This is a genomic window from Geodermatophilus arenarius, from assembly GCF_042654585.1.
Lineage (GTDB): Bacteria > Actinomycetota > Actinomycetes > Mycobacteriales > Geodermatophilaceae > Geodermatophilus > Geodermatophilus arenarius.
Genome location: NZ_JBHSGR010000031.1, coordinates 1 through 41,533, shown reverse-complemented (window position 1 = coordinate 41,533; position 41,533 = coordinate 1). Strand labels below are relative to the sequence as shown.

Below are 41,533 nucleotides of genomic sequence, written 5' to 3'. Positions count from 1 at the left end.
GCCGCCGAGCCCGCGCTCGCGCTGGTCGGCGCCGGGGCGCCGGCCCGCGCCGGGCTGCGGGCCGTCTCGCTCGCCGCGTAGCCGCCCACGGCGGGGGGTGAGCCGCCCCGCCGTGGTGCCGGGCGTCGCGCCGCCGGGCGTGGCAGGGTGACCACGGGGGGACCGCCCACCGCCGGGCGGTCGGCTGCTCCGGGCACAGACGGAGGTCGCCGTGCGGTACCTGTTCCGGCCACCGGGGACCGAGGGTGCCCGGCTGCTCTCCCTGCCCTGGCACCAGCCGCTGGAGGAGTGGGACCCGGACCTGCTGCTCGAGGTCCCGCAGCGCGGCATCTCCCGGCACGTCGTCCGCTTCGTCGCCGAGCAGGGGCAGGTCTTCGCCCTCAAGGAGATCGCCGAGCCGCTGGCGCGGCACGAGTACGCGCTGCTCGGCGAGTTCGAGGAGGAGGGCCTGCCGGCGGTCTCGGTGCTCGGCGTCTGCGTGGACCGGCCCGGCGGCCAGGACGCGATCCTGGTGACCCGGTACCTCGAGTACTCGATGTCCTACCGCTACCTGTTCTCGCGGCCCAGCGCCCGGCAGTCGGTGGACCAGCTCATGGACACCATGGTGGTGCTGCTCGTGCGGCTGCACCTGGCCGGCGTCTTCTGGGGTGACTGCTCGCTGTCCAACACCCTGTTCCGGCTGGACGCCGGGGCGCTGGCCGCGCACCTGGTCGACGCCGAGACCGCCGAGCGGCACCCGCAGCTGTCCCGCGGCCAGCGCCACTACGACCTCGACCTCGCGCGCGAGCGGGTCGGCGCGGAGCTGCTGGACCTGCAGTTCGGCGAGCTCCTGCCCGAGGGCGTGGACCCCATCGAGGTGGCCGAGAGCCTGCCCCTCCGCTACGAACGGCTGTGGGACGAGGTCACGCGCGAGGAGGTCTTCCACCCCGACGAGCAGCGCTACCGGGTGGCCGAGCGGCTGCGACGGCTCAACGACCTCGGGTTCGACGTCGGCGAGGTCGAGCTCGTCACCTCCGACGAGGGCGCCCGGCTCCGGGTCGAGACGCGGGTCTCCTCCCCGGGCCAGCACCGGCGGGAGCTGTTCCGGCTCACCGGCCTGGAGGTGCAGGAGAACCAGGCCCGCCGGCTGCTCAACGACCTGCGCTCCTACCGCGCCTACCTCGAGCAGAGGACGGGCCGGCCGGTGCCGCAGGCCGAGGCCAGCACCCGCTGGCTGACCGAGGTGTACCAGCCGGTCGTCGACGCGGTCCCGAAGGAGCTCGCCGGGCGCCTGGCGCCGGCCGAGGTGTTCCACGAGGTGCTCGAGCACCGGTGGTTCCTGTCCGAGCAGGCCGGCCGCGACGTCGGGGCGACGAAGGCCACGCGGTCCTACATCGACAACGTCCTCTCCCGGACCCCCGAGGAGATCACCACGCCGTCGGTCATCGCCCGCCGGACCTGAGGCGGACCCCGCCCCTCCCGCAGGTCACGGCCGGTTAACGGCCGGGTTGCGCGCTCCTGTGATCAGGGCCACGGTACGAGCACGCGGTGATCGTCGGTGCTCGCCGAAACGGAGGCGATGAGTCTTGTCCATCGCAGGAGGACGGATCCCGGAGACCGGAGCGGACCGGCCACCCCGGAGCCGGCGCAGACGGCGCCGTGCACTGGGCAGCGCGGCCACCGCCGCCGTGGTCGCGTCCACGCTGGCCGCCTGCGGTGGCGGCGGGGGAGACAGTGCGACCCCGACCCTGACCTGGTATATCAACCCCGACTCCGGCGGCCAGGCGACGATCGCCGAGCGCTGCTCCGAGGAGTCGAACGGGGCCTACCAGATCGAGGTGTCCCAGCTCCCCCGTGACTCGCCCGCCCAGCGCGAGCAGCTGGTCCGCCGGCTGGCGGCCGAGGACAGGTCGATCGACCTCATGAGCCTCGACGTCGTCTTCCCGCCGGAGTTCGCCCAGGCGGGCTTCCTGGCCCCCGTCCCGGAGGACGTCGCGCAGGAGGTCACCGAGGGCGTGTTCCAGGGTGCGGTGGACTCCGCCACGTGGGACGGCGAGCTCGTCGCGGTCCCCTTCTGGTCCAACACCCAGCTCCTCTGGTACCGGAAGTCGGTGGCCGAGGCCGCGGGTCTCGACATGACCCAGCCGGTGACCTGGGACCAGCTGATCGAGGCCGCGGAGGGCCAGGACAAGCTCCTCAGCGCCCAGGGGCGGCGGTCGGAGTCCCTGATGGTGTGGTTCAACGCGCTCCTGGAGTCCGCCGGTGGCCAGTACATCGTCGAGAGCGGGGACAGCCCCGAGAGCATCGAGTTCGGTCTCGCCACCCCCGAGGCCGACCGCGCCGCCGAGGTGATGGCCGCCGTCGCCAACTCCTCCGCGGTCGGCGCCGGCTTCACCACGTCCAACGAGGACACCAACGCGAGCGAGTTCGAGAGCGCCGACGCCGGCTTCATGGTCAACTGGCCGTTCGTCTACGCCCAGGCCCTCAGCAAGGTCGAGGCCGGGACGCTGGACCAGTCGGTGCCCGACGACTACGGCTGGGCGCTGTACCCCGCCGTCGACGAGGGCACGCCGAGCGCGCCGCCCCTCGGCGGGATCGACATCGCCGTGTCGGCGTTCAGCCGGTACCCCGACCTCGCCTACGAGGCGGTCACCTGCATCGTCCAGGACGAGAACCAGGCCGAGTACATGGTGACCAACGGCAACCCGGCGTCGTCGGTCGCGGTCTACGACGACCCCGAGGTGCAGGAGGCCTACCCGATGGCCGACACCATCCGCGAGTCCCTGGAGCTGGCGGCGTCCCGCCCGCTCACGGCCTACTACAGCGAGGTCCTGGGGTCCTTCCTCCGCGAGTTCCACCCGCCGGGCTCGGTCGACGACCAGACCGGTGAGCGCACGGAGACCCTCACCCAGGCCATCCTGTCAGGGGAGCAGCTGCTATGAGTCAGACGACGCTGCCGCCGGTCGAGAAGACCCAACCCGTCTCGGCGCCCCGCGGCACGATCAGCGACCGGTCCCGGGCCGAGCGCAAGCTCGGCTGGATCCTGGCCGGCCCGGCCTTCGTGGTCATGCTGCTGGTGACCGCGTACCCGATCATCCAGGCGGTCTACTACTCGCTGTTCAACTACCGGCTCACCGACCCCGAGAACCGGTCCTTCGACGGCCTCGGCAACTACTGGGTGATCCTCACCGACGGCGTGTGGTGGCAGTCCATCCTCGTCACCGTGATCATCACGGTGGTCACGGTGGCCGTCGAGCTGGTGCTCGGCTTCGCCCTGGCCCTGGTGATGGCCAAGGCCCTCTCGTCGATCCGCCCGGTGGTCCGGGCCGCCATCCTGATCCCCTACGCGGTGATCACGGTCGTGTCGGCCTACGCCTGGGCGTTCGCCTTCCGGATCAACACCGGCTTCGTCAACAGCTGGTTCGCCTGGCTGCCGGGCGTCAGCGACACCACCGACTGGTTCGGCGGCCAGGGCTCCTCGCTGTTCGTGATCTGCCTGGCCGAGATCTGGAAGACGACCCCGTTCATCTCGCTGCTGCTCCTGGCGGGCCTGGCCCAGGTCCCGGAGGTGCTGCAGGAGGCGGCCAAGGTCGACGGCGCCACCTGGTGGCAGCGGATGTGGCGGGTCACCATCCCCAACATGAAGGCCGCCATCATGGTGGCGCTGCTGTTCCGGACCCTGGACGCGTTCCGGATCTTCGACAGCATCTTCATCATGACCGCCGGCGCGAACAACACCGAGTCGGTCTCGTTCCTCGCCTACCGGCAGACGATCTCCCGGGTGGAGATCGGCCTCGGCTCGGCCGTCTCCGTGCTGCTCTTCCTGTCGGTGGTGCTCATCGCCTTCAGCTTCATCAAGGGATTCCGGGTCGACCTGGCCCAGGCACGAGGGGAGCGCTGATGTCGACCAAGGAGAAGACCTGGTGGTGGATCGGCGGCGCCCTGATCGTCGTCTACTGCCTGTTCCCGATCGCCTGGATCGTCTCGCTGTCGTTCAAGACGACGGCGGACCTCGCGAACAAGCAGTTCCTGCCGTCGGCCTGGACGTGGGAGAACTACTCGACGATCCTCACCGGCTCGGGGAGTGACCTGTTCCTGCCGGCGCTGCGCAACTCGTTCGGGATCTGCCTGATCGCGACGTTCATCTCGTGCCTGCTGTCGATGTTCGCCGCCTACGCGATCGCCCGGCTGGACTTCCCGGGCAAGCGGCTCATCCTCGGCACCGCGCTGGCCGTGGCGATCTTCCCGGTGATCTCGATCGTCACGCCGCTGTTCAACCTGTGGCGGCAGATCGGGCTGTACGACACCTGGCCCGGCCTGATCATCCCCTACCTGTCGCTGACCCTGCCGATCTCCATCTGGACCATGTCGGCGTTCTTCCGGGAGATCCCCTGGGAGATGGAGCAGGCGGCCCAGGTCGACGGCGCGACCACCTGGCAGGCGTTCCGCAAGGTGATCGTCCCGCTCGCCGCACCCGGGGTGTTCACCACGGCCATCATCGCCTTCTTCATCGCCTGGAACGACTTCGCGTACGGCATCTCGCTCACCTCGACGAACGCCGCCCGCCCCGTCCCGGCCGCGCTCGGCCTGTTCTCCGGCGCGACCCAGTTCCAGGACCCCACGGGCGCCATCGCCGCGGCGGCGGTGATCGTCACCATCCCCGTGGTCGTCCTGGTGCTCCTCTTCCAGCGGCGCATCGTCGCCGGTCTCACCAACGGCGCGGTCAAGGGCTGACCCGGCCGTGCCCCCCATCCCGCCGACCCATCGAGGGGACGAGATCTGATGGCCTCCATCGAGATGAAGAACATCGTCAAGCAGTACGGGGACGGCTATCCGGCCGTGAACGACGTCAGCCTGGACATCGCGGACGGCGAGTTCATGATCCTGGTCGGCCCGTCCGGCTGCGGGAAGTCGACGCTGCTGCGGATGATCGTCGGGCTCGAGGACATCACCAGCGGCGACATGCTCATCGGCGGCAAGCGCGTCAACGAGCTGGCGCCGCGCGAGCGCAACCTGTCGATGGTCTTCCAGAACTACGCGCTGTACCCGCACATGACGGTGTTCGAGAACATCGCCTTCCCGCTGCGGCTGTCCAAGACGCCCGACGACGAGGTGCGGCGCCGGGTGAACGAGGCCGCCGAGGTGCTCGAGCTGCGCGAGCACCTCGAGCGCAAGCCGGCCAACCTCTCCGGTGGTCAGCGGCAGCGCGTCGCGATGGGGCGGGCCATCGTGCGCCAGGCCGAGGCGTTCCTCTTCGACGAGCCGCTGTCCAACCTCGACGCCAAGCTGCGCGGCCAGATGCGCACCGAGATCAGCCGGCTGCAGCGCCGGCTGGGCATCACGACCGTCTACGTCACCCACGACCAGACCGAGGCGATGACCCTCGGCGACCGGGTCTGCGTCCTGCGCAAGGGCAAGATCCAGCAGGTCGCCTCGCCGCGGGAGCTCTACGAGCAGCCGGTCAACCTCTTCGTCGCGGGGTTCATCGGCTCCCCGCCGATGAACTTCCTCCCGGCGACGCTGCAGGGCAACGCGCTGCAGACGCCGTTCGGGTCGGTGGAGCTCGACGAGCGCCGCGTCGCCGCCGTGCGGGGCCGCGACCTGCTGCTGGTCGGCATCCGGCCGGAGTACTTCGAGGACGCTTCGCTGGTCGACGAGGCCAAGCGGCCGTACGGGTCGGTCTTCCGCGCCCGCGTCGACGTGACGGAGTGGCTCGGGGACTCGCAGTACGCCTACATCCCCTACGAGGCGCCGGAGGCGATCACCAGCCAGCTGCGCGACCTGTCCCGGGAGCTGGACTCCGAGGAGCTGCGCACCCAGGCGATCGTGTCGATCGACGCGACCAGCCGCATCCGCGAGGGCCGGGACGCGGAGTTCTGGCTCGACAGCCGGAAGATCCACGTCTTCGACCCGCAGACGGGTGAGAACCTGACCCGCGACGCCGAGGCCGGCGCCCGGCTCACCCAGCTCGCCGAGGAGGACAGGGTCGAGCAGGTGCAGGACGCGCAGGCCACCGGGCAGACCGTCGGCTCCAGTGTCATCTCCGGGACCACCGGGCCGTCCGGGACCTCCGGGTCGTCCGGGGCCCACCGGGCCGGCGCCTGAGGGAGGACCGGACCCTCCTCGTGGACCACCGCCGTCGCCCGTGGTGGCGGACGGCGGTGGTCTACGAGGTCTACCTGCGCAGCTTCGCGGACGGGACCGGGGACGGGCTGGGCGACGTGCCCGGCCTGCGCGGTCGGCTGCCGTACCTGGCCGACCTCGGCGTCGACGCCCTGTGGGTCACCCCCTGGTACCCCTCGCCCATGGCCGACGGCGGGTACGACGTCGCGGACCACCGTGACGTCGACCCGCGCTTCGGCACCCTGGCCGACGTCGACGCGCTGCTGGACGACGCGCACGCGCTCGGGCTGCGCGTCGTCGTCGACCTGGTCGCCAACCACACCTCGGCCGAGCACCCGTGGTTCCGGGCCGCCCTCGCCGGGGGACCGGCGGCGCCGGAGCGGGCGCGCTACTTCTTCCGGGACGGCCGCGCGGGCGGCACGGAGCCGCCCAACGACTGGATCAGCGCGTTCGGCGGGCCGGCGTGGACCCGGGTCCCCGACGGCCAGTGGTACCTGCACCTGTTCGCCCCCGAACAGCCCGACCTGGACTGGACGTCGCCGGACGTGCAGGAGGAGTTCGACGGCACCGTGCGGTTCTGGCTCGACCGCGGGGTGGACGGGATCCGCGTCGACGCGGCACCGGCGATGGCCAAGGTGCCCGGCCTGCCCGACGCCGGGCACGGCCCCGGCGCGGTCTTCGCCAGCACCGAGTGGGTGGACAACCCGCACTGGGACGTCGACGAGGTGCACGAGGTCTTCCGCCGCTGGCGGCGCATCGGCGACACCTACGACGGCGACCGGCTGTTCGTCTCCGAGGCCGTGGTCAACGGGCCCGAGCGGCTGGCCCGCTACGTGCGCCCGGACGAGTTGCACACCACCTTCAACTTCGACTACCTCAAGGCGCCCTGGGACGCCGCGGCCCTGCGCGCGGTGGTCGACGGCACCCTCGCGGCGCTCGCGCCGGTCGGCGCCCCCGCCACCTGGGTGCTGTCCAGCCACGACGAGACCCGGCACGTCACCCGCTTCGGCCGGGCACACAGCGGCGCCGCCGTCATGGGCTTCGACGCGGCCGGGCCCGCGGACCTCGCGCTGGGGCTGCGGCGGGCGCGCGCCGCGGCGCTGCTGACGCTCGCCCTCCCCGGCGGCGCGTACCTGTACCAGGGGGAGGAACTCGGCCTCCCCGAGGTCGAGGACCTGCCCGCCGACGCGCTGCAGGACCCCACCTGGGAGCGGTCCGGGCACACCGCGCGCGGCCGGGACGGCTGCCGGGTGCCCCTGCCGTGGTCGGGGGACCGGCCGCCCTTCGGCTTCGCGCCCGAGGGCGTCGCCCCGTGGCTGCCCCAGCCGGCGGCGTGGCGGGACCTCACCGTCGAGGCCCAGCGGGACGACCCGTCGTCCACGCTCACGCTGTACCGGGCGGCCCTGCGGCTGCGCCGCGAGCTCCTGGCCGAGGAGCCGCTGACCTGGCTGGACCTCGGCGCCGACGTCCTGGCCTTCGACCGCGGGTCGGCGCTGCGCTGCGTGGTCAACCTGTCCGCGGAGCCGGTCCCGCTGTCCGGGCTCGGGCGGGTGCTGCTCACCAGCGCCGGAGCCGGCGGCGACCTGCCGCCCGACACCGCCGCCTGGCTGGCGCCGGGGTAGGGGCGTCAGCCGCGGGCGGCGGCCAGCTCGGCGGCGGTGGGCGGGTCCGCGCCGACCCGCGTGCAGGTGAGCGCGGCGGCCAGCGCGGCGTCGTCGACCAGGCGCAGCAGGTCGTCGTCGGACAGCGCCTCCAGCGCCGCGCGGGAGGTGACCCCGGCGGCCAGCAGGCCGGCGAAGAACCCGGCCGCGAGGGTGTCCCCGGCGCCGACGGTGTCCGCGACGGTCACCCGCGGCGGCTCCCGGTGCAGCAGCGGCCGGCCCGGGCGGGCGATCCGCAGCGGCGCCCCGCCGTCGGTGAGCAGCACCAGCGCCGGCCCGCGGCCGGCCCACCGCTGCGCGGTGGCGTCGAGGTCGGCGGTGGCGTCGGGCTCCAGCCAGCCGAGGTCCTCGGCGCTGACCTTGACCAGGTCGGCGACGGCGACCAGCCGGTCGAGCCGGGCCCGGACGGCGCCGGGGTCGTTGCCCAGCGTGGCGCCGACCGGCCCGCCTGCCAGCATCGGGCGCAGGTTGGGGTCGACGCTGACCAGCGCGCGGCCGGTGAGCCGCTCGGCCAGCCGGGCGATCGCGTCGCACCCGGGCGGGGTCCAGCTCGAGATGGAGCCGACGTGCAGCACCGCCGTCGCCTCCGGGACGACGGCGGCCAGCTCCTCGTCGGTCCACTGCCAGTCAGCGGCGCCCTGCACGTGGAAGCCGTAGTCGGCGGACCCGTCCGGACCGAGCCCGACGACGGCGAGGCTCACCGGCTCGGCCGCGGGCACCATGCCGCGGGTGTCGACGCCGGACAGCTCCGCGTGGCGCCGCAGCGCCGGGGCCAGCGGGCCGGTGCCGAGGCGGGCCAGCAGCGCCACGGGGGCGCCCAGCCGCCCCGCGGCGACGGCCACGTTGAGCGCGTTGCCCCCCGGCCGCGCCACGTACTGCGGCGCGGTGCCCTCGGGACCGGCGTCGGCGTCCGGGACCGGCAGCAGGTCGACGACGAGCTCGCCGAGGACGGTGAGGGTGGGGACGGCGCTGTCCATCAGCCGACCCTAGCCCGGTCCGGCCCGGTCCTCCGGGGATCCCCGGACGGGGGACGCCGGCCGGGACCGGGGACGTCCCTGTTGGCCGGGACACCGGTCCTGCTGGGACGATGACGGGGAGAACCGCCGTGGCACCGCGGCGGTGCGGGAGCCAGGAGGCGGCGCGGGACCGCGCCGGAGCAGGAGGAGCCCAACATGCCCAACCCGATCGTCAAGCTCTGGCGGTACCTGACCGCGTCGGCCAACGCGCAGATCGACCAGCGGGCGGACCCGAAGATCCAGATCCAGCAGGCGATCGAGGCCGAGCAGCAGCGGCACCAGGCGCTGGCCAACCAGGCCGCCGCCGTCCTCGGCAACCAGCGGCAGCTCGAGATGCGGCTGAACCGGCAGCTCGGCGAGGTGGAGAAGCTGCAGGCCTCGGCCCGCCAGGCGCTGGTGCTGGCCGACCAGTCCCGCGGGCGCGGGGACGCGGCCAAGGCGGCCGAGTACGAGCAGGCCGCGCAGGCGTTCGCCACCCAGCTGGTCGCCGCGGAGCAGGCGATGGAGGACCTCAAGCGCAGCCACGACGAGGCGCTGCAGGCCGCCGAGCAGGCGCGCGGCGCGGTCGAGCAGAGCCGCATGCGGCTGCAGACGACGCTGGCCGAGCGCACCAAGCTCATGAGCCAGCTCGAGCAGGCCAAGATGCAGGAGCACGTGGCCGCCTCGATGCGCCAGGTGAACGAGCTGTCCGCGCCGGGCAACACCCCGAGCCTGGCCGAGGTCCGCGACAAGATCGAGGCCCGCTACGCCAACGCGCTCGGCCAGGCCGAGCTCGCGCAGACCTCCGTCGAGGGCCGCATGCTCGAGGTGCAGAAGGCGACCCTCGACGTCGCCGGCGCCTCCCGGCTGGAGCAGATCCGCGCGGCGATGGGTGGGCCGGCCGCCGTCGAGGGCGGCACCGGAGCGGCCGGGGCGATCGGCCCGGGGACGGCGTCGCCGTCGTTCGAGAAGACCGAGCAGGCCGCCCAGCGCCCCGAGAACGCCTAGGTCCTGACCGCCGCGGGCCCGGCTCCTCCGGGAGCCGGGCCCGCGGCGTCCCTAGTGGGCGTTGGCCAGCGGCGGCGGGCGGCCGGGCTCGCCGGTGCGGGCCGCCGGGTCGACGGGGGCGTCGGTGGCCTGGCAGGTCGGGCACCAGTAGGTGATCCGCTCCTGCAGGTCCGGGCCCTGGTCGCCGCGCAGGATCGGGGTGCCGCAGCGGTAGCAGGGCTTGTCCTTGCGGCCGTACACCCAGTGGTCGCGGCCGCGGCGCAGGTCGCCGGTGGTGCTCTGCTCGGGGCGGTCGCGGTTGGCCAGCATCAGGGTGCGGGTCCGGTCGACGAGCCCGGGGAGGTCCTCGACGTCGGCCACCCGCATCCACGGGTGCACGCCGCAGACGAACAGCCCCTCGACCTTGTAGAGGTTCCCCGGCCCGCACAGGTTGCGCTGGTCCAGGATCGCGACGCCGATCTGCTCGTCGGGGTGTGCCCGCAGCCGGCGCAGCGCCTCGTCGAGGTCCCAGTCCGGCCCGAGGACGTCGGGACCGAGGTGGCCGACGACCTGCTCCTCGTCGGTGGTGCGGACCATCGTGACGTCGTGCAGCCGGTAGCCGACGCAGTCCCACCGGTCGGTCGCGAGGATCGCGCGGATGGAGAACGCCGGCCCGCCGTGCCAGCGCGCGCCCTTGCGGTAGATGTGCCAGCTGCCGTCCATGCGGTAGTGGGTGCGCAGGGTCCAGCCGTCGGTGAACCGGGTGAGCATGTGCTTGCCGCGGGGGACCACCTCGCGGACCGTGCGGCCCTTGAGGTCGGTGGCGGCCAGCTGCGGCACCCGCAGCTCGCCGCGGCGCAGCGTCTGGCCGGCCAGCGCGGTGTTCATGCGCTTGGCCGCCAGCCAGACGGTGTCTCCCTCGGGCACCTCCCCAGTGTCCCTGGTGACCGTGTCCTCGGCCCCCCGCAGGGGCCCGCCGCGAGCGTGCGAGCGGTGGGGGGCAGGGGCCTCCGACTGCTGGGGAGCGAGGGACGTCACCCCGGCGGCGGGAAGGGCGCGCCGGGTGCGGGCGCTGCAGCACGCGTGCAGCGACGTCCCGCCCCGGCCAGCTCCACGCCCGCGCACCTGACGACCGCCGGCGAGCCGGTCACCGTGACCGTCGCCCGTGACGTGCGGCCCGCCCAGCGCGAGGCGTTCGAGCGCTGGGCCGACGACGTCCTCGGCCAGGCCGCGGCCTTCCCGGGCAACCTGGGCACCAGCCTGCTGCGGCCCGGGCCGGGCTCCACCCGCTACCACCTGGTCTACCGCTTCGCCGACGGCGAGTCGCTGGCCCGCTGGGAGCGCTCGGCGCAGCGGCAGCAGGCGCTCGAGCGGGTCGAGCACCTCGCCGACGGCGCCGACTACGCCCGCGTCGCCGGGCTGGACAGCTTCTTCACCGCGCTCACCCCGCCGCGCCCGGGCCCGCGCTGGCGGCTCACCGTGCTGACGATCGCCGTGGTCTTCGCCATCACGCTCGCCTTCCAGCTGCTCGTGGCCCCGCACATCACGTCCTGGCCGCTGCCGGCGCGGCTGCTGCTGTCGGCGACCGTCGTCGTCGTGCTGCTCGGCCAGGTGGTCATGCCGCGGCTGTCGCGCTGGCTCGCCCCCTGGCTCCGCGGCCGCCGCTGAGGACCGTCGCGCAGCCGGGCGTCGGTGCTGGTGGAGGCCGCCCGCGGGGAGCGGGCGGCCCGCACCGGTCGACCTAGCCGAGCGGGCGGACGCCGCTGGCGCTGGTGCCGCGGGCGCCGGAGGTGCGGGTGAACGCGACCCGCTGGCCCTCCTCGAGCTCGCGGTAGCCGCCGTCGTCCTCGATCTCGGAGTAGTGCACGAAGACGTCGTCGCCGCCGTCGTCGGGGGTGATGAAGCCGAAGCCCTTCTCGGCGTTGAACCACTGCACGGTGCCCTCGGCGTCGCCGCCGGCGTCCCCGCCGCGCGGGGCGCGGGCCGGCCGCTGGTCCCGGCCACCGCGGTCGTCCCGGCGGTCGTCCCGGCGGTCGTCCCGGCGGTCGCGGGGCGCGGGGCGGTCGTAGCCGCCGCGGCGCGGGGCCGACGGCAGCAGCCGCACGGAGTCGGCCTGCAGGCCACGGCTGCCCTCGACCAGCTCGAACTCGACCCGGTCGCCCTCCTCGAGGTCGCCGCCGCGGGTCACCGCGGAGACGTGCACGAAGACGTCCTCGGGGACGATGAACCCGAAGCCGCGGTCGGCGTCGAAGCGCGCCACGGTGCCCTGGACGACGATGCCGCGAGGAGCCCGGCCCCGCCCCCGGTCGTCCCGGCCGCGGTCGTCCCGTCCCCGGTCGTCCCGGCCGCGGTCGTCCCGTCCCCGGTCGTCCCGACCACCGCGGTCGTCGCGGCGGCCGCCGCGCGGGGCGCCGCCGGTCGGGCGCACCCGCTCGGCCTGCGGGCCGCGCGGCCCCTCGGTGGCGTCGTACTCGACGGGCTGGCCCTCGTCGAGGGTCCGGAAGCCACCGGTGTCCTCGATGGACGAGAAGTGGACGAAGACGTCGTCCCCGCCGTCCTGGGGCTCGATGAACCCGAAGCCCTTGTCCGCGTCGAACCAGCGGACCGTGCCGGCTGCCATGTCTGTATCCCTCGATCCCTCACGTACTGCGACGGTCCACGGTACGCGTCCGGGGCGGGCCGGCTCCCGTCAGCCGCGGAGACGCAGCCCGCGCGGGGTGGCCGCGAACCCGGCCGCCTGCAGCGCCGACGACAGTGGGGTGTCCTGGTGCACCGAGGCGCCGTCGGCCTTCTGCACCACCATCCGGCCCAGCGCCCCCGCCGCGACCGCGCCCGACAGCGCGGTGGCCGCCTCCTTGAGCGTCTGCTCGTCCTCGGTCCACGACAGCAGCGTCTTGCCGCCGCGCTCGACGTAGAGCACCAGCTCGCCGTCGACGAGGACCACCAGCGCCCCCGCCTTGCGCCCGGCGCGGTGCCCGGTGGCCCGCTTCCCACCGCCGGTGCCCTCGCCGACGTCGACGGCGACCTGCGCTGCCGACGACCCCGTGGACTCGCCGTCGGCGGAGCCGGTGCGGTCGGGCCAGGGGAGGGCGGCGCCGTAGACGTTGGCCGGGTCGGTGGCCGCGAGCACCACCGCGCCCTCGGGCGTGCGGTCGGGGACGGCGAACGCGCGCAGCCGGTCGACCGCGCCGACCGTGCCGAACTGCGCGGCGCCGAGGGTCTCGACGAAGTAGCCGCGCCGCGCCCGGTTGTTCTCCTCGAACGCGCGCAGCACCGGGTAGACCGCGGAGAACCCGCCGGGCACCTGCTCGGCCACGACCGCGCCGCGGGTCAGCACGCCGTGCCGCTCGAGCAGCGCCTCGGCCCGGGCGGTGGTGCGCCGGGTGGCGTTGGCCTCCCGGTCGGGCAGCCGCGACCAGCGGCCGGCGACCGTGGGCGGGCCGGTGCGGCTGGGCATCGCCGGGCGGCCCAGCCGGGTGCGGCCGTAGCGGGTGCGGTCCACGCGGGCGCGCGGCGGTGCCGGCGTCCGCTTGTGCGTGCCGCCGCCGGCCAGCCGCGTGCGCAGCGGGGCGAGGGTGTCGTTGGTGAGCAGCCCGGCCCACACCAGGTCCCAGACGACGTCGGCGAGCGCGGTGTCGTCGGTGGAGCCGACCAGGTCGGACAGGCCGCGGAAGAACACCGCCTGCCCGGCCGACAGCTGCTCGAGGACCGCGAACCCGACGCCGCCCTCCTCCGGCAACTCGACGGTGTCGGGCAGCAGCAGCGGGGCGAGGTCGGCGGGCACCAGGCTGATCCAGCCGTCCCCGCCGGGCAGCCCGCCGGCGCCGGCCCACAGCACCTCGCCGGCGCTGGTCAGCTCGTCGAGCATCGCGGGGGAGTAGTCGCGCACCCGGGTCGGGAGCACCAGCGTCTCCAGCGCGCTCGCCGGCACCAGCGCACCGGCCAGCTGCTCGACGACCGCGAGGACGCCGTCGACGCCGCGCATCCGGCTGCCCACCGACTGCCAGGCCGGCGTAAACCGGGCCAGCGTGCCGATCGGCACCGGCTCGACCTCCTGGCGCAGCCTGGCCAGGCTGCGCCGGCGCACCGAGCGCAGCACCTCGGCGTCGCACCACTCCTGCCCGGTGCCGCCGGGCCGGAACTCCCCGGTGACCAGCCGGCCGGTGCCGACCAGCCGCTGCAGGGTGGCGGTGACGACGGCGACGCCCAGCCCGAGCCGCGCGGCGACCTCGGCCGGCTGGAACGGGCCGTGGGTGCGGGCGTAGCGGCCGACGATGTCGCCCAGCGGGTCGGCGACCGGCTCGGTGAACGCCTCGGGCACGCCCACGGGCAGCGCGGTGCCCAGCGCGTCGCGCAGCCGGCCGGCGTCCTCGATGGCGACGTGCCGCTCCTCGCCGGCGATCCGCACGACGATCGCCCGCCGCGAGGCCACCAGCTCCTCCAGCCACTCCGCGGGGACGCCGCGCAGCGCCGCCTCGGCGGGGGTGAGGTCGCCCAGGCCCCGGAGCAGGTCGGAGGCGCCGTCGACGTCGCGGGGGTGCCGCTCGGCGGGCAGCCGCTGCAGCTCGCGCTCCACCTCGGCCAGCGCCTCGGCGTCGAGCAGCTCGCGCAGCTCGGAGCGGCCGAGCAGCTCGGCGAGCAGGCCGGTGTCCAGCGCCAGCGCCTGCGCGCGGCGCTCGGCCAGCGGGGCGTCGCCCTCGTAGAGGAACTGCCCGACGTAGCCGAACAGCAGCGACTGCGCGAACGGGCTCGCGGCCTGCGTCTGCACGTCGACCACCCGCACCCGCCGGGAGCGGACGTCGCGCATCAGCTCGACCAGTCCCGGCACGTCGTAGACGTCCTGCAGCACCTCGCGGGCGGCCTCGAGCGTGATGGGGAAGGACGAGAAGTCGCCGGCCACGCTGAGCAGCTGGGCGGCGCGCTGGCGCTGCTGCCACAGCGGCGTGCGGCGGCGCGGGTCGCGGCGGGGCAGCAGCAGCGCGCGGGCGGCGCACTCGCGGAAGCGGCTGGCGAACAGCGCGGAGCTGCCGACCTCGGCGGTCACCTCGCGCTCGACGTCGTCGGGGTCGAGGACGGCGAGGTCGGCCTCGGGCGGCTCGCCGGTGGTGTCGGGCAGCCGCAGCACGATGCCGTCGTCGGAGTGCATGGAGGCGACGTCGACGCCGTAGCGCTCACGCAGCCGGGCGGCGAGCACCAACGCCCACGGGGCGTTGACCTGCGCGCCGAAGGGGGAGTGGACGACCAGCCGCCAGTCGCCGAGCTCGTCGCGGAACCGCTCGACCAGCAGCGTGCGGTCGTCGGGGAGGTGGCCGGTGGCCGCCTTCTGCTCCGCGAGGTAGGCGAGCAGATTGGCCGCGCCCCAGTCGTCCAGGCCCGCGGCCTGCGCCCGCTCCCGGCCCCTGTCCGGCGTCGCCGACCCGACCTCGCGGAGGAACGCGCCGAGCGCCCGGCCCAGCTCCAGCGGCCGGCCGGGGGCGTCGCCGTGCCAGAACGGCATCTTCCCGGGCTGGCCGGGCGCGGGGGAGACGAGCACCCGGTCGTGGGTGATCTCCTCGATCCGCCACGACGACGAGCCGAGCAGGAACACGTCGCCGACCCGCGACTCGTAGACCATCTCCTCGTCGAGCTCGCCGACCCGGCGCCCGCCGGACCCCTCACCGCCGACGAGGAAGACGCCGAACAGCCCGCGGTCGGGGATGGTGCCGCCGCTGGTGACCGCCAGCCGCTGGGCGCCGCTGCGGGCGGTCAGGGTGTCGGTGACCCGGTCCCAGGTCAGCCGCGGCCGCAGCTCGGCGAACGCGTCGGAGGGGTAGCGGCCGGCCAGCATGTCGAGGACGGCGTGCAGCGCGGAGTCGGGCAGGCCGGAGAACGGCGCCGACCGGCGCAGCAGCGCACCGACCTCCTCGACCGTGCGCGGGCCCTCGGACACGATCGCCACGATCTGCTGGGCCAGCACGTCGAGCGGGTTGCGCAGGTAGCGGATCGACTCGATGGCGCCGGCCTTCATCCGCTCGGCGACCAGCGCGCACTGCACCAGGTCGCCGCGGAACTTGGGGAACAGCACGCCGCGGCTGACCGCGCCGACCTGGTGCCCGGCGCGGCCGACCCGCTGCAGGCCCGCGGCCACGGTGGGCGGCGCCTCCACCTGGACGACGAGGTCGACCGAGCCCATGTCGATGCCGAGCTCGAGCGACGACGTCGCGACCACCGCCGGCAGCCGCCCGGACTTCAGCGCCTCCTCGACGATCGCCCGCTGCTCCCGCGACACCGAGCCGTGGTGGGCCGCGGCGACCGGCTGCACGCCCTCGGGCACGCCGCCGCCGGAGCCGGCCTGCGCCATGAGCGCCGCGGCGTTGGTGCCGGGCGGGACGGCCTCACCGGTGGCCCGCTCGTAGGCCATCTCGTTGAGCCGGCTGGTGAGCCGCTCGGCCAGCCGCCGGGAGTTGGCGAACACGATCGTGCTGCGGTGCGCCTCGACCAGGTCGAGCACCCGCTCCTCGACCGCCGGCCAGATCGACGTCCGCGGCTGGTCCCCGGCCGCCGACCCCTCCAGCTCGCCGGTGGGCTGCCCCAGCTGGCTCATGTCCTCGACCGGGACGACCACCGACAGGTCCCACTCCTTGCCCGCCGGCGGCTGCACCACCCGCACCGGCCGGCCGCCGGCGAGGAAGGTGGCGACCTCCTCGATGGGGCGCACCGTGGCCGACAGGCCGATCCGCTGCGCGGGGCGGTCCAGCAGCTCGTCGAGCCGGTCGAGCGAGACGGCCATGTGCGCCCCGCGCTTGCTGTCGGCGACGGCGTGCACCTCGTCGACGATCACCGTCTCCACCCCGCGCAGCGCCTCCCGCGCCGAGCTGGTGAGCATGAGGAACAGCGACTCGGGCGTGGTGATGAGGATGTCGGTGGGCCGCCGGGTGAAGGCCCGCCGCTCGTCGGCCGGGGTGTCGCCGGAGCGGATGCCGACGGTGATCTCCGGGCGCGGCAGGCCCAGCCGCATGGCCGCCTGCCCGATGCCGGCCAGCGGGGCGCGCAGGTTGCGCTCGACGTCGACGGCCAGCGCCTTGAGCGGCGAGACGTAGAGGACGCGGCAGCGGCGGCTCTCGTCGGCCGGCGGCGTGCTGGTCAGCCGGTCCAGCGACCAGAGGAAGGCCGCCAGCGTCTTCCCGGACCCGGTGGGGGCGACGACGAGCGCGTGCTCGCCGCTGCTGATGGCGTCCCAGGCGCCGTCCTGGGCCGCCGTGGGCTCGGCGAAGGCGCCGGTGAACCAGGCCCGGGTGGGCGCGGAGAACCGGTCGAGAGCGGGCACGTGTCCAGTGTCCCCGCGGGTACGACAGTCCGCTGGCCTGCGCCGACGCCCGGAGCGGACGGCGTGCGCCCGGGCCGGGGTGGCGTACGGCACACTGCCCGCCATGCGCCACTCGCTCCACGAGGCCGAGCACGAGGACTTCCGGCAGACGGTCCGCACGTTCCTGGAGAAGAACGTCGCGCCGTTCCACGACCGGTGGGAGCGCGAGGGGATCGTCCCGCGCGACGTGTGGCTCGCCGGCGGTGAGCAGGGCCTGCTCGGGATGGACATCGAGGAGCGGTTCGGCGGCGGCGGGGTGCGGGACTTCCGCTACAACGCCGTCCTCGACGAGGAGGTCACCCGGATCGGCGCCAGCGGCCTGGGCTTCGGCCTGCACAACGACGTCGTCTCGCCCTACCTGCGCGACCTGTGCACCGAGGAGCAGGCGCAGCGCTGGCTGCCCGGCTTCTGCCGCGGCGAGCTGATCACCGCGATCGCGATGACCGAGCCGGGCACCGGCAGCGACCTGCAGTCGATCCGCACCACGGCCCACCGCGACGGCGACTCCTGGGTGCTCAGCGGCGCCAAGACCTTCATCACCAACGGCATCAACGCCGACCTGGTGATCGTGGTGGCGCGCACCGACCCCGACGCCCCCGGCGCCAAGAGCACCAGCCTGCTCGTCGTCGAGCGGGACATGCCCGGGTTCACCCGCGGCCGCAACCTCGACAAGGTCGGCCTCAAGGCGCAGGACACCGCCGAGCTGTTCTTCGACGAGGTGCGGGTGCCGGCGGAGAACCTGCTCGGCACGGAGAACCGCGGCTTCGCCCACCTCATGGAGAACCTGCCGCAGGAGCGGCTGTCGATCGCCGTGGGTGCGGTGGCCGCCTGCGAGACGGTGCTCGCCCGGACCCTCGAGTACGTGACCAGTCGGACCGCCTTCGGCCGGCCGGTCGGCAGCTTCCAGAACAGCCGGTTCGTCCTCGCCGAGCTGCACACCGAGACGACGGTCGCGCGGACGTTCGTCGACGAGTGCGTGCGGCAGCTGGGCACCGGCGAGCTGACCGCCGTCGACGCGGCGATGGCCAAGTACTGGACCAGCGAGCTGCAGAACAAGGTCGCCGACCGCTGCCTGCAGCTGCACGGCGGCTACGGCTACATGGACGAGTACCCGGTGTCCAAGGCCTGGCGCGACGCCCGGGTGCAGTCGATCTACGGCGGCACCAACGAGATCATGCGCGAGATCATCGGCCGGTCGCTGGGGCTGTGACGACGCAGGCGGCCGTCGACGTCGGCCGGGTGCAGCGGCGCAGCGTCGCCGTCCTCTCCGGCGCGGTCGCGCTCGGCGGCCTCGGCGTCACCGTCGGGATCACCGTCGGCGGGCTGCTCGCGCGGGAGGTGTCCGGCAGTGACGCCGCCGCGGGGCTCGGGCAGACGATGGGCGTGTTCGGCGCCGCGGTGCTCGCCGTCCCGCTCGCCCTGGTGTCCGACCGGGCCGGGCGGCGGGCGGGGCTGGCCGCCGGGTACGCCGTCGCCGTCGGCGGCGCGGTGGTCACCGTCGTCGCCGCGGCGCTGTCCTCGCTGCCGCTGCTGCTCGCCGGGCTGTTCGCCTTCGGCGCGGCGACCGCGTGCAGCCTGCAGGCGCGCTACGCCGCGGCCGACCTCGCCGTCCCCGAACGGCGCGGCCGCGCGCTGTCGCTGGTCGTCTGGGCGACCACGGTCGGCTCGGTCCTCGGCCCCAACCTCGCCGCGCCCGGCGCCGACCTCGGGCGCGCGCTCGGCCTGCCCGCGCTCGGAGGCGGCTTCGCCGTGTCCGCCGCCGTGTTCGCCGTCGTCACCGCCGGCCTGTGGCTCGCCCTGCGCCCGGACCCGCTGCTGCTGGCCCGCCGGCTCGCCGACGACGGCGGACCGGCGCCCGGCCGCCCGCGGCGGGCCACCCGGGGCGCGCTGGCCGCGGTGTGGGCCGACCCCGGCGGCCGGCTCGGCCTGGTCGCCGTCGTGGTCTCCCACGCGGTGATGGTCGGCGTCATGGTCATGACGCCGGTGCACATGGGTCACGCCGGCGGGCACGACGACGCGACGACGCTGCGGCTGGTGGGCGTGGTCATCAGCGTGCACGTGGCCGGCATGTACCTGTTCAGCCCGCTCGTCGGCTGGCTCGCCGACCGGGTGGGCCGGCGGGCGACGGTGGCGCTGGGCGGTGCGCTGCTCCTCGCCGCCGCGGGCGTGGCCGGGACGGCGCCGCCGGAGGCCGCCGGCCGGCTGGGCGTCGGCCTGCTGCTGCTCGGGCTGGGCTGGTCGTGCGGGCTGATCGCGGGCTCCACGCTGGTCACCGAGGCGGTGCCGGCGGAGGTGCGGCCCACCGCGCAGGGCGGCGCGGACCTGCTCATGGGCCTGGGCGCGGCGGTCGCCGGGGCCGTCGGCGGCCCGCTGCTGGCGCTGGGCGGCTTCGGCCTGGTCGCCGGGGTGTCCGCGGCGCTGGTGGTCCCGCTGGCGCTGGTCTGGCTGCGGCGCTGAGCGCTCGGCTGCTCAGTGGCCGCGCATGTTGCGCCACAGCATCACCAGCGTGATCAGCAGGCAGACCGCGATGCCGATCTCGAGGACGACGTCCCACGTCGCCGAGCCCGTGCTGGGGAACACGCCTCCAGCCTAGGCCGTCCTGTACCGTGAAGGCGGTTCACGGTGTAGGGGGTTCACGATGGTGGAGGCGCGGGTCGCGGCACTCGACCGGGTCCTGGAGGTCACCGTCCTGCTCGGGCGGGACATGGCGACGTCGCTGGCGGCCGAGGGGCTGACCGTCGCCCGCACGACGCTGCTGTGGCGGCTGCGCTCGGCCGGCCCTAGCACCCAGCGCGCGCTGGCCGACGCGCTCGGGGTCAGCGCCCGCAACGTCACGGGGCTGGTCGACGGGCTGGCCGCGGCCGGGCTGGTCACCCGCGAACCGCACCCCACCGACCGGCGGGCCACCCTGGTGACCCCCACCGCCCGCGCCGAGCGGCTGCTGGAGGAGATGGCGGCGGGGCAGGCGCAGCTCGCGGAGCAGCTGTTCGGCGGGTTGACGCCGGACCGCCTCGACGGGCTGGTGTCCGCCCTCGACGAGGTCCTCGACCGGCTGCGCGCCCTGGTCCCGGGAGGCGCGGCCGCGGGGGAGACCCCGTGACCGCCCGCGAGCTGGTGCGCCGTGCGGTGGCCTTCGAGCTCGGCACCTGGCGCAGCCTGTGGCGGTGGGTGCGCCGCCGTCCCGACGTGCCGGCCGGCGCCGACGCCTTCCCGTACGCCTCGGCGGCCGCGCCCGTGATGTGGACGTTCATCGTGCTGTCGGCGGTCGAGATCCCGCTGGTGGACTGGCTGCTGCCCTGGCCGTCGCTGCGCGTCGCGGTGGCGGTCCTCGGCGTCTACGGGCTGCTGTGGATGGTCGGGATGCTCGCCGGGCAGCGCGTGCACCCGCACACCGTCGACGCCGCGGGGCTGCGGGTGCGCAGCGGCTGGACCGTCGACGTCCGGGTGCCGTGGGAGGAGATCGCCGCCGCGCGCGTGCGGCGGCGCAGCGTCGAGGGCTCGCGCACGGTCGTCGTCGCGGAGGAGGGGGAGCGGCGCGCGGTGTCGGTCGCCGTCGTCGCCTCCACGCAGGTCGACGTCGAGCTGCGGACGCCGCTGGTGCTGCCGCTCGCCCGCACCGGCGGCCGCCCGGTGAGCGAGCTGCGGCTGGCCGCCGACGACCCGGCGGCGCTGGTCCGGCGGCTGCGGACGGGGATCGCCGACCACGCGGCCGCCACGGCCGGCGGGGACGCGCGCTAGCGTCGGGGACGTGCGCCTGCAGGAGTTCTGGTCCCGGCTGGAGACCCAGTTCGGGTCGATGCGGGCGGAGAGCGTCGCGCGCGACCACGTGTTCTCCGTGCTCGGGGGCCGCTCGGCGGTCGAGGCGATCGAGGCCGGGGTGCCGGTGCGCCGCGTGTGGCTGGCGATCTGCGAGGAGTACGACGTCCCCGCACGGGACCGCTGAGCCCGCCGGCGTACTCCGCGCGGAGTAGCCGCCCGCGCCGGGGTGCCTCCTGCCGGCCGACGCGCCGGGGCCGCCGCCGTCCCTAGCGTCGGCGGCGTGATCGAGATCCGCGGACTGACCAAGCGCTACGGCGATCGCACGGCCGTCGACGACCTCACCGTGACCATCCGCCCCGGCCGGGTGACCGGCTTCCTCGGCCCCAACGGCGCCGGGAAGTCGACGACGATGCGCGTCGTCGTCGGCCTCGACCGGCCGACCGCCGGCACCGTGCTGGTCGACGGCCGCCGCTACGCCGACCTCCCGGCCCCGCTGCGCGCCGTCGGTGCCCTGCTCGAGGCCCGCTCCGCCCACCCGGGGCGCACCGCGCGCGACCACCTGCGCCTCCTCGCGGCCACGGCCGGCCTGCCGCGGTCGCGGGTCGACGTCGTCCTCGACCTCGCCGGCCTGGCGTCGGTCGCCGACCGGCGGGTCGGCGGCTTCTCGCTCGGCATGGGCCAGCGCCTCGGCGTCGCGACGGCGCTGCTCGGCGACCCGGCCACCGTCGTGCTCGACGAGCCGGTCAACGGCCTGGACCCCGACGGGGTGCTGTGGATCCGCACCCTCACCCGGCAGCTGGCGGCCGAGGGGCGGACCGTGCTCGTCTCCTCCCACCTCATGAGCGAGATGGCGGTGACCGCCGACCACCTGGTCGTCCTCGGCCGGGGTCGGCTGGTGGCCGACGAGCCGGTCGCCGACGTCCTGCAGCGGGCCGGCGGCTCGTCGGTACGGGTCCGCAGCCCGCGCCCCGCCGCGCTCGCGCCGCTGCTGGCCGGCGACGGCGTCGTCCTCTCCTCGCCCGAGCACGGGTTGATCGAGGTGCAGGGGCTCTCGGCCGCCGAGATCGGCGACCGGGCCGGCCGCGCCGGCATCACGCTGCACGAGCTGACCCCCGTGTCGGCCTCCCTCGAGGAGGCGTTCATGGACCTGACCCGCGAGGACCAGGAGTACCGCACGGACGCCCGGCAGGAGGCCCTGGCATGAGCACCGGCACGGCGAGCACCGGCACGGCGAGCACCGGCACGGCGAGCACCGGCACGGCGGGCACCGGCACCCTCGACGCGCGCCGCCCCCTCGTGGGCCCGGCTCCGCCCCGACCGGCCGGGGGCGGCGTGCGCGGCCTGCTCGCCGGGCAGTGGGTCGCCGTCCGGTCGCTGCGGACCACCTGGTGGTTGCTCGGCGGAGCCGCGCTCGCCCTGGTCCTGTTCGGCCTGCTGTTCACCGCGACGGCGGAGTCGGGTGGACCCGCGGGGCGGGGCGGCCCGCCCGGCCTGGACCTGGCCGACCCGGTCGCCCTGAGCCTCGGCGGCCACAACCTCGCCGGGCTCGTGGTCGGGGTGCTGGGCGTCCTGCTGGTCACCGGCGAGTACACCAGCGGCGCCGTGCGGGTCGTCTTCGCCGCGGTCCCGCAGCGCTGGCCGGTGCTGCTGGCCCGTGCCGTCGTGCTCGCCGCCCTGGCCCTGGTGACCACGTGCCTGGCCGCCCTGGCCGCCTTCCTCGTCGGCCAGGCCGTGCTGGGCGACGCCGGGGTGTCCCTCACCGACGCCGGGGTGGCGCGCACCGTCCTCGGTGCCGCGCTGTACGTGACGGCGATCGGGCTGCTGGGTTCCGGTCTGGGCTGGCTGCTGCGCTCCACCGGGGGCGCGATCGGCACGCTGTTCGCCGTCGTCTTCCTGCTGCCGGTGCTCGGCAGCCTGCTGCCCTCGAGCTGGGGCCCCGACGTCGTCCGGTGGCTGCCCGGACAGGCCGGGTCCAGCGTCGCGCAGCTCGTCACCGGACCCGACGAGCTCGCGCCGTGGACCGGCTTCGCGGTCCTCTGCGGCTACCTCGGGGTGCTGTTCGCGGCGGCGGTGGTGACGGTGCGCCGACGGGACGCGTGAGCTCCCGTCCCGGCCGCCGGGACGGCACGATGGCGCCCGTGGAGCCGGTGCGGGGGGCGGGCGGGTCGGTGGTGCGGACGGTGGGCCCGGTCGTCGGCGGCGCCCTCCTCTCCGTCGGCCCGCTCGTCCGCTTCGGTGGGCCGACCCCCGCCGAGGTCGCCGTCTCCCTCCTGCTCTGGGCGCTGGCGCTGGCCCGTGCCCGGGCACCGTTCGCCGCGCTCGTCGCCGGCGTGACGCTGGTGCTCGGCTGGTGGGCCTCGCACGGTCCGGAGCCCCGCGCCCTGCTGCCGGCCGGCGTCGTCGTGTGGTGGCTCCTGGTCTGGGTCGCCGACCGGTGTGAGCCGGTGCGCGTCGCCGCCGCCGTCGGGATCTGCCTGCTGGTCCCCCTGGCCGTGGGGGTCGCCGCGCTGGCCGGCCGCCCGGACGGCGCCGCCGTCGTCCCGCTCTCGGCGGTCACCGTGACCGCCGCCGTCGTCGGCCGCAGCCGGCGCACGCGCCGGGCCTACCTGCAGGCCCTGGAGGACCGCGCCGAGCGCGCCGAGCGGGAGCGGGACGCGCAGGCCCGCATCGCCGTCGTCGAGGAGCGCGCGCGGATCGCCCGCGACCTGCACGACGTCGTGGCCCACAACCTGTCGGTCATGACGGCGCTGGCCGACGGCGCCGGTTTCGCCCCCGGCACCGACCAGGCCCGCGCGGCCGTGGCGCAGATCGCCGCCACCGGCCGGGCGGCGCTCGCCGAGATGCACCGACTCGTGGGCGTGCTGCGCACCGACGGGGACCGGGCGGAGCTGACGCCGGCCCCCGGGCTGGCCGACGTCGGCACCGTCGTCGAGCAGGTGCGCGCCGCCGGCCTGCCCACGGTGCTCACCGTCGCCGGGGACCCGGTCCCGCTCACCGCCGGGGCCCAGCTCGCGGTCCACCGGCTGGTGCAGGAGGCGCTGACCAACGTGCTGCGCCACGCCCGCGGCGCCCGGTCGGCCACGGTGCGCCTGGACTGGCACCCGGCCGAGCTGACCGTCGAGGTCGTCGACGACGGCGCGCCCGCCGCGGCAGCCCCCGGCCGGGGCGGCCACGGCCTGGTGGGCATGCGCGAGCGCGTGACGGCGTGGGACGGGTCGGTCACCGCCGGGCCGCTGCCCGGGGGCGGCTGGCGGGTCGCGGCGGTCCTCCCGCTGGCGGCGGTGCGTGCTGGAGGGGACGGGTCCCCGGTGGCGGCCCCGTGACCACACGGGTCCTCCTCGTCGACGACGAGCCGCTGGTCCGCGTCGGCCTGTCGATGGTGCTGGAGTCGCAGGAGGACCTCACCGTCGTCGGCCAGGCGGGCGACGGCGCCGGGGCGGTCGCCCTGGCCCGCGAGCTGCGCCCCGACGTCGTCGTCATGGACGTGCGGATGCCCGGTGTCGACGGCGTCGAGGCGACCCGCCGCATCGTGGCCGAGGACCTGCCCAGCCGGGTCCTCGTGCTCACCACCTTCGACCTCGACGAGCACGCGTTCGCGGCGCTGCGGGCCGGCGCCAGCGCCTTCCTGCTCAAGAACGCCGAGCCGACCGAGCTGCTGCGCGCCGTCCGCGCCGTCGCCGCCGGGGACGCGGTGGTCTCCCCCCGGGTGACCCGCCGGCTGCTGGAGACCCTCGCCCACCGGCTGCCCGGCGGGACGCCGCCCGACCCCCGGGTCGCGCTGCTCACCGAGCGGGAGCTCGAGGTCCTGCGCGCGGTGGCCCGCGGGGAGTCCAACGCCGAGATCGCCGAGGCGCTGGTGCTGTCGGAGCTGACCGTGAAGACCCACGTCGCCCGGATCCTGGGCAAGCTGGAGGTGCGCGACCGCACCCAGGCGGCGGTGTTCGCACACACCCGCGGGCTGGTCTGACCCGACACCGGTCGGCGCCTGTCCGCGGTGCTCGACTCGAACACGTGTTCGCCCTACAGTGACGGGTGGGTCCACAGGGAGGTCGTCCCTCCACAGGTCGAGTCGGTCACCGGAAAGTGTCAGACCCCCGGCCTAGCGTTCCCCTCCGACACCGCATCGACTCCACGACACGCGACTTCCCGAAGGTGAGCACCATGGCAACGCTCGACCGCGACAAGGCCCTCGACATGGCCCTCGCCCAGATCGACAAGCAGTTCGGCAAGGGCTCGGTCATGCGCCTGGGCGACAGCACCGCGCAGGCGATCAAGGTCATCCCGACCGGCTCGATCGCCCTCGACATCGCGCTCGGCATCGGCGGCCTGCCCCGCGGCCGCATCATCGAGGTCTACGGCCCGGAGGCCTCCGGCAAGACCACGGTCGCCCTGCACGCGGTGGCCAACGCCCAGGCCGCCGGCGGCATCGCGGCCTTCATCGACGCCGAGCATGCGCTCGACCCGGAGTACGCCCGGGCCATCGGCGTCGACACCGACGCGCTGCTGGTCAGCCAGCCCGACACCGGTGAGCAGGCCCTCGAGATCGCCGACATGCTGATCCGCTCCGGCGCGCTCGACATCATCGTCATCGACTCCGTGGCGGCCCTCGTGCCCCGCGCCGAGATCGAGGGCGAGATGGGTGACAGCCACGTCGGTCTGCAGGCCCGCCTCATGAGCCAGGCGCTGCGGAAGATCACCGGTGCGCTGAACAACTCGGGCACCACCGCGATCTTCATCAACCAGCTGCGCGAGAAGGTCGGCATCGTCTACGGCTCGCCCGAGGTGACCACCGGTGGCCGCGCGCTGAAGTTCTACTCGTCGGTCCGCCTGGACGTCCGCCGGATCGAGACCCTCAAGCAGGGCACCGAGGCCGTCGGCAGCCGGGTCCGCGTCAAGGTCGTCAAGAACAAGGTCGCCGCGCCGTTCAAGCAGGCCGAGCTCGACCTGCTGTGGGGCGTCGGGTTCAGCCGCGAGGGCGGCCTCATCGACGCCGGCGTCGAGCAGGGCTTCATCCGCAAGTCCGGTGCCTGGTACACGTACGAGGGCGACCAGCTCGGCCAGGGCAAGGAGAACGTCCGCACGTTCCTCCGCGACAACCCCGACCTCGCCGACGAGATCGAGAAGAAGGTCAAGGAGAAGCTGGGCATCGGCCCGCAGGTCGACGCCCCGGCCGCTGACCCGGTCGACTTCTGAGCGACCTCGTGACCGGCTGGTCCGGCCCGGCTCCCGAGGAGGCCGGGCCCGAGCAGGCCGATCGCCCCGCAGGCCGCCGCGGCCGGGGAGCCCGCCAGCCGGGCTCCCCGGGCCGGGGTGGGCGCGGGCGGCGGCGGTCCGGGCCGTCCCCTGACCCGGACGGCCCGGCCGCCGCCGGTGCGGGAACCGCACCCGTCCCCTGGGACCGCGACGCCGACGACCCGGGGGACCCGGAGTCGGTGGCCCGGGCCATCTGCCTGCGGGCCCTGACCGGCGCGGCCAGGACCCGCCGGCAGCTGGCCGACCTGCTCGAGCGCCGCGGCGTCCCGGAGGAGGCCGCGACCGCGGTCCTCGACCGGTTCGGCGACGTCGGGCTCATCGACGACGCCGCCTTCGCCCGCGCGTGGGTGAGCTCCCGGCAGGCCGGCCGCGGCCTGGCCCGGCGGGCGCTGCGGGCCGAGCTGCGCGCCAAGGGCGTCGACGGCGAGGACGCCGAGCAGGCCCTCGCGCAGGTCGACGAGGAGGACGAGCGGGCCGCCGCCCGCCACCTGGTGGAGCGCCGGCTCCCGGCGCTGCGCCGGGTGGACCGGGTCACCGCCACCCGCCGGCTGGTCGGGATGCTCGCGCGCAAGGGCTACAACGGCGGCCTGGCCGCGGGCGTGGTGCGCGAGGTCATGGACGAGACCGGCTTCGGCACCGACACCGACGAGGACTCCGCGGGCTGGGACGACGCCGACCTCTGACGGGCCCGTCCCCGTCCGTCCACGGAACGACAGCGGCCGGCCGCCCTCGGGGCGTCCGGCCGCTGTCCGTCCGGCCGCTGTCCGTCCGGCCGCTGTCCGTCCGGCCGCTGTCCGTCCGGAGTGGGGTCAGCCCGCGAGCGGGGTGGCGACGGCGGGCACCGCCTCGGTCGCCGGCGCGTGCGCGGGCCCCGGGACCGCCTGGGCCCTCTGCAGCGGCATCGCCTGGGTCGGCAGGCCGGCCGCCGCGGGCCGGCCGGTCCACGCGGTGAGGTCCACGGCGACGCCGTCGGGCGCCTCGTCGTCGGCCACCAGCCACTCGCCCCCGTCGCTCACCCGGGCGGCCAGCCACTGCTGGATCTGCTGCTCGAACGTGCGGTCGGGCAGCACGGCCGGCCGGCTGACCGGGCCGAGGAAGGTCAGGTCGCGCTCGCTGCCGTCGGCGGCGCGCAGCACCACCCGGCAGCGGGCCCGCCGGTGCCGGGCCGGCGGCACGGCCTCGCGGACCACGGCGGTCTGGGCACCGGCGGCGACGGCGAACTGCACGGCGGCCGCGCGCAGGCGGTTCACGAAGTCCTGGGCGACGTCGACCTGTCCCTCGGGCAGGCGCACCACCGAGGGCAGCGGCGGCACGGCGGGGCGGAGAGCGGTGTCCACGGGTCCCCTCTCGGCAGCCCCGCCGCGCGGGCTGACCACCCGCGCGCCCCGGGTGCGCGGCGGGGCGGACGGGACGCCGCGTGACCGTTCCGTGTCCCGCGGCCCCCGGGTCAGACCGGCCCGCCGCCCCCGCCCATCTGCACGTCGGCGGGCAGCTCGACGTCCTTGGCCGCGGCCGCCTTCGTGTTCCGCCGGGTGCGCTTCTCCACGTACCTGGCCAGCCAGGACAGCAGCACGTTGACCACGATGTAGATCACCGCGGCGGCCACGTACAGCTGGAACGTGTAGGTGTTGCCGAAGGAGAAGGCGAAGAACTCCACCAGGCTCCGGGCGGTCCGCAGCAGTTCGACGTAGCCGACGATGAAGCCCAGCGACGAGTCCTTGAGCAGCACCACCAGCTGGGCCACCAGCACCGGCAGCATCCGCCGCACCGCCTGGGGCAGCAGGACCAGGGTCATGACCTGCGTCTTGCGCATGCCGAGGGCGAAGGCCGCCTCCCGCTGCCCGCGGTCCACCGACAGGATGCCGGCGCGGAAGATCTCGGCCAGCACGGCCATGTTGTAGAGCGTCAGGCCGAGGACCAGCGCGCGGAACGCGGTCATCGGGACGCCGACGGTCGGCAGGAACAGCAGGCAGAACAGGATCAGGATCAGCAGCGGCACGGCGCGGAAGAACTCGATCACCACACCGACCGGGGCCCGCACCCAGGCGTGGTCGGACAGCCGCCCCACGGCGAGCAGCGCGCCGAGCAGGGTGGCCAGCACCATGCCGACGGCGGCCGCGGCGATGGTGTTGACCAGGCCCTCCCACAGCGCCTGCGGCACCCCGGACGCCGGGTCGAACAGGATGGCCCAGCGGTCGGGCTCGAGCTGGCCGTTGACGCCCAGGCGCCACAGCGCCCACCCGACGAGGGCCGCGATGACCAGCGCGCCGACGACGGTGCCGATCCGCTGGCGACGGCGGGCCTGCGGGCCGGGCAGGTCGAACAGGACGGTGCTGCTCATCGGACGATCGCCACCCGGTTCTCGACCACCCGGATCAGCCAGGCGGAGGGCAGTGTGATGACCAGGTAGCCGGCGACGACCGCGGCGAACACGGCGAGCAGCTGGTCGGCGTTGGTGTTGGCCAGCCGCTGCAGGGCGGCGGTCAGGTCCGTCACCGCGAAGCCGGCGGCGATCGAGGTGTTCTTCGCCAGCGCGATCCACACGTTGCCCAGCGGCGGCACCACGGTGCGGAAGGCCTGGGGGAGCACCACCTGGCGCAGCGACTGGCCGAAGGTCAGGCCCAGCGCGCGGGCGGCCTCCGCCTGCCCCGGCGGGACGGCGTTGATGCCCGAGCGCAGCGCCTCGCAGACGAACGCGGCGGTGTAGAGCGACAGCGCGGCGACGGCGGTGACGAACCGGCTCGGGAACTGCAGGTCGATCTGCACGATGCCGAAGGCGAGGAAGAAGAACACCACCGTCAGCGGGGTGTTGCGGAAGACCTCGACGTAGAAGGTCGCCAGCCCGCGCAGCGGCGGGACGGGGCTCACCCGCATGCCCGCGAGCACGGTGCCGAGCACCAGGGCGCACACGCCACTGACGACGGCGAGGGAGAGCGTCGTCAGGAACGCGCTCCACAACAGGTCGGAGTTGTCGCTGAGGAACTGCACCGCGCCCTCGAGAGGTCGGGGACGGGGCGACGCCGCCGGGCGGGAGCCCGCCCGGCGGCGTCGCGTCCGTCCGGGTCGAGTGGGATCAGTACCGGTCGACCGTCGGCGGCTCGGGGGCCTCCTCGCCGGTGATGGAGCCGGCGGTGCGGTCCCACGCGTCGGCCCAGCGGCCGTCCTCGAAGGACTCCTCGAGGACGTCGTTGATGAAGTTGCGGAAGTCCGTGTCACCGAGCTCGAGCCCGATGCCGTAGGGCTCCTCGGTGAACGGGTTGCCCACCAGCTCGAAGGCGCCGTCGCTGCCGGCGACCAGGCCGGTGAGGATGACGTTGTCCGTCGTCACCGCCTGCACGTTGCCGTTGCGCAGGTCGTCGGCGCACTTGGAGTAGACGTCGTAGGTGACCAGCTGGGCCTGCGGGTAGTTGTCCCGGATGTTCTGCGCGGGCGTCGAGCCCTCGACCGAGCACACGGTCTTCCCGGCCAGGTCGTCGGGGCCCTCGATGCCCTCGGGGTTGCCCTCGGCGACCATGATGTCCTGGCCCGCGATGTAGTACGGCCCGGCGAAGTCCACGACCTGCTTGCGGGCGTCGTTGATCGTGTAGGTGGCCACGACCATGTCGACCTGGCCGTTCTGGATGAACGGCTCCCGGTTGGCCGACACCGTCTCGGTCCAGGTGATGCCGTCCTCCGGGATGCCCAGCTCGGCCGCGACGATCTTGGCGATCTCGACGTCGAAGCCCTCGGGGTCCCCGGTCTGCGGGTTGAGCAGGCCGAAGCCGGGCTGGTCGAACTTGGTGCCGATGGTGATGGCACCGGCCTCGTTGAGCTCGGCCATCGTCGTGCCGGCCTCGAACTCGACGTCCTCCTGGACCTCGGCGGTGTTCTCGGCCGACTCCTCGGCCTGGGTGCCCGCCTCGCTGGAGCAGGCGGCCAGGGCCAGGCCGAGGGTGGCCAGGGCCGCGAGCCGTCGGGTGCTGCGCATGGGGTGTCCTCCCGGGTGGGTCAGTGGTTGAGGATCTTGGACAGGAAGTCGCGGGCCCGCTCCGAGCGCGGGCTGGTGAAGAAGGTCTCCGGGTCGGCGGACTCGACGATCCGGCCGCCGTCCATGAACACCACCCGGTTGGCCGCCCGGCGGGCGAAGCCCATCTCGTGGGTGACGACGACCATCGTCATGCCCTCGCGGGCCAGCGAGGTCATGACGTCGAGGACCTCGTTGATCATCTCGGGGTCGAGGGCCGACGTCGGCTCGTCGAAGAGGATGACCTTGGGGTCCATGGCCAGCGCGCGGGCGATGGCCACGCGCTGCTGCTGGCCGCCCGACAGCTGGGCGGGGTACTTGTCGGCCTGGTGCCCGACGCCGACCCGGTCGAGCAGCTCGCGCGCCCGCCGCTCGGCGTCGGCCTTCGGCATCCGGCGCACGCGCGTCGGGGCGAGGGTGACGTTCTCGAGGATCGTCTTGTGGGCGAAGAGGTTGAAGCTCTGGAAGACCATGCCGACGTCGCTGCGCAGCCGGGCGAGCGCCTTGCCCTCCTCGGGCAGCTTCTCGCCGTCGATGCGGATCTCGCCCTGCTGGATGGCCTCCAGCCGGTTGATCGCGCGGCACAGCGTCGACTTGCCCGACCCGGACGGCCCGATGACCACGACGACCTCGCCGCGGTCGATCGAGAGGTCGATGTCCTGCAGGACGTGCAGGTCACCGAACCACTTGTTGACGCCGGTCAGCTGGACGAGAGGTCCTCCGGCGAGCTGGCTGGTCACGTCCGGAACCCTAGGGCCGTGAGCAGGTGCCGACGCCCCGGGGGCGTCACGGTCGAGTAACGAAGGCGGTGACGCCGTGTGACCGGTGTCGCGCCGTACCCTCGCAGGCGTCATGGGAACCGAGGTCGCCAGCCCGCCGCGCACCTACCGGGTGCGCACCTACGGGTGCCAGATGAACGTGCACGACTCCGAGCGGCTGTCCGGGCTGCTGGAGGCCGCCGGCTACGCGGCGGCGCCCGAGGGCGAGGACGCCGACGTCGTCGTGCTCAACACCTGCGCCGTGCGGGAGAACGCCGACAACCGCCTCTACGGCAACCTCGGCCACCTGCGCCCGGTGAAGGACGCGCACCCGGGCATGCAGATCGCCGTCGGCGGGTGCCTGGCGCAGAAGGACCGCGGCGAGATCGTGCAGCGGGCGCCGTGGGTCGACGTCGTCTTCGGGACGCACAACGTCGGGTCGCTGCCGGCGCTGCTGGAGCGGGCCCGGCACAACGCCGAGGCGCAGGTGGAGATCGCCGAGGCGCTCGAGGTCTTCCCCTCGACGCTGCCGGCCAAGCGGGACTCCGCCTACTCCGGGTGGGTGTCGATCAGCGTCGGCTGCAACAACACCTGCACGTTCTGCATCGTCCCGGCGCTGCGCGGCAAGGAGAAGGACCGCCGGCCGGGCGAGATCCTGGCCGAGGTGCAGGCGCTGGTCGACCAGGGCGTGCTCGAGGTGACCCTGCTCGGGCAGAACGTCAACGCCTACGGCGTCGAGTTCCGGGACCGGGGCGCGTTCGCCGACCTGCTGCGCGCCGCCGGCCGGATCGAGGGCCTGGAGCGGCTCCGGTTCACCAGCCCGCACCCGCGGGAGTTCACCGACGACGTCATCGAGGCGATGGCCGAGACGCCGGCGGTGTGCCACCAGCTGCACATGCCGCTGCAGTCGGGGTCCGACGACGTGCTGCGCCGGATGCGCCGCGGCTACCGGCAGGACCGCTACCTCGGGATCATCGACCGGGTCCGCGCCGCCATGCCGGACGCCGCGATCACCACGGACATCATCGTCGGGTTCCCCGGCGAGACCGAGGCCGACTTCGAGCAGACCCTCGAGGTGGTGCGGCGGGCCCGCTTCGCGAGCGCGTTCACCTTCCAGTACTCCAAGCGTCCCGGGACGCCGGCCGCCACGATGGACGGCCAGCTGCCCAAGGAGGTCGTGCAGGAGCGCTACCTGCGGCTGACCGCGCTGCAGGACGAGATCAGCTGGGCGGAGAACCGCGCGCAGGTCGGCCGCACGGTGGAGCTGCTGGCCGCCGCGGGGGAGGGCAGCAAGGACGCCCGCACCGGCCGGATGAGCGGCCGCGCCCGCGACGGGCGGCTGGTGCACTTCGCCGGCGGCGAGGGCGTGCGCCCCGGTGACGTCGTCGCGACCGTCGTCACCGCGGCCGCGCCGCACCACCTGGTCGCCGACGGCCCGCTGCTGTCGCACCGCCGCACCCGCGCCGGCGACGCGCACGAGGCCGGTACCCGCCCGACCACGCCCGGCGTGCTGCTCGGCATGCCGCGCATCGGCGCACCCGCCTGACACGGGAGGGGCCCGCCCGGATCCCCGGGCGGGCCCCTCCCGTGTGCGGACGGTCAGCGGCGGGAGGACCGTTCGGCCTCGGCCAGCCACTCGCGGCGGGTCTCCAGGTCCGCCCGCGCCCGGGAGATCCGCTTCGCGTCCCCGGAGGCCTCGGCCTTGGCCAGCTGCTCCTCGGCCTTGGTGACGGCGGCCCGCATCGAGGCGACCATCGGGTTCTCCGGCGCGGTGCGCACCCGGCCGGCGTCCGCGGCGCCGCGGACCCGCTGCTCGACGGCCTGCATGCGGTCCTCCAGCGAGCGCATCGCGCCGCGCGGCACGTGGCCGATGGCGTCGTAGCGCTCCTGGATCCGGCGCAGCGCGGCCTGGGCGCCGCGCAGGTCGGTCGACGGGTCGAGCTTCTCGGCCTCGGCCAGCAGCTCCTCCTTCGCCTGCTGGTTGGCCAGCTGCTCGGAGTTGCGCGCCTTGTCCGACTCCGCGCGGGCGGTGAAGAAGACGTCCTGCGCGGCGCGGAACTGCTTCCACAGGTCGTCGTCGCCGTCGCGGCCGGTGCGCGGCACCGCCTTCCAGCGGTCCATGAGCGACCGCATCGCGGCGCTGGTCGGGCCCCAGTCGGTCGACGTCGACAGCCGCTGCGCCTCGGCGATGAGCTCCTGCTTGGCCGCGCGCGCCTCGCCGCGCTGGGCGTCGAGGGCGGCGAAGTGCGCGCCGCGGCGGCGGCCGAAGGCGTCCCGGGCGGCCGCGAAGCGCGACCACAGCGCCTCGTCGGTCTTCCGGTCGATCCCGCGGATGGTCTTCCACTCCTCGACGATCGCCTTGAGCCGGTCGCCGGCGGCCTTCCACGACGTCGACTCCGCGGCGATCTGCTCCGCCTCGGCGGCCAGCGCCTCCTTGCGGGCGACCTGCGCGGCGCGGGCGGCGGCCTTCTCGGCGCGCGACTCGGCGGCGGCGGAGTCGGCGGTGTCGACCATCGCGCGGGCGCGGGCGGCCAGCCCGTCGAGGTCGCCGACGGCGGTGGCCGCGGGGATGGTGTCGGCCAGCGCCTGCGCCTTGGCCTTGATCTCGTTCGGGTTGCCGGTGTGCGCCTTCAGCCGGGCCTCGAGCAGCCCGACCTCGGTCGCCAGGTCGTCGTAGCGGCGGGCGAAGTGCGCCAGGCCCGCGGCCGGGTCGCCGGCCTGCCAGGAGCCGACCGCGCGCTCGCCGTCGGCGGTGCGCACGTAGACGGTCCCGTCCTCGTCGACCCGGCCCCACTGCGCGGGGTCCGACGCCGCCTCGGCGGCCGGCGCGGTCACCACCCCGGCGGGCGGCGCGGCCTCGGGGGTGACGGCCTCGTCGGTGGCGGTCTCCGGGGCGGCGGTCTCGGGGGTCGTGGTCTCGGGGGTCGCGGTCTCGGCGGCGGGGGTCTCGGCGGCGGGGGCCTCGGCCTCGGGAGCGCTCCCGCCCGCCGCCGGGTCGGCCAGCGCCGCCGCGTCGGGGGTGGGCGCGGCGGGCGTCCCGGCCTCCGGGGTGACCGCGTCGGGACCCGCCGTCTCGGGCGTGGGGACCTGCTGCGACCCGTCTCCGGGGTTCGTCGTGCTCGACACGCACCGCAGTGTCCCACGCCGCATCGGCGAGACTGCTCCGGTGAGCAGCAGTCCCGCCGCAGCCGTCCCGGTCGCGTTCTGCCCGTGCCCGCCGCTGCTGCTCCCCGAGGTCGCCGGACGGGCCGCCGCGGACACCGCCGCGCTGCGTGCCGCGTGCACCGACGCGGTCGCCGCGCTGGTGGCGGCCGCACCGGGCCCGGTGGTCGTCGTCGGCCCCGACGCGGAGGGCCGGCACGGCCCGGGCGACGCCGGGGACCTGCGCGGGTTCGGCGTGGACGTCGAGGTGCCGCTGGACGGGGAGGTGCGGCCCGGCGGCCGGCGGTTGCCGCTGTCGCTGACCGTCGGCGCGTGGCTGCTGCGCCGCGCCGGGCACCCCGGCCCGCGCGTCGGCGTCGGCCCCGGCGACCTCGCCGCCGCCGTCGCGGAGCTGCCCGGTGCCGGCCTGCTGGTCATGGGCGACGGCTCCGCGCGCCGCAGCGAGAAGGCGCCCGGCCACCTCGACCCCGCCGCCGCGCCCTTCGACGCCGCCGTCGCCGAGGCCCTGGCCGCGGGGGACGCCGACGCGCTCGCCGCGGTGGACCCGGACGAGGGGGAACGGCTGCTGGCGGCCGGCGTGCCGGCCTGGCGGGCGGCCGGCGCGCTGCTGGCCGGCCGGGACGTCGCCGCCGAGCTGCGCTTCGACGACGCCCCGTTCGGCGTGGGCTACCTCGTGGCGTCCTGGACGGCCGCCGGGACCACACCGTGACGCCGCCCGTCGTCGCCGTCGTGGGGCCGACGGCGACCGGCAAGACCGCGCTCGCGGTGACGCTGGCGCAGCGGCTCGGCGGCGAGGTGGTCAACGCCGACTCGATGCAGCTCTACCGCGGCATGGACATCGGCACCGCCAAGCCCGACCTCGCCGAGCGGCAGGGCGTGCCGCACCACCTGCTCGACGTCTGGTCCGTGCGGCAGGCGGCGTCGGTGGCCGAGTACGCGCGGCTGGCGCGGGCGGAGGTGGACCGGCTGCGGGCGCGCGGGGTGCTGCCGCTGCTGGTCGGCGGGTCGGGGCTGTACGTGCGCGCCGTCCTCGACGACCTCGACATCCCCGGCACCGACCCCGCCGTGCGGGCCCGGCTGCAGGCGGAGCTGGAGGAGTCCGGCCCCGCCGCGCTGCACGCCCGGCTGGCCGCGGTCGACCCCGCCGCCGCGGCGGCGGTCCTGCCGTCGAACGGGAGGCGGATCGTGCGCGCGCTGGAGGTCGTGGAGATCACCGGCCGGCCGTTCCGCGCGACGCTGCCCGAGCCGCGGCCGCACTACCCGGCGGTGGTCGTCGGCCTGGACCGCGAGCCCGCCGAGCTCGACGAGCGGGTCGCCGCCCGGGTGGACCGGATGTGGGCCGCCGGGTTCGTCGCCGAGGTCGAGGCACTGGTGGCCGAGGGCCTGCGCGAGGGTCCCACCGCCTCCCGGGCGCTGGGCTACGCGCAGGTCCTCGCCCAGCTCGACGGCGCGCTCACGCCCGCCGAGGCGCGCGAGCGGACGGTGGGCACCACCCGCCGCTTCGTCCGCCGGCAGCGCTCCTGGTTCCGCCGGGACGCGGCGACGACGTGGTTCGACGCCGCCCGCCCCGACCTCGCCGACGCCGTCGGGACGCTGCTCGCCGGCCGTACGATCGGGCGGTGAGCGACCGGTTCCTCCTCGGGCACGGCACCGAGAACGACTTCGTCGTCCTGCCCGACCCCGACGGGGACCGCTGGCCCGAGGACCGCCTCGACGCCGCCCTCGTGCAGCGGCTGTGCGAGCGCCGCGCCGGCCTCGGCGGCGACGGCGTCCTGCGGGTCGTGCGCAGCCGGCACGTGCCCGACGCGGCCGCCGTCCTCGGCGACGCCCTCGACGCCTGCGAGTGGTTCATGGACCACCGCAACGCCGACGGCTCACACGCGGAGATGTGCGGCAACGGCATCCGGCTGTTCCTGCACGCGCTGGTCACCGAGGGCCTGCTCGACCGCGCCGCCTGCGCCGACGGCGTGCTGGTCGGCACCCGGGGCGGCCCGCGGCGGGTCGGCGCGGGCGCCGACGGCACCTACTGGGTCGACATGGGCCCGGCCCGGCCGTTCGGCCGCGGCGAGGCCACCGTCGGCGGCCAGGCGTTCCCCGGTCAGGCGGTGTCGATGGGCAACCCCCACCTGGTCTGCCTGACCGACGCCGACCTCGACGCCCTGGACCTCGGCCGGCAGCCGGGCTTCGACACCGGCCTGTTCCCCGAGGGCGTCAACGTCGAGTTCGTGCGGGTGCTCGCGAGCCCGGCCGAGGGCGCCGACGCGCACGTGCGGCTGCGGGTGCACGAGCGCGGGGTGGGGGAGACCCGCTCCTGCGGCACCGGCGCCTGCGCCACGGCGTACGCGGCGCTGGCGGCCGGCGCGGACGACGCCGCGGTGCGCGGCACCGTCGTCGTCGACGTCCCCGGCGGCCGGCTCACGGTGGACGTCTCCCCGGAGACGACGGTGCTGCGCGGTCCCGCCGTCGTCGTCGCCTCCGGCGAGCTGACCCGGGAGTGGCTCGGCGCCTGACTAGGGGTTGTCCGGGGTGTCGGCGCGGGTCTCGGGCTCGTCGGTCGGCGCCTCGGGCTTGTCGCCGGGGCCCACGTTGCCGGTGCCGCGCGGCTTGCCGGCCCCGGTGTCCTGGTCGGCGCCGCCGAAGGGGTTGCGCGGCACCTCGAGGCCGACGGGGTCGCGGCCGGGGTCGTCGGTGCCGGCGTCGCTGCTGGTGCTCACGGGAGTTCCTCCTCGGCTGTGGTGTCCGTCCCGCCCTACCCGCCTCCCGGCGGGATGCACCTGACCCGTTCCGGTGTTGTAGGGGGCGTATGACGACTGCAGAGACGACAACCCAGGTGACCGGCGTGGCCTCGCGTGTCACGCTGGACGTGATGACGACCGCCCCCGAGAGCACCCCGCTCGACGACGACACGCTCGCCGAGACCCGTCCCGCGCCGGCCGGCCAGTGGGACGAGGACGACGACACCACCGGCTCCTACGCCCTGGAGGCCCGTGGCGCGCTGCGCCGCGTCGCCGGGCTGTCCACCGAGCTCGCCGACGTCACCGAGGTCGAGTACCGGCAGCTGCGCCTCGAGCGCGTGGTGCTCGTCGGTGTGTGGACCGAGGGCACCCAGGCCGACGCCGACCGCTCGCTGGCCGAGCTCGCCGCCCTGGCTGAGACCGCGGGCTCCCAGGTCCTCGAGGCGGTGAGCCAGCGGCGGGACAAGCCCGACGCCGGCACCTACGTGGGCTCGGGCAAGGCGAACGAGATCCGCGACATCGTGGCCGCGACCGGTGCCGACACCGTGATCTGCGACGGCGAGCTGACCCCCGGCCAGCTCAACGCGCTGGAGAAGATCCTCAAGGTCAAGGTGGTCGACCGGACCGCGCTGATCCTCGACATCTTCGCCCAGCACGCCACCAGCCGGGAGGGCAAGGCCCAGGTCGAGCTGGCGCAGATGCAGTACATGCTGCCGCGCCTGCGCGGGTGGGGTGAGTCGATGTCCCGGCAGGCCGGTGGGCGTGTCGCCGGCGGTGGCGGCATCGGTACCCGCGGCCCCGGTGAGACCAAGATCGAGACCGACCGGCGGCGGATCCGGTCCCGGATGAGCAAGCTGCGCCGGGAGATCACCGGCATGGCCACCGCCCGGGTCACCCAGCGGCAGTCCCGCAGCCGCAACGCCGTCCCGAGCGTGGCGATCGCCGGGTACACCAACGCCGGCAAGTCCAGCCTGCTCAACCGGCTGACCGGCGCGGGCGTGCTCGTGGAGAACGCGCTGTTCGCCACGCTGGACCCGACGGTGCGCCGCGCCATGACGCCCGACGGCCGTGAGTTCACGCTCACCGACACGGTCGGCTTCGTGCGGCACCTGCCGCACCAGCTCGTCGACGCCTTCCGCTCCACGCTGGAGGAGGTGGCCGGCGCCGACCTGCTGCTGCACGTCGTCGACGGCTCCGACCCCGACCCGCTCGGCCAGATCGACGCGGTGCACGTGGTGCTGCGGGAGATCGACGCCGCGGCGGTGCCCGAGCTGATCGTCGTCAACAAGGTCGACGCCATGACCGAGGACGACGTGCTGACCCTGCGCCGGGCGCTGCCCGGTGCCGTCTGGGTCTCCGCGCGCACCGGTGAGGGCCTCGAGCAGCTGCGCGAGGTCGTGGCCGCCCGGCTGCCGCACCCGGACGTCGAGGTCGAGGTGCTCGTGCCCTACGACCGCGGCGACCTGGTCGCCCGCGTGCACCGCGACGGCGAGGTGCTCAGCGAGGAGCACGAGGCCGCCGGCACCCGGCTGACCGCCCGCGTCGACGGCGGGCTGGCCGCCGCGCTCGAGCGGTTCGCCGTCCCGGTCGGCTGACCGCCCCTGCACCCAGGGCCGCCCGGGTGCCCGGCTCCGCGCCGGGTGCCCGGGCGGCTCGCCGTTCCGGCCCGCCGAGGTCACGGACGGGTCACGGCCCGGTACCGTGATCCGGTGACCAGCGGCGTGGTGCGGCGCACTCCCGGCGCGCCGGCCGGGCGCCCGGAGCGGGCCGCCCGGCCGCCCGCCGTGGTGGGTGCCGGCCGCCCGCCGTGGTGGCTGCTGGTCGTCGCGTTCGCGGTCACCGTCGGGGTGACCGTCGACCTGCTCAGCCGCGGGGTGCTCGAGCGGCTGGACCTCGAGGTCTCCGAGGTGGTCAGCGCCTGGGACCTGCGGAACTCCCCGGCCTACTGGCCGGTCTGGGCGGTCACCCAGATCGGCGGCCGCGGGACGATCCTCATCGTGCTCGCCGCCCTGGTCGGCTGGCTGTGCCTGCGGGAACGGACGCTGCTGCCGCTGGTGCGGGTGGTCACGGCGCTGGCGCTGCTCACCGTCGTCGTCTACGCGTTCAAGTTCGGCACCGGCCGCACCGCGCCCGCCTATCCCGGCTCCTTCTTCCACCGCGACGGCGCCAGCTACCCCTCCGGGCACGTGGCCAACGCCGTGCTCATGTGGGGCGTGGCGCGCTGGCAGGCGGTCGAGTACAGGCTCGGGCCGCGGGTGCAGCGCACGCTGTGGTGGCTGGCCGTCGTCGGGCCGGTGGCCACCGGGATCGCGATGGTCTCGCTGGACTTCCACTGGGTCACCGACGCCGTGGTGGGCGCGGCCGTCGGGCTGCTGCTGCTGGGCGTGGTTCACGCACTCGACGCGCTGGTGCTGTCACGCTGGGCGAGTGCCCGAGCCGGCCGCCCGTCCGCGTAGCGCCGCCCGGCGGGCACCGGCCGTCCTGCTGACCGCGGGCCTGCTCGCCCTCCCGGCGGCCCCGGCCGCCGCCGAGGAGCCGGCCGCCCCGTCGGTCCGCTGCCAGGTGACCGACCCGCGGCTGGCCGAGCTCTCCGGCCTCGTCGACGTCGGCGACCGGATGCTCGCCGTGGTCGACGGCGGGGACCAGGTGGCGGTGTACGTGCTCGACGACGCGTGCCAGGTGGTCGACGTGACCACCGCGCCCGTGGACCCCTACGACCCCGAGGACCTCGGCGTCGGTCCCGACGGCACCGTGTGGCTGGCCGACACCGGCGACAACACCACGGTCCGGACGACGGTCGCGCTCGTCGCGCTGCGCCCCGACGGCGGGACGGCGTTGTACCGGCTGACCTATCCCGACGGCCCGCACGACGCCGAGGCGCTGCTGCTGGCCCCCGACGGCACCCCGTACGTGGTGACCAAGGAGGTGCTCGGGGCCAGCCACGTCTACCGGCCCGCCGCTCCGCTGGTCGACGGCGGCACGGTCGCGCTGGCCGACGTCGGCACGGTCGCGTTCACGCTCACCGGCACGCCGGGCGGTCCCGTGGGCCGGGCCGGTCAGCTGCTGGTCACCGGCGGGGCGGTCGCCCGCGACGGCAGCCGCATCGCGCTGCGCACGTACACCGACGCCTACGTCTGGCCGCTGACCGGTGCCGACGTCCCGGGGGCGCTGGCCGGCGAGCCGGTGCGGATCGCGCTGCCCGAGGCACCGCAGGGGGAGGCGGTGTCGTTCACCGCGGACGGCAGCGCGCTGCTGGTGGCGGGCGAGGGCGTGCCCGGGGACGTCACCGCGGTACCGGTCCCGGCGGGGTCCGCGCCGCCCGCGCCGGCAGGGTCCGACGCCGCCGACGTCTCACCGTCGGCGCTGCTCGGCGGGGACTCCACGGGCCTCTCGCCGGTGACCGCGGGCGTGGCCGCCGCCGTCGTCGCGACCGCGCTGGTGTGGATCGGCGGGCGGCTGCGCCGCCGCCGGTCCGGTGGTCCGCCCGCCGGCGCCTGAGCTCCGGCGCCGGCGGGGGACCTGCGGCTCAGACCCGCCGCAGGACCGTGACGACGCGGCCGAGGATGGTGGCCTCGTCGCCGGGGATCGGCTCGTAGGCCGGGTTGTGCGGCAGCAGCCAGACGTGCCCGTCGCGGCGCTTGTAGGTCTTCACGGTGGCCTCGCCGTCGAGCATCGCGGCGACGATCTCGCCGTTCTCGGCGGTGGGCTGCTGGCGGACGACCACCCAGTCGCCGTCGCAGATGGCCGCGTCGACCATCGAGTCACCGGCGACGCGCAGCATGAACAGCGTGCCCTCGCCGACGAGCTCGCGGGGCAGCGGGAAGACGTCCTCGACGGCCTGCTCGGCGAGCACCGGGCCACCGGCCGCGATCCGCCCGACCAGCGGCACGTAGGTCGGGGCGGCCGAGCCGTCGGCGGCCGCGGCGGGTGCCGCCGGGGCGGCCTCGCCCGGGGTCTCGCCGGGCAGCCGCACGTCGAGCGCGCGGGGCCGGTTGGGGTCGCGCCGCAGCCAGCCCTTCTTCTGCAGCACCGACAGCTGGTGGGCGACCGACGACGCCGACGACAGGCCGACCGCCTCGCCGATCTCGCGGACCGAGGGCGGGTAGCCCCGCCGCTCGATCGAGTCGCGGATGACCTCGAGGACCCGGCGCTGGCGCTGGGTCAGGCCGTCGCCGGCCTCACCGCGGTCGGGGAACGTGCGCACGGCGCCCGTGCCGTCCACGCCGGCGCCGCGCTCCGCGGCCGGACGGCGGGTCGCCGTGCCGCCGCCCCGGGTGCCCTGGCCGGTCCCGCTCGTGCCCGCCACGTCTCCTCCTCGCCGGCCGCGTCCCCGCGGCCCGTCCGTCGCCCTCCCGGCCCGGGGCCGGTCGGCGGGCGGTGCGCCCGCACGGACCGTAGCGCGCCGGCGCCGCAGGTTCAAACGTGTGTTCGAAGGACACGCCGCGCCGCTCTCGCACTCGTCGGACCCGTGCGGTAGACATCCGGACAGACGTTCGATCGAACACGCGTTCGATGCGGTCGACCTGATCAGGAGGAGCGGTCATGGGCAGCGTGCGGCAGGCAGTGCTCGAGTTCGACGCGGCGGTCCGGGTCCCGTGGCGGCCGCCGCTCCGCGGGGAGGGCGTGACCGCGCCCGGCGGCGCGCGCCGGCCCGCGTCCCCGGGTGGCGCCGACCGGCCGGCGCAGCGCGCCGCCCTGCCGGGCTCCGGTCCCCGCGTCACCGGGCACCTGCGGCCGGTGCCCGACCGTCCCGCCACGGCTCCCGCGCGCACC

Annotated in this window: 39 protein-coding genes; 27 read left to right on the top strand and 12 right to left on the bottom strand. The window is 75.5% G+C overall.

Annotated elements, in window-relative coordinates; translation table 11 throughout:
- The first annotated feature begins 211 nt into the window (after positions 1-211).
- The 6 genes from ACFO3M_RS21245 (at position 212) to ACFO3M_RS21220 (ending at position 7,724) form a co-directional block, all read left to right on the top strand.
- Complete coding sequence (locus tag ACFO3M_RS21245) at positions 212-1,441, top strand: DUF4032 domain-containing protein (protein ID WP_387993725.1); 1,230 nt, start codon at positions 212-214, stop codon at positions 1,439-1,441.
- A 226-nt stretch (positions 1,442-1,667) separates the two neighbouring features.
- Positions 1,668-2,921 carry an extracellular solute-binding protein gene (locus ACFO3M_RS21240; protein WP_387993722.1) on the top strand — a complete coding sequence of 418 codons (1,254 nt, stop codon included), beginning with the start codon at positions 1,668-1,670 and terminating at the stop codon, positions 2,919-2,921.
- On the top strand, positions 2,918-3,880 hold the full coding sequence (locus ACFO3M_RS21235) for a carbohydrate ABC transporter permease (RefSeq protein WP_387993719.1): 963 nt from the start codon (positions 2,918-2,920) through the stop codon (positions 3,878-3,880). The genes ACFO3M_RS21240 and ACFO3M_RS21235 overlap by 4 nt, the downstream gene beginning before the upstream one ends.
- Positions 3,880-4,713, top strand: a complete 834-nt coding sequence (locus ACFO3M_RS21230; RefSeq protein ID WP_387993717.1) for a carbohydrate ABC transporter permease — start codon at positions 3,880-3,882, stop codon at positions 4,711-4,713. The genes ACFO3M_RS21235 and ACFO3M_RS21230 overlap by 1 nt, the downstream gene beginning before the upstream one ends.
- A 48-nt stretch (positions 4,714-4,761) precedes the next feature.
- Positions 4,762-6,084 (top strand): ABC transporter ATP-binding protein, encoded by a 1,323-nt coding sequence (locus ACFO3M_RS21225; protein ID WP_387993714.1) that lies wholly within the window; start codon positions 4,762-4,764, stop codon positions 6,082-6,084.
- Positions 6,085-6,104: 20 nt separating this feature from the next.
- Positions 6,105-7,724 carry a glycoside hydrolase family 13 protein gene (locus tag ACFO3M_RS21220; RefSeq protein ID WP_387993711.1) on the top strand — a complete coding sequence of 540 codons (1,620 nt, stop codon included), beginning with the start codon at positions 6,105-6,107 and terminating at the stop codon, positions 7,722-7,724.
- A gap of 5 nt (positions 7,725-7,729) precedes the next feature.
- On the opposite strand, the gene ACFO3M_RS21215 is transcribed toward ACFO3M_RS21220, so the two are convergent.
- On the bottom strand, positions 7,730-8,740 hold the full coding sequence (locus ACFO3M_RS21215) for a PfkB family carbohydrate kinase (protein ID WP_387993708.1): 1,011 nt from the start codon (positions 8,738-8,740) through the stop codon (positions 7,730-7,732).
- A 195-nt stretch (positions 8,741-8,935) separates the two neighbouring features.
- On the opposite strand from ACFO3M_RS21215, the gene ACFO3M_RS21210 reads away from it, so the two are divergent.
- On the top strand, positions 8,936-9,766 hold the full coding sequence (locus ACFO3M_RS21210) for a PspA/IM30 family protein (RefSeq protein ID WP_387993706.1): 831 nt from the start codon (positions 8,936-8,938) through the stop codon (positions 9,764-9,766).
- Positions 9,767-9,817: 51 nt separating this feature from the next.
- On the opposite strand, the gene ACFO3M_RS21205 is transcribed toward ACFO3M_RS21210, so the two are convergent.
- A complete protein-coding gene (locus tag ACFO3M_RS21205; RefSeq protein WP_387993704.1) occupies positions 9,818-10,672 on the bottom strand; it encodes a DNA-formamidopyrimidine glycosylase family protein in 855 nt (284 codons plus the stop codon).
- Between the two features lie 156 nt (positions 10,673-10,828).
- Between ACFO3M_RS21205 and ACFO3M_RS21200 the strand changes: the two genes are divergently transcribed.
- A complete protein-coding gene (locus tag ACFO3M_RS21200) occupies positions 10,829-11,413 on the top strand; it encodes an antibiotic biosynthesis monooxygenase (protein WP_387993701.1) in 585 nt (194 codons plus the stop codon).
- A gap of 73 nt (positions 11,414-11,486) precedes the next feature.
- Here ACFO3M_RS21200 and ACFO3M_RS22755 read toward each other — a convergent pair whose 3' ends face one another.
- Both ACFO3M_RS22755 and ACFO3M_RS21180 read right to left on the bottom strand, forming a co-directional pair.
- On the bottom strand, positions 11,487-12,365 hold the full coding sequence (locus tag ACFO3M_RS22755) for a cold shock domain-containing protein (protein WP_458168461.1): 879 nt from the start codon (positions 12,363-12,365) through the stop codon (positions 11,487-11,489).
- Positions 12,366-12,434: 69 nt separating this feature from the next.
- On the bottom strand, positions 12,435-17,051 hold the full coding sequence (locus tag ACFO3M_RS21180; RefSeq protein WP_387993699.1) for an ATP-dependent helicase: 4,617 nt from the start codon (positions 17,049-17,051) through the stop codon (positions 12,435-12,437).
- Between the two features lie 103 nt (positions 17,052-17,154).
- On the opposite strand from ACFO3M_RS21180, the gene ACFO3M_RS21175 reads away from it, so the two are divergent.
- From ACFO3M_RS21175 to ACFO3M_RS21125, 11 genes are all read left to right on the top strand, one after another.
- Complete coding sequence (locus tag ACFO3M_RS21175) at positions 17,155-18,300, top strand: acyl-CoA dehydrogenase family protein (protein WP_387993696.1); 1,146 nt, start codon at positions 17,155-17,157, stop codon at positions 18,298-18,300.
- Positions 18,297-19,547, top strand: coding sequence for an MFS transporter (locus tag ACFO3M_RS21170; protein ID WP_387993694.1), 1,251 nt, complete (start codon positions 18,297-18,299; stop codon positions 19,545-19,547). Before ACFO3M_RS21175 ends, ACFO3M_RS21170 begins: the two co-directional genes overlap by 4 nt.
- Before the next feature lie 181 nt (positions 19,548-19,728).
- Positions 19,729-20,190, top strand: a complete 462-nt coding sequence (locus ACFO3M_RS21165; RefSeq protein ID WP_387993691.1) for a MarR family winged helix-turn-helix transcriptional regulator — start codon at positions 19,729-19,731, stop codon at positions 20,188-20,190.
- Complete coding sequence (locus tag ACFO3M_RS21160) at positions 20,187-20,828, top strand: hypothetical protein (protein ID WP_387993689.1); 642 nt, start codon at positions 20,187-20,189, stop codon at positions 20,826-20,828. Before ACFO3M_RS21165 ends, ACFO3M_RS21160 begins: the two co-directional genes overlap by 4 nt.
- A 10-nt stretch (positions 20,829-20,838) precedes the next feature.
- Positions 20,839-21,033, top strand: coding sequence for a DUF3046 domain-containing protein (locus ACFO3M_RS21155; RefSeq protein WP_387993686.1), 195 nt, complete (start codon positions 20,839-20,841; stop codon positions 21,031-21,033).
- 96 nt (positions 21,034-21,129) lie between these two features.
- Positions 21,130-22,053, top strand: a complete 924-nt coding sequence (locus ACFO3M_RS21150; RefSeq protein ID WP_387993684.1) for an ATP-binding cassette domain-containing protein — start codon at positions 21,130-21,132, stop codon at positions 22,051-22,053.
- Positions 22,050-22,949 carry a hypothetical protein gene (locus ACFO3M_RS21145; protein WP_387993681.1) on the top strand — a complete coding sequence of 300 codons (900 nt, stop codon included), beginning with the start codon at positions 22,050-22,052 and terminating at the stop codon, positions 22,947-22,949. Before ACFO3M_RS21150 ends, ACFO3M_RS21145 begins: the two co-directional genes overlap by 4 nt.
- A gap of 38 nt (positions 22,950-22,987) precedes the next feature.
- Positions 22,988-24,172 carry a sensor histidine kinase gene (locus tag ACFO3M_RS21140; protein WP_387993678.1) on the top strand — a complete coding sequence of 395 codons (1,185 nt, stop codon included), beginning with the start codon at positions 22,988-22,990 and terminating at the stop codon, positions 24,170-24,172.
- On the top strand, positions 24,169-24,816 hold the full coding sequence (locus ACFO3M_RS21135) for a response regulator (RefSeq protein WP_387993676.1): 648 nt from the start codon (positions 24,169-24,171) through the stop codon (positions 24,814-24,816). The genes ACFO3M_RS21140 and ACFO3M_RS21135 overlap by 4 nt, the downstream gene beginning before the upstream one ends.
- Positions 24,817-25,010: 194 nt before the next feature.
- Positions 25,011-26,042, top strand: a complete 1,032-nt coding sequence (recA, locus tag ACFO3M_RS21130; protein ID WP_387993673.1) for a recombinase RecA — start codon at positions 25,011-25,013, stop codon at positions 26,040-26,042.
- A gap of 239 nt (positions 26,043-26,281) precedes the next feature.
- Positions 26,282-26,785 carry a regulatory protein RecX gene (locus ACFO3M_RS21125; RefSeq protein ID WP_387993671.1) on the top strand — a complete coding sequence of 168 codons (504 nt, stop codon included), beginning with the start codon at positions 26,282-26,284 and terminating at the stop codon, positions 26,783-26,785.
- Positions 26,786-26,911: 126 nt separating this feature from the next.
- Here the strand turns inward: ACFO3M_RS21125 and ACFO3M_RS21120 are convergent, their stop codons facing one another.
- From ACFO3M_RS21120 to ACFO3M_RS21100, 5 genes are all read right to left on the bottom strand, one after another.
- Positions 26,912-27,439 carry a hypothetical protein gene (locus ACFO3M_RS21120; protein ID WP_387993668.1) on the bottom strand — a complete coding sequence of 176 codons (528 nt, stop codon included), beginning with the start codon at positions 27,437-27,439 and terminating at the stop codon, positions 26,912-26,914.
- Positions 27,440-27,549: 110 nt separating this feature from the next.
- Positions 27,550-28,443 carry an amino acid ABC transporter permease gene (locus ACFO3M_RS21115; protein ID WP_387993665.1) on the bottom strand — a complete coding sequence of 298 codons (894 nt, stop codon included), beginning with the start codon at positions 28,441-28,443 and terminating at the stop codon, positions 27,550-27,552.
- Complete coding sequence (locus tag ACFO3M_RS21110) at positions 28,440-29,090, bottom strand: amino acid ABC transporter permease (RefSeq protein ID WP_387993663.1); 651 nt, start codon at positions 29,088-29,090, stop codon at positions 28,440-28,442. The genes ACFO3M_RS21115 and ACFO3M_RS21110 overlap by 4 nt, the downstream gene beginning before the upstream one ends.
- Positions 29,091-29,175: 85 nt before the next feature.
- Positions 29,176-30,069, bottom strand: a complete 894-nt coding sequence (locus ACFO3M_RS21105) for a glutamate ABC transporter substrate-binding protein (RefSeq protein WP_387993660.1) — start codon at positions 30,067-30,069, stop codon at positions 29,176-29,178.
- Between the two features lie 20 nt (positions 30,070-30,089).
- Entirely contained in the window at positions 30,090-30,845 is a 756-nt protein-coding gene (locus tag ACFO3M_RS21100) for an amino acid ABC transporter ATP-binding protein (protein ID WP_387993657.1), read from the bottom strand.
- Positions 30,846-30,957: 112 nt separating this feature from the next.
- Here ACFO3M_RS21100 and miaB point away from each other — a divergent pair, with 112 nt between their 5' ends.
- On the top strand, positions 30,958-32,409 hold the full coding sequence (gene miaB / locus ACFO3M_RS21095) for a tRNA (N6-isopentenyl adenosine(37)-C2)-methylthiotransferase MiaB (RefSeq protein WP_387993654.1): 1,452 nt from the start codon (positions 30,958-30,960) through the stop codon (positions 32,407-32,409).
- A gap of 53 nt (positions 32,410-32,462) precedes the next feature.
- On the opposite strand, the gene ACFO3M_RS21090 is transcribed toward miaB, so the two are convergent.
- Positions 32,463-33,989: a DUF349 domain-containing protein gene (locus ACFO3M_RS21090; RefSeq protein ID WP_387993651.1), complete on the bottom strand. Its 1,527-nt coding sequence runs from the start codon at positions 33,987-33,989 to the stop codon at positions 32,463-32,465.
- Positions 33,990-34,029: 40 nt separating this feature from the next.
- Here ACFO3M_RS21090 and ACFO3M_RS21085 point away from each other — a divergent pair, with 40 nt between their 5' ends.
- The 3 genes from ACFO3M_RS21085 to dapF are packed head-to-tail and all read left to right on the top strand — an operon-like array spanning position 34,030 to position 36,535.
- Complete coding sequence (locus ACFO3M_RS21085) at positions 34,030-34,734, top strand: class III extradiol ring-cleavage dioxygenase family protein (RefSeq protein WP_387993649.1); 705 nt, start codon at positions 34,030-34,032, stop codon at positions 34,732-34,734.
- On the top strand, positions 34,731-35,648 hold the full coding sequence (gene miaA / locus ACFO3M_RS21080; protein WP_387993647.1) for a tRNA (adenosine(37)-N6)-dimethylallyltransferase MiaA: 918 nt from the start codon (positions 34,731-34,733) through the stop codon (positions 35,646-35,648). The genes ACFO3M_RS21085 and miaA overlap by 4 nt, the downstream gene beginning before the upstream one ends.
- Entirely contained in the window at positions 35,645-36,535 is an 891-nt protein-coding gene (gene dapF, locus ACFO3M_RS21075) for a diaminopimelate epimerase (protein WP_387993645.1), read from the top strand. The genes miaA and dapF overlap by 4 nt, the downstream gene beginning before the upstream one ends.
- Here dapF and ACFO3M_RS21070 read toward each other — a convergent pair whose 3' ends face one another.
- Positions 36,536-36,739 (bottom strand): hypothetical protein, encoded by a 204-nt coding sequence (locus ACFO3M_RS21070; protein WP_387993642.1) that lies wholly within the window; start codon positions 36,737-36,739, stop codon positions 36,536-36,538.
- Positions 36,740-36,864: 125 nt separating this feature from the next.
- On the opposite strand from ACFO3M_RS21070, the gene hflX reads away from it, so the two are divergent.
- From hflX to ACFO3M_RS21055, 3 genes are all read left to right on the top strand, one after another.
- Positions 36,865-38,355 (top strand): GTPase HflX, encoded by a 1,491-nt coding sequence (hflX, locus tag ACFO3M_RS21065; protein ID WP_387993640.1) that lies wholly within the window; start codon positions 36,865-36,867, stop codon positions 38,353-38,355.
- A 114-nt stretch (positions 38,356-38,469) separates the two neighbouring features.
- The gene (locus tag ACFO3M_RS21060; RefSeq protein ID WP_387993637.1) at positions 38,470-39,216 is read left to right on the top strand and encodes a phosphatase PAP2 family protein; all 747 of its coding nucleotides are present in this window, start codon (positions 38,470-38,472) and stop codon (positions 39,214-39,216) included.
- The gene (locus ACFO3M_RS21055; RefSeq protein ID WP_387993634.1) at positions 39,188-40,258 is read left to right on the top strand and encodes a flagellar basal-body rod protein FlgG; all 1,071 of its coding nucleotides are present in this window, start codon (positions 39,188-39,190) and stop codon (positions 40,256-40,258) included. The genes ACFO3M_RS21060 and ACFO3M_RS21055 overlap by 29 nt, the downstream gene beginning before the upstream one ends.
- A gap of 28 nt (positions 40,259-40,286) precedes the next feature.
- On the opposite strand, the gene lexA is transcribed toward ACFO3M_RS21055, so the two are convergent.
- Entirely contained in the window at positions 40,287-41,066 is a 780-nt protein-coding gene (gene lexA, locus ACFO3M_RS21050) for a transcriptional repressor LexA (RefSeq protein ID WP_387993631.1), read from the bottom strand.
- Positions 41,067-41,302: 236 nt separating this feature from the next.
- Between lexA and ACFO3M_RS21045 the strand changes: the two genes are divergently transcribed.
- Positions 41,303-41,533: hypothetical protein (locus ACFO3M_RS21045; protein ID WP_387993628.1), on the top strand; the 231-nt coding region annotated here is incomplete at its 3' end.

What these genes read in the sequence shown, in the direction of transcription:
- ACFO3M_RS21145 (WP_387993681.1), top strand. Translation starts at nt 22,050, where the DNA reads ATGAGCACCGGCACGGCGAGCACCGGCACGGCGAGCACCGGCACGGCG.
- ACFO3M_RS21235 (WP_387993719.1), top strand. Translation starts at nt 2,918, where the DNA reads ATGAGTCAGACGACGCTGCCGCCGGTCGAGAAGACCCAACCCGTCTCG.
- miaB (WP_387993654.1), top strand. Translation starts at nt 30,958, where the DNA reads ATGGGAACCGAGGTCGCCAGCCCGCCGCGCACCTACCGGGTGCGCACC.
- ACFO3M_RS22755 (WP_458168461.1), bottom strand. Translation starts at nt 12,365, where the DNA reads ATGGCAGCCGGCACGGTCCGCTGGTTCGACGCGGACAAGGGCTTCGGG.
- recA (WP_387993673.1), top strand. Translation starts at nt 25,011, where the DNA reads ATGGCAACGCTCGACCGCGACAAGGCCCTCGACATGGCCCTCGCCCAG.
- ACFO3M_RS21230 (WP_387993717.1), top strand. Translation starts at nt 3,880, where the DNA reads ATGTCGACCAAGGAGAAGACCTGGTGGTGGATCGGCGGCGCCCTGATC.
- ACFO3M_RS21210 (WP_387993706.1), top strand. Translation starts at nt 8,936, where the DNA reads ATGCCCAACCCGATCGTCAAGCTCTGGCGGTACCTGACCGCGTCGGCC.
- ACFO3M_RS21115 (WP_387993665.1), bottom strand. Translation starts at nt 28,443, where the DNA reads ATGAGCAGCACCGTCCTGTTCGACCTGCCCGGCCCGCAGGCCCGCCGT.
- ACFO3M_RS21175 (WP_387993696.1), top strand. Translation starts at nt 17,155, where the DNA reads ATGCGCCACTCGCTCCACGAGGCCGAGCACGAGGACTTCCGGCAGACG.
- ACFO3M_RS21165 (WP_387993691.1), top strand. Translation starts at nt 19,729, where the DNA reads ATGGTGGAGGCGCGGGTCGCGGCACTCGACCGGGTCCTGGAGGTCACC.
- ACFO3M_RS21225 (WP_387993714.1), top strand. Translation starts at nt 4,762, where the DNA reads ATGGCCTCCATCGAGATGAAGAACATCGTCAAGCAGTACGGGGACGGC.
- ACFO3M_RS21105 (WP_387993660.1), bottom strand. Translation starts at nt 30,069, where the DNA reads ATGCGCAGCACCCGACGGCTCGCGGCCCTGGCCACCCTCGGCCTGGCC.
- ACFO3M_RS21215 (WP_387993708.1), bottom strand. Translation starts at nt 8,740, where the DNA reads ATGGACAGCGCCGTCCCCACCCTCACCGTCCTCGGCGAGCTCGTCGTC.